General features: G+C 62.5%; 50 protein-coding genes, 2 tRNA genes and 1 pseudogene (1 of these 53 only partly in view). 38 read left to right on the top strand and 15 right to left on the bottom strand.

Annotation, left to right across the window (positions count from 1 at the left end):
• The 3 genes from DWB85_RS16760 to DWB85_RS16750 all read right to left on the bottom strand — a co-directional run.
• On the bottom strand, positions 1–394 hold the beginning of the coding sequence (locus DWB85_RS16760) for a 3-hydroxyacyl-CoA dehydrogenase NAD-binding domain-containing protein (protein ID WP_117956856.1). Its footprint begins 575 nt before the window's first position; 394 of the gene's 969 nt are visible here — the first part of the coding sequence; it begins with the start codon at positions 392–394; the stop codon falls past the left edge of the window.
• A 22-nt stretch (positions 395–416) separates the two neighbouring features.
• The gene (locus DWB85_RS16755; protein WP_117956854.1) at positions 417–1,298 is read right to left on the bottom strand and encodes a beta-keto acid cleavage family enzyme; all 882 of its coding nucleotides are present in this window, start codon (positions 1,296–1,298) and stop codon (positions 417–419) included.
• Between the two features lie 116 nt (positions 1,299–1,414).
• On the bottom strand, positions 1,415–2,422 hold the full coding sequence (locus DWB85_RS16750; protein WP_205422777.1) for a GlxA family transcriptional regulator: 1,008 nt from the start codon (positions 2,420–2,422) through the stop codon (positions 1,415–1,417).
• A 55-nt stretch (positions 2,423–2,477) separates the two neighbouring features.
• Between DWB85_RS16750 and DWB85_RS16745 the strand changes: the two genes are divergently transcribed.
• Positions 2,478–2,957, top strand: a complete 480-nt coding sequence (locus tag DWB85_RS16745; protein WP_117956852.1) for a thioesterase family protein — start codon at positions 2,478–2,480, stop codon at positions 2,955–2,957.
• On the opposite strand, the gene DWB85_RS16740 is transcribed toward DWB85_RS16745, so the two are convergent.
• The 4 genes from DWB85_RS16740 to DWB85_RS16725 all read right to left on the bottom strand — a co-directional run bounded on the left by DWB85_RS16740 (position 2,954) and on the right by DWB85_RS16725 (position 8,760).
• The gene (locus tag DWB85_RS16740) at positions 2,954–4,525 is read right to left on the bottom strand and encodes a BCCT family transporter (RefSeq protein WP_117956850.1); all 1,572 of its coding nucleotides are present in this window, start codon (positions 4,523–4,525) and stop codon (positions 2,954–2,956) included. The genes DWB85_RS16745 and DWB85_RS16740 overlap by 4 nt on opposite strands.
• A 10-nt stretch (positions 4,526–4,535) precedes the next feature.
• Positions 4,536–6,668 carry a TonB-dependent receptor gene (locus DWB85_RS16735; protein ID WP_117956848.1) on the bottom strand — a complete coding sequence of 711 codons (2,133 nt, stop codon included), beginning with the start codon at positions 6,666–6,668 and terminating at the stop codon, positions 4,536–4,538.
• Between the two features lie 272 nt (positions 6,669–6,940).
• A complete protein-coding gene (locus tag DWB85_RS16730) occupies positions 6,941–8,212 on the bottom strand; it encodes an NAD(P)/FAD-dependent oxidoreductase (protein ID WP_117956846.1) in 1,272 nt (423 codons plus the stop codon).
• Between the two features lie 287 nt (positions 8,213–8,499).
• Positions 8,500–8,760, bottom strand: coding sequence for an encapsulin-associated ferritin-like protein (locus DWB85_RS16725; protein WP_239017361.1), 261 nt, complete (start codon positions 8,758–8,760; stop codon positions 8,500–8,502).
• Between the two features lie 336 nt (positions 8,761–9,096).
• Here DWB85_RS16725 and DWB85_RS16720 point away from each other — a divergent pair, with 336 nt between their 5' ends.
• Complete coding sequence (locus DWB85_RS16720; protein ID WP_239017360.1) at positions 9,097–10,443, top strand: sigma-54-dependent transcriptional regulator; 1,347 nt, start codon at positions 9,097–9,099, stop codon at positions 10,441–10,443.
• On the opposite strand, the gene DWB85_RS16715 is transcribed toward DWB85_RS16720, so the two are convergent.
• Positions 10,425–10,706, bottom strand: coding sequence for a hypothetical protein (locus DWB85_RS16715; protein WP_133300658.1), 282 nt, complete (start codon positions 10,704–10,706; stop codon positions 10,425–10,427). The two genes, DWB85_RS16720 and DWB85_RS16715, sit on opposite strands and share 19 nt — an antisense overlap.
• Before the next feature lie 368 nt (positions 10,707–11,074).
• On the opposite strand from DWB85_RS16715, the gene DWB85_RS16710 reads away from it, so the two are divergent.
• The 11 genes from DWB85_RS16710 to DWB85_RS16660 all read left to right on the top strand — a co-directional run bounded on the left by DWB85_RS16710 (position 11,075) and on the right by DWB85_RS16660 (position 19,655).
• Positions 11,075–11,464 carry a hypothetical protein gene (locus DWB85_RS16710; RefSeq protein ID WP_117956839.1) on the top strand — a complete coding sequence of 130 codons (390 nt, stop codon included), beginning with the start codon at positions 11,075–11,077 and terminating at the stop codon, positions 11,462–11,464.
• Positions 11,465–11,585: 121 nt separating this feature from the next.
• A complete protein-coding gene (locus DWB85_RS16705; RefSeq protein ID WP_133300657.1) occupies positions 11,586–13,019 on the top strand; it encodes a mechanosensitive ion channel family protein in 1,434 nt (477 codons plus the stop codon).
• Positions 13,020–13,062: 43 nt separating this feature from the next.
• Positions 13,063–13,251, top strand: a complete 189-nt coding sequence (locus DWB85_RS16700) for a PLDc N-terminal domain-containing protein (protein ID WP_117956836.1) — start codon at positions 13,063–13,065, stop codon at positions 13,249–13,251.
• A 90-nt stretch (positions 13,252–13,341) separates the two neighbouring features.
• Positions 13,342–13,527 carry a hypothetical protein gene (locus tag DWB85_RS16695; protein ID WP_117956835.1) on the top strand — a complete coding sequence of 62 codons (186 nt, stop codon included), beginning with the start codon at positions 13,342–13,344 and terminating at the stop codon, positions 13,525–13,527.
• Positions 13,528–13,595: 68 nt separating this feature from the next.
• On the top strand, positions 13,596–15,047 hold the full coding sequence (locus DWB85_RS16690; protein WP_133300656.1) for a TrkH family potassium uptake protein: 1,452 nt from the start codon (positions 13,596–13,598) through the stop codon (positions 15,045–15,047).
• Entirely contained in the window at positions 15,044–15,460 is a 417-nt protein-coding gene (locus DWB85_RS16685) for a potassium channel family protein (protein WP_117956832.1), read from the top strand. Before DWB85_RS16690 ends, DWB85_RS16685 begins: the two co-directional genes overlap by 4 nt.
• A 128-nt stretch (positions 15,461–15,588) precedes the next feature.
• Positions 15,589–16,323, top strand: a complete 735-nt coding sequence (locus DWB85_RS16680; protein WP_133300655.1) for a sulfotransferase family protein — start codon at positions 15,589–15,591, stop codon at positions 16,321–16,323.
• Between the two features lie 9 nt (positions 16,324–16,332).
• Complete coding sequence (locus DWB85_RS16675) at positions 16,333–17,370, top strand: glycosyltransferase family 2 protein (RefSeq protein ID WP_117956828.1); 1,038 nt, start codon at positions 16,333–16,335, stop codon at positions 17,368–17,370.
• Between the two features lie 72 nt (positions 17,371–17,442).
• Complete coding sequence (locus DWB85_RS16670) at positions 17,443–17,967, top strand: peroxiredoxin family protein (RefSeq protein WP_117956826.1); 525 nt, start codon at positions 17,443–17,445, stop codon at positions 17,965–17,967.
• 110 nt (positions 17,968–18,077) lie between these two features.
• Positions 18,078–18,722: a PaaI family thioesterase gene (locus DWB85_RS16665; protein ID WP_117956824.1), complete on the top strand. Its 645-nt coding sequence runs from the start codon at positions 18,078–18,080 to the stop codon at positions 18,720–18,722.
• Positions 18,723–18,743: 21 nt separating this feature from the next.
• On the top strand, positions 18,744–19,655 hold the full coding sequence (locus DWB85_RS16660; protein ID WP_162846172.1) for a cation diffusion facilitator family transporter: 912 nt from the start codon (positions 18,744–18,746) through the stop codon (positions 19,653–19,655).
• A gap of 14 nt (positions 19,656–19,669) precedes the next feature.
• Here the strand turns inward: DWB85_RS16660 and DWB85_RS16655 are convergent, their stop codons facing one another.
• A complete protein-coding gene (locus DWB85_RS16655; protein ID WP_117956820.1) occupies positions 19,670–21,745 on the bottom strand; it encodes a TonB-dependent receptor in 2,076 nt (691 codons plus the stop codon).
• Positions 21,746–22,050: 305 nt separating this feature from the next.
• Between DWB85_RS16655 and DWB85_RS16650 the strand changes: the two genes are divergently transcribed.
• The 4 genes from DWB85_RS16650 to DWB85_RS16635 all read left to right on the top strand — a co-directional run bounded on the left by DWB85_RS16650 (position 22,051) and on the right by DWB85_RS16635 (position 27,374).
• The gene (locus tag DWB85_RS16650; RefSeq protein ID WP_117956818.1) at positions 22,051–24,333 is read left to right on the top strand and encodes a TonB-dependent receptor; all 2,283 of its coding nucleotides are present in this window, start codon (positions 22,051–22,053) and stop codon (positions 24,331–24,333) included.
• 130 nt (positions 24,334–24,463) lie between these two features.
• Positions 24,464–25,720: an acyl-CoA dehydrogenase family protein gene (locus DWB85_RS16645; RefSeq protein WP_117956816.1), complete on the top strand. Its 1,257-nt coding sequence runs from the start codon at positions 24,464–24,466 to the stop codon at positions 25,718–25,720.
• A gap of 35 nt (positions 25,721–25,755) precedes the next feature.
• On the top strand, positions 25,756–26,910 hold the full coding sequence (locus DWB85_RS16640; RefSeq protein ID WP_117956814.1) for an iron-containing alcohol dehydrogenase: 1,155 nt from the start codon (positions 25,756–25,758) through the stop codon (positions 26,908–26,910).
• 23 nt (positions 26,911–26,933) lie between these two features.
• Positions 26,934–27,374 carry an acyl-CoA thioesterase gene (locus DWB85_RS16635; protein WP_117956812.1) on the top strand — a complete coding sequence of 147 codons (441 nt, stop codon included), beginning with the start codon at positions 26,934–26,936 and terminating at the stop codon, positions 27,372–27,374.
• A 22-nt stretch (positions 27,375–27,396) separates the two neighbouring features.
• Here the strand turns inward: DWB85_RS16635 and DWB85_RS16630 are convergent, their stop codons facing one another.
• Entirely contained in the window at positions 27,397–29,865 is a 2,469-nt protein-coding gene (locus tag DWB85_RS16630) for a M1 family metallopeptidase (RefSeq protein WP_239017359.1), read from the bottom strand.
• A gap of 79 nt (positions 29,866–29,944) precedes the next feature.
• A complete protein-coding gene (locus tag DWB85_RS16625) occupies positions 29,945–30,763 on the bottom strand; it encodes an SDR family NAD(P)-dependent oxidoreductase (RefSeq protein ID WP_117956808.1) in 819 nt (272 codons plus the stop codon).
• Between the two features lie 391 nt (positions 30,764–31,154).
• Here DWB85_RS16625 and carA point away from each other — a divergent pair, with 391 nt between their 5' ends.
• The 3 genes from carA to greA are packed head-to-tail and all read left to right on the top strand — an operon-like array spanning position 31,155 to position 36,012.
• On the top strand, positions 31,155–32,315 hold the full coding sequence (gene carA, locus DWB85_RS16620) for a glutamine-hydrolyzing carbamoyl-phosphate synthase small subunit (RefSeq protein ID WP_117956806.1): 1,161 nt from the start codon (positions 31,155–31,157) through the stop codon (positions 32,313–32,315).
• Between the two features lie 2 nt (positions 32,316–32,317).
• Positions 32,318–35,539: a carbamoyl-phosphate synthase large subunit gene (gene carB / locus DWB85_RS16615; RefSeq protein ID WP_117956803.1), complete on the top strand. Its 3,222-nt coding sequence runs from the start codon at positions 32,318–32,320 to the stop codon at positions 35,537–35,539.
• Entirely contained in the window at positions 35,536–36,012 is a 477-nt protein-coding gene (greA, locus tag DWB85_RS16610; protein WP_117956801.1) for a transcription elongation factor GreA, read from the top strand. The genes carB and greA overlap by 4 nt, the downstream gene beginning before the upstream one ends.
• 73 nt (positions 36,013–36,085) lie before the next feature.
• Here greA and DWB85_RS16605 read toward each other — a convergent pair whose 3' ends face one another.
• Entirely contained in the window at positions 36,086–36,658 is a 573-nt protein-coding gene (locus tag DWB85_RS16605; protein WP_117956799.1) for a YSC84-related protein, read from the bottom strand.
• Positions 36,659–36,810: 152 nt separating this feature from the next.
• On the opposite strand from DWB85_RS16605, the gene DWB85_RS16600 reads away from it, so the two are divergent.
• Entirely contained in the window at positions 36,811–37,053 is a 243-nt protein-coding gene (locus DWB85_RS16600; RefSeq protein WP_117956868.1) for a FeoA family protein, read from the top strand.
• A complete protein-coding gene (gene feoB / locus DWB85_RS16595; RefSeq protein WP_117956797.1) occupies positions 37,050–38,885 on the top strand; it encodes a ferrous iron transporter B in 1,836 nt (611 codons plus the stop codon). The genes DWB85_RS16600 and feoB overlap by 4 nt, the downstream gene beginning before the upstream one ends.
• A 38-nt stretch (positions 38,886–38,923) precedes the next feature.
• Here the strand turns inward: feoB and DWB85_RS16590 are convergent, their stop codons facing one another.
• The gene (locus tag DWB85_RS16590; protein WP_117956795.1) at positions 38,924–39,265 is read right to left on the bottom strand and encodes a hypothetical protein; all 342 of its coding nucleotides are present in this window, start codon (positions 39,263–39,265) and stop codon (positions 38,924–38,926) included.
• 104 nt (positions 39,266–39,369) lie between these two features.
• Positions 39,370–39,681, bottom strand: coding sequence for a YhbY family RNA-binding protein (locus DWB85_RS16585; protein ID WP_117956793.1), 312 nt, complete (start codon positions 39,679–39,681; stop codon positions 39,370–39,372).
• Between the two features lie 96 nt (positions 39,682–39,777).
• On the opposite strand from DWB85_RS16585, the gene rlmE reads away from it, so the two are divergent.
• The 16 genes from rlmE (at position 39,778) to pnp (ending at position 56,432) form a co-directional block, all read left to right on the top strand.
• Positions 39,778–40,401, top strand: coding sequence for a 23S rRNA (uridine(2552)-2'-O)-methyltransferase RlmE (gene rlmE, locus DWB85_RS16580; RefSeq protein WP_117956791.1), 624 nt, complete (start codon positions 39,778–39,780; stop codon positions 40,399–40,401).
• Between the two features lie 245 nt (positions 40,402–40,646).
• Entirely contained in the window at positions 40,647–42,569 is a 1,923-nt protein-coding gene (gene ftsH / locus DWB85_RS16575; protein WP_117956788.1) for an ATP-dependent zinc metalloprotease FtsH, read from the top strand.
• An 80-nt stretch (positions 42,570–42,649) separates the two neighbouring features.
• Complete coding sequence (gene folP, locus DWB85_RS16570) at positions 42,650–43,450, top strand: dihydropteroate synthase (RefSeq protein ID WP_117956786.1); 801 nt, start codon at positions 42,650–42,652, stop codon at positions 43,448–43,450.
• A complete protein-coding gene (gene glmM / locus DWB85_RS16565) occupies positions 43,447–44,796 on the top strand; it encodes a phosphoglucosamine mutase (RefSeq protein ID WP_117956785.1) in 1,350 nt (449 codons plus the stop codon). Before folP ends, glmM begins: the two co-directional genes overlap by 4 nt.
• Before the next feature lie 69 nt (positions 44,797–44,865).
• Positions 44,866–45,609 carry a triose-phosphate isomerase gene (gene tpiA, locus DWB85_RS16560; RefSeq protein ID WP_117956783.1) on the top strand — a complete coding sequence of 248 codons (744 nt, stop codon included), beginning with the start codon at positions 44,866–44,868 and terminating at the stop codon, positions 45,607–45,609.
• Positions 45,610–45,639: 30 nt separating this feature from the next.
• Positions 45,640–46,032, top strand: coding sequence for a preprotein translocase subunit SecG (secG, locus tag DWB85_RS16555; RefSeq protein ID WP_117956781.1), 393 nt, complete (start codon positions 45,640–45,642; stop codon positions 46,030–46,032).
• 10 nt (positions 46,033–46,042) lie between these two features.
• Positions 46,043–46,128, top strand: a tRNA-Leu gene (locus DWB85_RS16550).
• A gap of 106 nt (positions 46,129–46,234) precedes the next feature.
• Entirely contained in the window at positions 46,235–47,230 is a 996-nt protein-coding gene (locus tag DWB85_RS16545; protein WP_117956779.1) for an MDR family oxidoreductase, read from the top strand.
• Between the two features lie 201 nt (positions 47,231–47,431).
• Positions 47,432–47,508, top strand: a tRNA-Met gene (locus DWB85_RS16540).
• A 120-nt stretch (positions 47,509–47,628) separates the two neighbouring features.
• Entirely contained in the window at positions 47,629–48,084 is a 456-nt protein-coding gene (rimP, locus tag DWB85_RS16535; RefSeq protein WP_117956866.1) for a ribosome maturation factor RimP, read from the top strand.
• 29 nt (positions 48,085–48,113) lie between these two features.
• The gene (nusA, locus tag DWB85_RS16530) at positions 48,114–49,607 is read left to right on the top strand and encodes a transcription termination factor NusA (protein ID WP_117956777.1); all 1,494 of its coding nucleotides are present in this window, start codon (positions 48,114–48,116) and stop codon (positions 49,605–49,607) included.
• Positions 49,608–49,659: 52 nt separating this feature from the next.
• The gene (infB, locus tag DWB85_RS16525) at positions 49,660–52,365 is read left to right on the top strand and encodes a translation initiation factor IF-2 (RefSeq protein ID WP_117956775.1); all 2,706 of its coding nucleotides are present in this window, start codon (positions 49,660–49,662) and stop codon (positions 52,363–52,365) included.
• Between the two features lie 20 nt (positions 52,366–52,385).
• Positions 52,386–52,784, top strand: coding sequence for a 30S ribosome-binding factor RbfA (rbfA, locus tag DWB85_RS16520; protein WP_117956773.1), 399 nt, complete (start codon positions 52,386–52,388; stop codon positions 52,782–52,784).
• Between the two features lie 2 nt (positions 52,785–52,786).
• Positions 52,787–53,719 carry a tRNA pseudouridine(55) synthase TruB gene (truB, locus tag DWB85_RS16515; RefSeq protein ID WP_117956771.1) on the top strand — a complete coding sequence of 311 codons (933 nt, stop codon included), beginning with the start codon at positions 52,787–52,789 and terminating at the stop codon, positions 53,717–53,719.
• Positions 53,720–53,974: 255 nt separating this feature from the next.
• Positions 53,975–54,244 carry a 30S ribosomal protein S15 gene (gene rpsO / locus DWB85_RS16510; RefSeq protein ID WP_117956769.1) on the top strand — a complete coding sequence of 90 codons (270 nt, stop codon included), beginning with the start codon at positions 53,975–53,977 and terminating at the stop codon, positions 54,242–54,244.
• Between the two features lie 61 nt (positions 54,245–54,305).
• Positions 54,306–56,432 (top strand): polyribonucleotide nucleotidyltransferase, encoded by a 2,127-nt coding sequence (gene pnp / locus DWB85_RS16505; RefSeq protein WP_117956767.1) that lies wholly within the window; start codon positions 54,306–54,308, stop codon positions 56,430–56,432.
• Between the two features lie 258 nt (positions 56,433–56,690).
• Here pnp and DWB85_RS19800 read toward each other — a convergent pair.
• Positions 56,691–57,036: pseudogene (locus DWB85_RS19800) on the bottom strand (transposase); the annotation flags it as partial.

Below are 57,036 nucleotides of genomic sequence, written 5' to 3'. Positions count from 1 at the left end.
TCTGGATATCGCTCATCAGCAGGCCGGAGGTGCTGGAGGAGATGACCACATGGTCCGGGGTCAGGTCGTCGAGCTGTGCGAACAGGGCCTGCTTGTCGCTCAATACTTCCGGCGTACTCTCCTGGATGATATCCACCTGCTGGCAGAAGCCCTCCAGCGAGTCGGCGAAGCGCAGCCGCGATGGGGCGGCGCCGGGCTGCAATCCGAGCTGTTCCAGTACCTGCCACTTTTCGGCCACTTTCTCCCGCAGGCGCGCTTCGGCGCCGGAGGCGCTGTCCCAGACCAGCACATCCTTGCCCATGCGCAGGAAGTGCAGGGCCCAGGCGCCGCCGATGACGCCGGTGCCGAGAATGCCGACGGTGGCCACGTCCTGCGGCTTCATTCTTGCTGACATCGTGTTGCTCTCCTGTGTTGTTCTACTGGCTGCCACGCAGGCCGAGAATGTCCCGGGCCCGGTCGGGGCTGGCGATGGTGCCGCCCATGGCGCGGATAATGCCGGCGGCCTTTTCCACCAGCTGGCCGTTACTGGCGAACACACCGCGTTTCAGGTAAAGGTTGTCCTCCAGCCCGACGCGGACGTTGCCGCCCAGCAGGGTGGCCTGGGCCACCATGGGCATTTGCAGGCGACCGATGCCGAATCCGGCCCAGTTACAGTCCTCGGGCAGCATGTCCACCATGGCTTTCATCGCCGTGGTATTGGCCGGCGCGCCCCAGGGGATACCCAGGCACAGCTGGTACAGGGCCGGGGCCTGCAGCAGGCTGTCAGCCTGCATCTGCCGGGCGAAGGCGAGATGGCCCAGCTCGAATACTTCCAGTTCCGGCTTCACGCCCACCGCTTTCACCCGCCGCGCCATCTCGCGCAGGATCGGCGGGGTGGAGATGTACACGTAGTCGTCACCGAAATTGATGCTGCCGCAATCCAGGGTGCAAATTTCCGGCTGCAACTCCTCGATATGGGCGATGCGTTCGGCGGCGCCGATCATGTCGGTCCCGTCGCCACCCACTCCCGGATTGTCATCGCCGGGCACGAAGTCGCCGCCCATGCCGGCGGTGATGTTGATGATCACATCGGAGTGGGAGTCGCGAATGCGCTGCACCACCTCCCGGTACAGGGCCAGCTCCCGCGAGGGAGCGGCGGTTTCCGGGTCGCGGACGTGAATATGGGCGATGGCGGCACCGGCGTCGCCGGCCTCAATGGCCGCGTTGGCGATCTGCTCCGGGGTAATGGGGAAGTCCGGGTGCTGGCCCGGATTGCCCGCGCCGGTGATCGCGCAGGTGATAATGGTGTCCTTGTTCATGACTGCCTCCTCGATGGTGGCCCACAGGCTACCGGATTGGGAGGGCGGGTTTTGTATGAATTCGAAGAGTCCTTGTCGGAATACGACAGCCTCGCCGAGAATGCCCTGGTACCAGCTCAGTCTTCCCGGTTGCGCGCCTGGCGCGGGGAGTGACCGAAGTGACGGCGGTAGCTGCGCGAGAAGTGGGCGGTGGAGGCGAAGCCGCAGCGCAGGGCGATATTGGTGATGCTGAAGCTGGTCTGCTGCAGCAGTTGCTGGGCTTTTTCCAGGCGCAGGCGGCGGTAGAAGGCCAGCGGGGTGGTGTCGAGGTGATGGCGAAACAGGCGCTCCAGCTCGCGCTCGGAAATGTGTACCCGCCGTGCCAGTTCGGGGATCGGCAGGGTGTGTTCGAAGTGGGCCTGCATGTTCTCGATACTCTCGAGTACCTTGGCGTTGGCGACGCCGTAGCGCGACTGCAGCGACAGGCGCTGGGGTTCGCTGCCCTCGCGGGCGGAGGGGTAGATGAGCTGGTCGGAGATGGCCGCGGCCAGCTCAGCGCCGTGTTGCTCGCGGACCAGGTGCAGCATCATGTCCAGCCCCGACAGGCCGCCGGAGCAGGAGAAGCGGTTGCGGTCGATGTCGAACAGCTCCTCGACCACGGTTACATTGCGGAAGGCCTCGCGGTAGCTGTCGTGGTTTTCCCAGTGGATGGTGGCGCTGTAACCTTCCAGCAGGCCCGCCGCGGCGAGGATGTAGCTGCCGGTGTCCTGGCCGCCGATATCTACCCCGAGTGCGGCCAGCCGGCGCAGGGCGCCGGCCAGCGTGCCGTTGAGCTGCTCCTGGGGGTGAAAGCCGGCGCAGACCACCAGGGTGTTGATCCCCGCTACGGACTCTATCGCATCGTCTGCCATCAGGCTGATGTCGTTGCTGGAGCGCACCGGGCGCCCGCCCAGGGACAGCATTTGCCAGCGATAGCATTCCTGCCGCTGCAGGGTGTTGGCCCAGCGCAGCGGGTCGACCATGGCCGCAAGGCCAATCATCGAAAAGCCCGGCAGCAGCAGAAAAGCGATCTGCTGGGGTAACTGTTGTGGTTGGTCTCCAAACATTCTGGCGTTTTTGTGCAGGTTTGCGTCGGATTTATGCATAAGTCTACACGCTTGTGGCCTAGGATGGGCGCCCCAGCCTGTCAGGAATTCAGCAATGGAACAGAGCCAATGGTTTGCCGCCCACAGGGACGCGGTGCGCCCGGAATGGATTGACTACAACGGCCACATGAGTGAGGCCTACCACGTGCTGGTGTTCGGCTATGCCACCGACGCCCTGCTCGACGCCATCGGTATCGACGAGACCTTCCGCCAGCAGCAGCAGTGCTCGGTCTATACCCTCGAGGCGCATATCCGCTATCTGGCGGAAGTGCCGGTTGGCGTGCCGCTGCAGGTTGTCACCGTGGTCACGGATTCCGATCACAAGCGCCTGCACGTCAACCATGTGATGCTGCGCAGCGACAGCGGCGCAGTCGTGGCGTCCACCGAACTGATGTTGATGTATGTGGACACTGAAGCGGGAAGTTCGGCTGATTTTCCCGCCGCCATCGGCGCAGAGATCGCCCGCTTCAGGCAGCGCTACCCGGGTCGGCCTGAGCGCGGCGACATGGGCCGGCGAATTGCGATTCGCCGCTAATCGCGCGGCGCTATCAGCACCGGCTTTTTGACCGCGTCGCCGAAATCCTTGCGCAGCCAGCGCAGCAGGGCGATGCTCAGCAGCAGCAACACCGGTATCAGTGGCAGGGCGGTGATGATGGTCAGCGACTGCACTGTTTTCAGGCCGCCGATCACCAGCAGGCCAACGGCGATGAAGGCCAGCGCAAAGGCCCAGGTCAGGCGATTGCGGCGCGCCGGTTCCTGGTCGCCGCGCAGCTTGTGCGTGCTGATGCTGGCCAGTACATAGGCCGCGGAGTCCAGGGTGGTGGCGAGAAAAATAAAGCTGAGAAAGGTGTAGACCAGGATCATCACATCGCCCCAGGGCATCTGCTTCACAATGGCGACCACGGTGGCGGGAATACCGTTGCTGCCCAGCGATTCTCCCAGCGGCAGGGCGCCGCTGAGTTCCAGGTGCAGGGCATAGCCACCGCAGATCGCCAGGAACGAGCAGCAGCCGAGGCTGCCCCAGCCGATTACCCCCAGCACCAGGTGACGGATGGTACGGCCCCGCGAGATGCGGCCGAAGAACAGTCCCATCATCGGCGCGTAAGACACCCACCAGGCCCAGTAAAACAGGGTCCATGCTTCGGGGAAGCCGCGCTTGTCAACCGGATCCAGCCAGAAACTCATGCGGGTGAAGTTGTCCAGCATCAGGCCCACGCTGTTGGCGCTGATGGACAGGATGAACACGGTGGGGCCGGCAAACAGGATGAACACCAGGATCAGCAGGGCCAGGCCGATATTGATATCGGCGAGGATGCTGATGCCTTTGGTCAGGCCGCGGTACACGCTGATCCCGAACAGCAGGGTCCAGAATGCCAGTACCCCGAACCGGGTCAGCAGGGTGTCTGGAATACCGAACATCTCGCCGACGAACGCGGATACCAGCGGCACCCCCAGCCCCAGCGAAGTACCGGCGCCGCCGATCAGGCCGATGATGACCAGGGTGTCGATCACCGGTTTCCAGCGCTTGCGCCCGGGGGTGGTAAGCACCGTGTCGCAGGCCTCGGAAATGCGCAGCACCGGCCGTTCCTTGACATACAGCATGTAGGCCACCGGTACCGCCGGGATGGCGTACAGTGCCCAGGGGATGAAACCCCAGTGAAACTGCCCGTACATGTGGGCCCATTCCACCGCCGCACTGGAGTGGGGCTCGACATCAAGCGGGGGGGTGGACAGGTAGTAAACCGGCTCGACAAAAGCCCAGCTGATCAGGCCGATCCCGATACCGGCACTGAACATCATCGCCGCCCAGGGTATTTCAGCAAACTCCACCTGGTCACCGGCCTGACCCAGTTTGACCTGGCCGTAGCGGCCGAAAGCCAGCCACAGGGCAAATACAAAGGCCCCGGCGCCGGTCAGCACAAACAGCCAGCCGAACTGGCTGGTGACAAAGTTCATTGCGTTGCGTGCGCTCACCTGGGCCTGGTCGGGGAAGCCGCTCAGGTAGACGCCGGTGAGCAACACAATGACCAGCGCGGGCACGAAGACCGACCAGTCGATGTTATGACCGTTATCGGGTGGGGCACTGGCTGGCTTGGCGGGCATAGGGCTCGGTTCAGAATGCGTAGGAGGCGGTCACACCCCACATGGTGGGGTTGCCGTAGATCGGGTGGCCGTCACCCAGCCCGGCGGTAAAGCTGTGGACAACGTAGTCCTCGTCCGCCAGGTTCTTGCCCCACAGGGCGAATTCCCAGCCATTGTACATGCGCAGTGCAGCGCGGGCATTCACCAGTGAATAGCTGTCGGCGCCGCTCTCGATCACATTGGCCGTGCTGAAGTACATTTCATCCGTGTAGGTGACATCGGTGCGCAACAGCAGGTCGCCCATGTCGCCGATGGGCTGGGCGTACTGGATACCCAGGGAACCGCTGCTGTCCGGGGCGCGCATCAGCTTGTTGCCTTCCACCGCCGGGTTGGCCGGGAACTTGGTGTATTCGGTGTCCATGACGCTCGCCGCCAGGAAAATGTCCAGGCGATCCACCGGGGTCCACCAGATTTCCAGTTCCAGGCCCTGCATTTGGGCGTCGGCGGTGGCGGTGATGACTTCCGACGTTTCCACGTCGACAAAGAAGTTCTGCAGGTCCTGGTAATCGCTGTAGAACACATTGGCGTTAATGCGCAGGGTCTGGTCCAGCAGGTCGGACTTGACGCCGGCCTCGAAACTGGACACCAGCTCCTGGTCGAAGGGCTTTTGCGCTTCGGCCAGGGTGGCCGCCAGGCCGTTATAGCCGCCTGCCTTGTAGCCTTCGGCCCAGGTCGCATAGAGCATGACGTCATTATTCAGCTGGAACTCGACGCCCAGCTTGGGCGTGAACTGGCTCCAGGTCTCTTTTTCCTCGACCGTGTACGCCTCCAGCAGGTAACCCAGGATGTCGGGATTGCTGGTTACGTTGCTGAATTCTTTCTCGTCCCAGGTGAAACGGCCACCGGCAATCAGGCTCAGGCGTTCGCTGAGGTACCAGGTCGCTTCACCGAACAGGGAGGCGCTGGTGCTGTCCATGGACGCGTCCCACAGCGGGCGCGAGGCGCCGGGGATGCCGATGGTGCCGGAGGAGTCGAAGGACTCGAGGCGATCCACCTCCTCGTCGAAGTAGTAGGCGCCGACGGTGTAGCCGAAACGCTCCATCTCCGCGGCGTAACGGAACTCCTGGCTGAACTGGGAGGATTCCTCAGTGGCGTCGTTGGTCAGTGAGAGCACTGGCCAGGTGCCGGTGAGGTCGTCGAGGAAGCTGTAGTCGTTGGCGCGGTAGGCGGTAATCGAGGTCAGCGTGCCGGGGCCCAGGTCCCAGTTCAGGGTTGCGGACGTGCCATAGAGCTCGCGCTCGGTGAAACCGTCGAAATCCAGCGATACCTTGTCATTGGGCTCGCCCGGGAAAGGCGGGGCCACATTGATCGTGCTGCGGGCCGCCGGTCCGCGCAGGTCGTCGTCCTTACCGTAATCGGCAGACAGCAGCAGTTCCGCGCGGTCGCCCAGGTCAAAGGCCAGTTTGGCGCGGGCGCTGATGTTGTCCTCGTTCTTGAGTTCGTTGCCGGTGACGACATTGTCTACCCAGCCATCGCGCTCGCGGCTGGATACGGCGATCCGTCCACGCACGCCACCGTCCGCGCTCAGGGGGCCGCTGAGCATGGCGTTGATGGCCAGCAGGTCGTAGTTGCCGGCAGTGACTTCGGCGCGGCCTTCGAGGACGTCGCTGGGCTTGTTGGTGATCACGTTCATGGCACCACCGGCCACGTTGCGACCGTACAGCGTGCCCTGGGGGCCGCGCAGCACCTCGATGCGCTGGACATCGAACATATCGGTGCTATAGCCACCGGCACGGCCGGCGTAGACCTCGTCGATGAATACGCCGACGGAGGCATCGTCACCGACGCTGCTGGAGTTGGTGCCAACGCCGCGCACGTAGGGTGCGGGAGTGGTGGGGTTGTAGCTGGAGATGGAGAAACCGGGCGTTTGCGCGGTCACATCGCCAATGTCGAGGATGCCGGTGTTGCGAATGGTGTCCTCACTGAAGGCCGAAACCGCGACCGCGACCTGCTGCAGGTTTTCCGATTTCTTCTGGGCGGTGACAATGACCTCTTCCAGCGCCGCGACAGTGGGCAGGGCGCCGAGGCCCAGCAGCCCGGCGGTGCTCCAGCGGGCGAGGGAGTGGAATCGGCTGTAACTGGCAAGCGGCTTGCGGCGACGCATATGGATCTCCTGGCGTTATCTGTTCAATAGAGTTAGAAAGAACACAAAGTGGGAGCTGCGTATGATAAGCGGCTTTTCAGCTCATTTTTGTCTTAATCCGACTATAAATTATCCAAAAGCGATAGCTAAAACCTGTTGAGCACAAAGAATTATACCCAATACTGCCGTCGATTGGGTGGCAGGGGCGGTGTTATGGCGGTTGGGGCGGGCCAGCACGAGGATACCCGCGACAGCCACTGTCGGCTGGGCCGGGGCGACGCCGGCGGCTGTTATCAGCTCTTGAGCTTTTCGATACCCATCATTTTGAGAATGAACTTCTCGTGCACCGGGTCGGTACTGCCGGTGCGCACCTTGCGCAGGTGATATTTCTCGAAGGCGACTTTCGCCAGGTGGACCCACTTGCCTTTCCTGGCCCAGGTGACATTGCGTGGCGGAATCTGCGGGATGGCCACAAACGCGGCGCCGCTGTCGCCCATGTCAGCGAGGCAGATGGCCGCCCAGGTTGCCTGGTGGCTGGGTTCCTGGCCGCGGATAGCCTGCTGGATGTTCTTCACCGTGGCCGCCACCATTGACTCGATCATATAGCCGGTCTTGGGTACTCCGGTGGGCACCGGGGTCGGCTTTGGTGGGGCGATCGCCACGCAAACGCCAACGGCGTAAATCTCCGGGTAGGCGGGATTGCGGTTGTAGTCGTCAATGAGGATGAACCCGCGGGGGTTATCCAGCCCTTCGATATCCCGCACCGCGTCAATGCCGGTGAAGGCGGGGAGGATCATCGAGTAGTTGTGGGGGAGTTCGTGGCGTTTCTTTTCCTCGCCGTTCTCATCGCACTCGGACACCACGATGAGGTCTTTCTTGACCTCCAGTATTTTCGCGTTGCAGATCCAGTCAATATGCCGCTGCCGCAGCTCGTTTTTCAGCAGGCCCTTGGAGTCACCGACCCCGTCCAGGCCCATGTGGCCAATGTAGGGCTCGGAAGTGACATAGGTCATGGGTACCTTGTCGCGAATTTTCAGTTTGCGCAGCGCGGCATCGGCGATAAAGGCGTACTCGTAGGCCGGGCCGAAGCAGGATGCGCCCTGGGCGGCACCGATAACCATGGGCCCGGGTTTGCCAGTGAATGCCTGCCAGTCGGCGCGGGCGGTCATGGCATGGTCTATGTGGCAGACCGACTGGGTAAAGCCCTCGGGGCCAAGACCGGGAATTTCGTCGAAAGCCAGCCGGGGGCCGGTGGCGATGGCGAGGTAGTCGTATTCCACGGAACTGCCGTCATTCAGTTCCAGTCGCTTCTGTTCCGGGTGCAGGCGTTTAACCCCCAGGGACGAAAAGCCGATATTCTTGCGTCGGAAGTGGGGTGCCAGTTCCACCACCACCTGTTCCCGCGTGCGCCAGTTCACAGCGACCCATGGGTTGGAGGGCACAAACTGGAATTCCGGTGAATCGGAGACCACCATGACCTCGTGCTCGGCGGCGAGTTCCGCCCTGAGTTCATAAGCCAGGGAGACACCGCCAATACCCGCTCCCATGATTACCACCTTTGCCATTGCCTTCTCCCCGCCCGAGAGCGTTGTCTGGATAGTCGCGGCCTGCAGTTGTCATGCCGCGTTTGGCGCGGTGGCGGCATCCATGCTGTGTATCCGGGTACAACTGCACAGGTCCAGTTGCTAAATTAGTAGTTTCTTATATAAGAGTCAACTAATATATAGATCGGCCTTGGAGGCCTGCAGAGCATCCTGGTACGGGGGTTCCGCCGCAGCTGAGGGAATCGGGGGGACTGGTGAACGCCTCTGCGGCCACTGGGCAGTGGCCGCAGAGCAGGGTGGACCGGGCTTCAGCCGTGGGCGATGGGCTTGTCGGTAAACAGGTAGTCCCGCAGTTCCTTGTCGAGGGTGGGATCGCGGCGGCGGATCCACTCGAGCACCATGGCCGCGTGCTCCTTCTCCTCGTCGCGGTTGTGGACGAGGATGGCGCGAAGCTCATCGTCCTTGCAGGCGTCAACCCGCTGGTTATACCAGTCGACGGCCTCCAGCTCTTCCATCAATGAGGTGATGGCCCGGTGCATGTCACGGGTTTCATCACTGAGTTCGCTCACGGGTTCATGATAACCTTCATTCGCCATCGTCAGTCTTGCTCCTTTGCAGTGGTCGTGGTCGCGCTTTGGCCTGTTGGTTTGGTCGACAGGGCCGCCTGAAGTATAGCAGCGCTGCTTTCCGGGCCAACCCCTGGCAATCGGGTCATCAGTCGCGCCTGCTTTTGCTCTATACTGGCCGCGGATAGCGGCAATGGCCCGAGCAGGCCGCCCCGCAGTTTGCAGCCAGGTGAGAAACCCTATGACAACTAACACCCCTACCAGGCGCCGGCGGCGAGTACGCCGGGCTACCCCGCGTCTGCACAACCGGCATGGTAAGCCGGTCCTGGCGGTCGCCCATTGAGCCCGCGCTGTCTGGTCGTCGACAGCGATGCGGCCCATCGCAGCAGCCTCGAGCAACTGGCGCAGTCCTGCGGATTCAGTGTCGACTCCGGTGCTTGTGTGGGCGATATCGCTGTTGAGGATGCCTGTGGCTATGAGCTGATCTTTTGCGAACTCGGCGTCGATTCGTCCGCTGCCAGTAATCCGCTGTTGGCCCCCGAGGTCTTCGAGTCCACGGAAGTATTCGTCATGAGCGGTACCGACGCGCCGGAAGCGGCGGACCGGGCCATCCGCATGGGCGCCAGTTACTACTTCTGTAAGCCGGGAGACAGTGAAAGCCTGCAACAATTGCTGGAGGATATCGCCGCCGAGGCTGCCAGCGACGGGGGCGATGCAGAGCAGTCCGAGGTCCAGGCGATCGACCAGTTCGGCATGCTGCGCGGCAGTTCCCGGGGTATGCGTAAACTCTACCGGCAGGTGCGCAAGGTCGCCCAGACCGAGGCCAGCCTGATGATCGTCGGTGAAAGCGGCACTGGCAAGGAACTGGTTGCCCACACCACCCACCTTATGTCGGCACGGCGCAACGGCCCCTATGTGGCATTCAACTGTGCCGCCGTACCGGAGAGCCTGCTCGAGAGTGAGCTGTTCGGCCACGAAAAGGGCGCCTTCAGCGGCGCCGCCCAGCGCCACCGCGGCTACTTCGAGCGGGCGGACGGGGGCACGCTGTTACTGGACGAAATTACCGAGATGGATGTTGAGCTCCAGGCCAAGCTGCTGCGGGTGCTGGAAACCCGGACCTTACGCAGGCTGGGTTCGGAACAATTGATCAAGCTGGACGTGCGGGTGATTTCAGCCTGCAACCGTTCCCCGGACGAGGCGGTGCGCGAGGGCCGGATGCGGGAGGACCTCTTTTACCGGCTCGCCCAGTTCCCGGTCCGGGTGCCGCCCCTGCGCCGGCGCGGCGCCGATATTCCCGGGCTCGCCCAGTACTTTCTTCGTGAACTCAATGAAAAACACGGTACTGCGCTGGTGCTCACCGATGGCGCTCACCAGGTGCTGGAGGATTACGAGTGGCCCGGTAATGTGCGCGAGCTTCGTCACCTTGTCGAGCGGGCCTACATTATGTCGGAGTCCTCCATCGACGAGGAGCTGGCGCAGGCGATTCGGGAACAGGGCCGCGGAATGAGCGTGGCGGAAGACATGGTGTCGGTGCCAGTGGGCACGACGATCGCGGAGATGGAAAGGAAACTGATTATCGCGACGCTGGAGCAGGTCGAGTACGACAAGGCGAAGGCGGCCGACAAACTGGGAGTCAGTATCAAGACGCTTTACAACCGGCTGAAATCCTACGAAGAGGAATCCTGAGCTTGTTTACACGGCAGGCCGCGGGGTTTGCCGTGCAGTTGGAAGCGGTTGTGCCGGTTGTCCACGTGAACGGCCTGCCACGGAATACTGAGGGTCTGCCAGGGCGTCTCCAGGATCAGATAGCTGATCCTGCCTGTCTGCAGGTCAACGCCGCAGGCGTCCACCCGCCCCAGGGCCTGGCCGTGCAGCCCGAGCAGTTCCCAGGTCTGGGGCAGGCGCATCCTCACCGTGTGCCGTGTCCTGGTTGCCAGTTGTTCTCTCATCAAAGTCGATTACCTCCACCGGCACACGTGCCAGTCTGTCGATCTCTTGCCCTGCCAGCCTCCACGGGCCTTGCTCGCCCATCACCTGTCGGTAACAAGCACTAAGTGTGCCAGCGCTGTTAACCGCTGCCCGGGGGCTGGAAGGCTGTGTGAGGCGCCGGTGCCGGTAAGCTTTTCCGACTGTTTTGTAAGTCTTGCCCAAACCGGGCCGCGTGCTGCGCTGGCCATGCGCCGGCTGCTGCCGCTTTCCCGCCTGTAAACAGGCTTTTCCCACCTCTGGCATGGCCTTTGCAGTGACCTCAGTGCGGTGAAGCGTTCGCTGCCCGACGGAAAGCGTCGGACACTTGATTTGAACAGAGGTACTTCACATGACAGACAAGCAGGAAAGCCACGACAGTTACGACATGTTCCTGGGTGCCCTCGATGTGCTCAACAAATCGATGGAAAATTTCCGTGACAAGCCAGTGTTGAAGGATCTGCTGGCGCTGGTCGACGGCCAGACAGCGGGTCGCAAGTTCGGCGTTGCAGTGTACGCCGACGACCCGGAGAAGCCCTTCGACTACTACACGATCCGGCTGCACAACAAGCGCTTTGAGATGGTGTCCCGCGGCAAGGATGCGCCGGACATCGACTGGAAGGTGTCGACTGAATTTCTGCAGGATATCAACGATAACCCGCAGGACTACATCAGCAACCCGCTGAAGTTTGACCTTGACTGGCTCAAGCATCGCCTGAGCGACGCCGCGCAAGGCGGATGAGAGGCTGCCGGGTTTGACCGGCGGCCAGCTTTTGTAGCCACTTTCATTGATGAATAGTCTTACCATGATCGCGCCATCATCGCGCCCCCGGTCCGCAAGCGGCTGGGTGCGGACGCTGCTGGTGCCCGTTCTGCTGATGCTGCTGTGCGCCCTGCCGTTGCGCGCGCAGCAGGACGCTCTGCCCCAGTCGGTGTCGGGCTCGGCGCCGTCGCAGCAGGAAATCGACCAGCTACTGGCGACCCTGGAGGATCCCCAGCGGCGGGAAGCCTTTGTGTCCCGGCTGAAGGCCCTGAATAGTCTGTCTGAACAGCAGGGGGCAGGGGAGGGTCTGGAAATCAGTGAGGCCCTGAAGCTCGACCAGCGGGTGGGCAAGTTCATCAAGAATTACCTGGCGCTGTTGTCCGAATCCGACGTGCGCGCCAGCAGCATCGGGAAAATTGTGGCGCTGGCGGTGTGCTCGCTGCTGGCCATCTGCCTGGCCCTGGGCAACGCCTGGCTTTCGCGGCTGTTCAACAGGCAGCTGGACAGTATGCGGCAGCGGCTCGGCCTGTCGAACTCGCGACTTTCCTCCGTCTTCAGCTGGCAGCGCCAGGCCGGCTATATCCTCAGCGGGGTGGCCTGGTTCTATGCCCTGGCGGTTATCGTTTTTGACCAGCACTACCAGTCGACAGTGAGCCAGGGCATGGTAACCGTTGCCCAGACTACTGTTGCTGTGTTGCTGGTCGTGCTCCTCTTCCTGCTGATCTGGGAAGTGATCAATGCGCTGCTCGAGTCGCTCGCTGAGCGCAAGGACGGCTTGAACAATCGCCGGGTGATGACCGTGCTGCCGGTGGTGCGCAATGTGCTGACCTTCGTCCTGGTGCTGCTGTCGTCGCTGGTCATCCTCTCGGAGCTGGGTATCGATGTCATGCCGCTGCTCGCTGGCGCCGGTGTGCTCGGTATCGCCGTCGGCTTTGGCGCCCAGACACTGGTCAAGGACTTTCTCACCGGGTTTACGATCATTATCGAGGACCTCCTGCAGAAGGATGATGTCGTCACCGTGGCGGGCCGGACAGGCTTCGTCACCCACATCTCGATGCGCAAACTGGAGCTGAGATCCCTCGAGGGCACGGTTCACACAGTGCCTTTCAGCGCGATCGACATTGTCGACAACCTCACCAAGGACTACAGTTATTACCTGCTCAACGTGGGCGTGGCCTACCGGGAGGATACCGACGAGGTGGTCGAGTGCCTGAAGGCGATCGACGAGGACATGCGCAGCAGCGATGACTTCGCCGACGACATCCTTGAGCCGCTGGAGGTTCTCGGGGTGGATGAATTTGCGGATAGCGCGGTTGTGATAAAGGCCCGCACCAAGACGGCGGGGCGGGAAAAATGGCGCGTCGGCAGGGAGTTTAACCGGCGTATCAAAATCGCTTTTGATGAACGCAATATCGAAATTCCGTTCCCACACCAGACGCTGTACTTCGGTGTCGACAAGGACGGTAACGCGCCGCCGCTGCCGCCCGCCAGGGCTGCCTCGGCGGCTGAAAGTGAAGAAACAGAGAGCGCGTGAGCGCCTACTGTCTCGCAACTCGCCAGACCAGGGAGAAACTATCATGGGTATAGAAGTAACGGGTATTGTAGGGCTGTTGGTGTTGATACTGGACATCTGGGCCATCATTAACATTCTCGGCTCTGCCACCAGCCCCGGATCGAAGCTGGTATGGACGCTGGTGATCCTGCTGTTGCCGGTCATCGGCGTGATCATCTGGTTCTTTCTCGGCCCCCGCAGCCGGGCCGCCTGAGCCACCAGGCCCGTAATGGCGCCAACTGCGCCACCCGTGCGCCGCGATCTGCACTGATCGCCGGCGCCTTAAACCAAAAGGAGTACTAGAATGAAGAAGTTAAGCACGATTTTTGCCTCGACACTGCTCGCCCTGTCATTGTCAGCCTGCGACAGCAACGATGGGCCGATGGAAGAGGCGGGAGAGAAGATCGACGAGGGCTACGGGGAAGTGGTTGACTCGGTAGAGGAAGCCGCCGACGAAGTGGAAAAGAAAGCGGACGAAATGTCCAATTAAACCAGTCGCCGCGCCATCGCCCAGGATAACCGGGCCGGGCCACCGGTAGCGCCAGGGAGTAGCGGCAAGTGGGTAAATACAGCGCGATGCAGTTCTCGGTCCGGCCAGCGGTGGTGGCGCGCCTGCTGGGGGACATGTATGGAATCCTCGCGCTACTGACCATTGTTCCCGGGGTGCTGGCATGGGCGACAGAATCCGTGGCTGCGCCGGCATATGCGCTGGTCGTGCTCGCCCTGGGTATTGCCTGGCTGGCAGCACGCGGCCTGCCTGCCCCCCGCGGGGTGCAGAAAAACGAGGCCCTGGTAGTGGTAGCCCTGGTGTTCAGCAGCAGCTCGCTGCTGCTCGCCCTGCCAGTGATGGCCTACGGTATTCCCTTTATCGATGCCTGGTTTGAGGCGGTGTCCGGGGTTACCACCACCGGTCTGTCGACCCTGCAACTTGCGGACAGGCCGGTGGCCTTCCTGTTTGGTCGCGCCTGGATGCAATGGGTGGGCGGAATTGGAGTGGTGGTGCTGGCACTGGCGCTGTTTGTCCGACCCGGCGTCTCGGCCAGCAGGCTGGGCTTCAGCAGGCAGGAGATGGACGATGTTGTCGGCGGCACCCGTGCCCACGCGCGGCGGGTGATTATCATCTATCTCGGGCTGACGCTGCTGGGTATTAGCGCCCTGTTGCTGGCGGGTGCCAGTCTGATCGATGCCATTGTCCATTGCATGGCGGCCCTGTCTACCGGTGGCTTTGCCAACTATCAGGCCAGCCTCGCCAGCGTCAGTGCGTCGCAGTTGTGGGTAATCAATGCCCTGTGCATAGCGGGGGCGGTGTCGTTCCACCTCTATTACCGTTCCCTTTTGTACACCCGGCGTGGACAATTTCTGGACAGCCAGCTGTATGCGCTACTCGCCCTGCTGCTGCTGTTATCGAGCCTGTTGTGGGCTCTGGGCCAGGCCGCCGATCTCGATGCCTCGCTTGCGGACCTTGCCACCCTGGCGATTTCCGCCCAGACCACCGCCGGCTTCAGTACCGTGGACCTGGCGACACTGCCGCCTGCGATGTTGCTGTTACTGTGCGCCTTCATGGCCATCGGCGGCGGCGCGGGATCCACCGCGGGCGGTATCAAGCTGGACCGCGCGCTGGTGGTGCTGCAGGTGGCCTACCGCGCCCTGCTGCGCAGCAGCCTGCCGGAGAAGGTCTATGTGCGCGGTGAGAAGGGAGCCGAGGCCTCGCGGCTGGAAGAGGCGGTGGCGCTGGTATTCTGGTTCCTGCTGTTTGTGTTGCTGTCATGGCTGGTCTTCCTGGCCTGCGGCTATCCGGCCATGAATTCGCTGTTCGAGGTGGTCTCGGCCACGGCCACTGTGGGATTGTCGGCGGGGGTGACCAGTGCAGATTTGCCGCCAGCGCTGAAAGCGCTACTGTGCTTTAACATGCTGCTGGGCCGGGTGGAGATTGTCGCTATGCTGGTGTTGTTCGCGCCCCGCAGCTGGTTTGGTCGCAGGCGGGCATTGAACGGGAGAACGACGAAATGAGAGCTGTAATTATCGGTGCCAGCAGGCTGGCTATGGCTTCCGCCAGGACGTTTCTGGCCCAGGGCCACGAGGTAGTGATCATCGAGAAGGACCAGGCGGTCATCGACAGGCTGGACGAGGAGTATGACTGCAGCTTTTACTGCGGCGACGGCGCCCGTCCCGGGGTGCTGGAGGATATGGACCCGGACAGCACGGATCTGCTGTTCTGCCTGTCCGACGATGACACCTCCAACGTGTTGGCGGCGGTAGTGGCCAAGTCCATGAGCTTCGACCGCGTGGTGCTGCGGCTGGAGGACGATGAGCTGTTGTCAGTATGCGAGCAACTGGGTCTGGATAACGTGATCGTGCCTGATGAGCGCGTGGCGCAGCAGTTGCTCGACTTTGCGCAGGGTGAGAAGGATTGTCCCCAGTGAGCGCATGGGCGGAATAGTGGCGCCGCTCCCGCCCAGCTGGCAACAGGGATCATCTGGCTATATACTCCCGCGTAAGTACTTGAATTATAAGAATCTCGCCCCCAGGCAGGCGATGGATCCCAAACCGCGTGAACAGTAGTACCCTGCAGACAGACAGCTTAGGGCAAGCTTCTCCTGAACGTATTCTCTGCGTGTTGGGCATGCACCGCAGTGGCACCAGTTGCCTGACCGGGTCGCTGCAGGAAGCCGGCCTGCACATGGGTGATATTCACACTTGGAACCCGCACAACCTCAAGGGCAACCGCGAAAACCAGCAGATCGTGGACATCAATGACCGGGTGTTGGCCTCCGTGGACGCCGCCTGGGACAGTCCCCCTGTGGCCGAAGTCAGCTGGCGCGAAAACGAACTGCGGGCCGCCCGCGAGTTGTTTGCCGCCTACAGTGACCTGAGCCCTTTTGGCTTCAAGGACCCGCGAACGCTGCTAACCCTGGCGGGCTGGAAACAATTGTTTCCACAGCTGCAATACATCGGCATTTTCCGCCATCCGCTGGCGGTGGCGCAATCGCTGGCCAAGCGCAGCGGTATGCCCACTGACCAGGGCCTGGAGCTCTGGTACCAGTACAATCGCCGGCTGCTGCGCCAGTACCGGGAAGCGCCTTTCCCGCTGCTGACCTTTGACGACGAGCAATCGTGTTTCCAGCGCAAACTGCAGCGGGCGCTCACTAACCTGGGTTTTGATGCCGGCGCCTGGCAGGGCGAATTTTTCGATGAAAGCCTGAGGTCCGCGCACCGGGAGAGTGAGGGCGCCATGCCATGGAAGATTCGCCGGCTATACCGTAAATTGCAGCGCCTGGCTGCCTGAGGTCCCCTTATGCTGACGCAAATAAGAAAGATAATGAACGGTGGCAGCACCCCGGCGAGCCCGGCTGTCGCCGGCGATGGTCCAACGCTCAGCATAATCGTGATTCTCTACGACATGCCGTTGCAGGCGGAAAAGACCCTGTATTCGCTCTCGCCGCAATACCAGCAGGATGTCGCGGAATCCGACTACGAGGTGATCGTGGTTGAGAACGAGTCCGCCAACAACCTGGACCGCAAATTTGTCACCGGCCTGCCGCGCAATTTCAGTTACCACCTGCGCGCTGAGCGCGAGCCGACGCCGGTACACGCGATCAATCATGGCGTCGGTATCAGCCGCGGCCGCCATGTCTGCGTGATGATCGATGGTGCGCGCATGGTAACCCCGGGGGTGGTGCGCAATATCCTGCGCGGGCACCGGCTGAGTGCCAAGGCGGTGGTCAGTGTGCCCGGCTACCACATCGGTGACCAGCTGCAGCAGGAGGCGGTGGCCGAGGGCTACGGCGTCGCCGAAGACGAGGCGCTGATCGAGTCTAGCGGCTGGCCGGCCAATGGCTATGGGCTGTTTGATATCGCCTGCTTCAGCGGCTCCTGCGCGGCGGGGTTCTTTCGTCCCAACAGCGAGAGCAACTGTATCAGTATTCCCCGGGATATCTGGGCGGCCCTGGGTGGCATGGATACGCGTTTCAATCTCCGTGGCGGCGGCCTCGTCAACCTGGACCTGTACAAGCGGGCCTGTGAGTTTCCCGGCGTCGAGCACGTGGTGTTGCTGGGAGAGGGAACCTTCCACCAGTTTCACGGTGGGGTGACTACCGGCGGTGAGGCCCGGGAAGTGCGTGCGGCCCTGATCGAGGACATGCAGCGGCAGTACGAGCACATTCGCGATGAGCCCTACAAGAGCCCGCAAACCAGGCCGGTATTCCTCGGTGAGCTACCGCGCCAGGTATTGAAGTTCGTCCATTCGTCAGCGGAGCCGCTGCTTGCCGCTCCCAGCCACAGTGCCCCGCCGGCGCCGGTGGCCCTGTTCAAGGCAGAATCCGCCAGCGGTTGACGACCTGGAAAGCTGTTTCGCCGTTTGCTGCGTAACTGTCTCACATACTCTCGAACGCGCTGGAGAAAACCCATGAACCGATTCAAGTACCTGGTCGCTGCCGCGGCCTTTGTCGCAGCCACCCTGGCCCAGGCGGGGGAGCTGGCAGTGGGCGATCCGGCCCCGGACTTCAGCCTGCCGGGCTCGGACGGCCAGACCTATTCCCTGGCCGACTATCGCGGCAGGCAGGCGGTAGTGATTGCCTGGTTCCCGCGGGCCTTCACCAGCGGCTGCACCGTGGAGTGCAAGTCACTGGCGGAGAAGGGCCACCTGATTCGCGAGTACGACGTCAGTTACTTCATGGCCAGCGTCGACCCCCTGGCGGACAACATCGGCTTCGCCGAGGAAACCGGCGCCGATTTCCCCCTGTTGAGCGACCCCGAAAAATCCACGGCCCGCGCCTACGGGGTGCTGCACGCCATGGGCTTCGCCAGGCGCGAAACCATTTATATCGGCAAGGACGGCCGGGTGCTCAAGATCGACGACCAGGTCAATCCCGCCACCTCGGCCGAAGATATGGCCGCTACCCTGGGACAACTGGGCGTCGCCAGGCGCTAGCGCCTTCGCCGCCGGCTGTCATGTTGGACCAGGGCGCCATATCCCGGCCGCGGCATTGCACCGGGGGCGGCGCTGGGCCATGCTGAGCCTCTACTGGTGGAGGCAGGCGTATGGAATTTCAGCAGGAAGAGGCGGCAAAGGACAGGGATCTGGTCGAGGCGGTCAACCGGGAGGCGGGCGAGCTGATCAGGCTGCTGCGCTGCAGCCAGGCGCCCGATCAGGTGCTGGCGACTGCCACCGAACACATCCAGGCCGCGATGAAGTCGCTGGCCCCCTACCTCAGGCAGGGGGAGGGCTGGTCCACCATCTCGATCGCCAGCGACACGCCAGGCCTTGGCTGGCTGGAGGACGATCTCACCCGCTGTATGCCCTACAGCCCGGTGAGCGGGACCTGCAACCCGGTGGCGCCGCCCATTCGCATGTGGCGGGACGGCGACGAAGTGCGCGGCGAAGTGGTGTTTTCACCCACCTATGCCGGGCCGCCTAACAGCGTGCACGGCGGCATAATCGCCGCGGTATTCGACGAATTACTGTCCATGGCCAATGTGATTTCCGGCAACGCGGGATTTACCGGCACGTTGTCGATAAGATACCAGCGGCACACGCCCCTTGATCGCCCCATTGAACTGTGGGCAGTTAATGAACGCACCTCCGGGCGCAAGCTGTTTTGCCGGGGTGAAATGCGGGTGGACGGTCAGGTGACCGCCAGTGCCGAGGGTCTGTTTATCCGCCCTGCGACGCAAATGGATAGCTGATCGGGGGCCTCGCTCCGTCACATGACACGTTCCAGAGACCCGGGCCGCGCCAGCCCCGCGGAAGCGGCACGGCTAATGCGGCTCGCCACCTATGCCTCGGTTACCGTGGCGAGCACACTGATAGCCGCGAAATTGCTTGCCTGGCAGATGTCGGGGGCGGTGAGCCTGCTGGCGACCCTGGTTGATTCTGGCCTCGACGTTGTCGCCTCGGCAGTCAACCTGCTGGCGGTGCGGCACGCCCTGTCACCAGCGGATCGTGAACACCGCTTTGGCCATGGCAAGGCGGAGGCCATCGCCGGGCTGGGGCAGGCGATCCTGATTACCGGCTCCTCGCTGTTCCTGTTCTATAGCGCTATCCAGCGCATGCTGGAGCCGGTGCCGCTGTCCGGGTTCGGCCTGGGCATGTGGGTGATGGTGTTCTCGATACTCATGACCCTGTTGCTGCTGACCTTCCAGCGCCACGTCATCCTGCGCACTGACTCGACCGCCATCCGTGCCGATGCGCTCCATTACCGCACCGACCTGCTGGTCAATGCCAGCGTATTGCTGGCGCTGGCGCTGTCGCGCTGGGGCTGGCCGGGCTTCGACCCGCTGTTTGCGATGGCCATTGCCGTTTATATTCTTTACAGCGCCTGGGCTATTATCCGTCACGCCTTCGATCACCTGATGGACCGGGAACTGCCCGATGCAGAGCGCCTGGAAATAGAGCGGATTGTGTTGTCGCACCCCGAGGTCAGGGGGCTTCATGACCTGCGAACCCGGCGCGCGGGGACGGACACCTTCGTCCAGCTGCACATCGAACTGGACGATCACCTCAGCCTGCGCGAGGCGCACCGGATTGTGGTGCAGGTGGAAGTGGCGGTGATGGCAGCGTTTCCCGGGGCCGAGGTATTGATCCACCCCGACCCCCTGTCGGTGGTACTGTCGCCGTAACCGCCGGGGGTGCCTCAGAAGCTGTAGCTGACCCGGGCGAAAACGTTGGTGCCGGTACCGGGCAAGCGCTCCCGCAGCGCGATGTCGGGATTGCGCACGCGGTTGTAGCCGCCGAGGTGATCCTGATACTCCCGGTCCAGCAGGTTGTTGACGCCCGCTGCCAGTTGCAGGTTTGGCCTCAGCTGCCAGCTGGCAGCGAGGTTCATCAGGCCGTAGCCCGCGGTTTCCTGCTCGCGGTTGGTTGCGCTCACGTCGTCCTGCGCGCTGTAGAAGACCCCCTCCACCTGGATGCCCCAGGTGTGCCTGGCGTAACCCAGCGTCACGCTGGTGTTGGGCGGCGCGATGCGGTACAGGTTGTCATCAATGTCATCGCGTTCGCCGCGGACATAGTTGACGATGCCGGCCAGGCTCCAGTGCGTGCCCAGCTGCCAGCTCCAGTCCATGTCGAACCCGTACAGGACGGCATCGACGTTGTTGAACTGTAGCGGCGCCGGGCTGCCCGGTGCGCTCATCATCTGCGCCGCCATCACCGCGGGCATGAGTTCACTGGGCGTACCCTGGATATAGTCCTCGATATCACTGTAGAACAATCGCGGTGACAGGCTCAGGGTGCCGCTGCTGAAGTCCAGGCCCAGCTCCAGCTGGCGGGCGACTTCCGGGTCGAGGTCGATATTACCGGTGTAGGTGTTGCCGTCGGCCAAACCCGCAGTCGCCTCCATGGGCAGCCACAGGTAGCGTTCCTGGTAGCTCGGTGACCGGCTTTTCTGCGCCAGGCCGGCATACCACTGGGTGTCCGGGGAGAACCGGTACCAGAATTTGGCCACCAGGTCGGTGTTGTAATCAGTTTGCTCCCGGTCGGCGGCGTTGAAAGCGTCACGCAGCGCTGCCGCGGGCGGCATCATGTCGGCGGGTGTACCGCCCACTTCGTCGGCATCCATCTGCACCCGGTTGTAGCGAATGCCGAATTCCCCGCGCCACTGGTCTGCCCACTGGTGATCGCGCTGGAGGAATACACCGAGAACCTCCCGCTCGGCATTGTTGAAGTTGATCACCTCGAACACGGGATTGTTGGGATTGTCGATGTCGGAGTTGTGGCGGGCATCGAACCCATCGGCACCAAAGGTCCAGCTGCCACTGGCGTCGAACAGGCGACTGTGGATGCGAAAGCCCTGGTTGTCGCTGTCCGCCAGGTTGCGGCGCCACAGGCCTGCGTCGCCGGGCGCCGGGCGCATGTGGTAGTTGGTCATACCGTGGTCCAGCTGTGAACCGAACACGCTTACTTCTACCTCCAGCTCTCCCGGGCGGTCGAAGCGGTAACCGAGTTGCTGCAGGTCGCCGCCAAAACCCTCGATGTCCATGGGCAGCGCGGGGGTGCCCGATTCACCCGTGTCGTTGTGGCCGTAGTCGAAGTGAACGCTGTGTTCACCCAGGCGCAGGCTGTAGCCGATATCGTAACGCTCGCGCTGGTACTCGGTGGGCCTGATTTTGCCGCCGGGAAAACGCGCGTCTTCACCGGTTTCCGCTACCGCAGCCAGTTTCAGCTTGTGCTGGTGATTGGCTGCGAAGATCACGCCGCTCAGTTGCGCTGCGTCGTTAGCGGACTGCAGGCTGGCGTAGATATTGCCGCTGACCCGCAGTTCACTGTTGGCGGAAAATTCGCCGCGCATGCTGTGGGCCACCACCGCGCCGCCAATCGATTCCTGGGCCACTGCGACCGGGGCGATACCGCGATACACCTGCAGTGACTCCAGTTGCCCGCTGCGGGCGTAGGAGAGGGGCGGGTCCATCCAGTTGGGCCCCGAGGGGGCCAGCTGGGTACCGTCGATGGAGGTGGCGATACGAGCACCGTACATGCCGCGATACTGCGGGATGCCGGTGATGGGGCCGTTGCTGTTGACATTGGCGCCGGGTGCCTCTTTCAGCAGCTGGGCCACATCTGCCGACACCACCAGGGCGTCAGTGACCTCGATGCTGCGGCTGTCCCTCTGTCCGAGGACCACCAGTTCTTCCAGTGAGCCGGTTTCAGCGGCAGTGCCCGCGGTGGCCACGAGTGCCGCGGCGAGGGCGAGATAAATACGGGTATGGTGCATGATTCAGGCGAGTGTTGGTGAATGATGCTCGCAGTATATAGCGCACCCGCTGCCCTCGCCTGAGGCACTTTGTCGCACCCGGGGCCGGCCTCTGCCGCAGGGTTCAAATACTTCTACCAGCTGCCAGTGTCTCGGCCTGACTCCCGGTTTATTCACCTAACTGTCTGATTATAAATGCAATTATTTCTTTTGCCCGGAGCAGCTGTGGCGTGAATTTTCACAACCATTCGGCCATCAGATTCCGTATATTGAGCGCAGGGGCCGCGAGGCCTTGCTGAGTATTTTAATAACCTGAGAGATAAGCCATGAAAGCAAACCGCAAGCGACTGTCAGCCGCCATTGTGCTGGCAACCGGCGTGGCCGCCGGCCATGCCCACGCACAGCTGGAAGAAGTGATTGTCACCGCCCAGAAGCGTACCGAGTCACTGCAGGACATCCCGGTGGCGATCTCGGCCTATAACGCCGACAACATCGAGAGCATGGGGCTTATCAACGCCCAGGATATCGGCGCGGCATCGCCCAGTCTGCAAATGCCCCTGTATCCCACTGCCGCCAATAACCTGGCACTGTTTATTCGCGGCATCGGTAACGCCGATTCCATTGTGATTACCAAGGACCCGACGGTGGGTGTCTATTACGATGGCGTTTACGCGGCCCGCTCCACTGGCTTGCTGGCGGAGCTTTCCGACCTGGAACGGGTGGAAATACTGCGCGGTCCCCAGGGTACGCTTTACGGCCGCAATACCACCGCCGGAGCCATTAACTTTATCAATGCCAAACCCACCGGGGAACTGGGGTTCAAGCAGGTCCTCGGGGCCGGCAACTTCGGCAGCTGGCGCAGTGTCAGCCACCTCAACCTCGATGATATGGGTGGTTTCAAGGCCAAGTTCACCGCAACCTTCTCCGAGCGCGACGGCTGGGTCGACAACGAGGGCCCCAACGCGGTGGACGGGCTCGACTACACCGATTACTACCAGCGCGAGGCGGAAGGCTATCGGGTCGCCCTGCGCTTCGACGGCATAGACAATCTGCTGGTCGACTACAGCTATGACTACTCCGACATGGACACGGCCCCGGCCTACTTCCAGTACGGCGGGCCGACCGGTGGCCTGGATCCGGCCTTCAATCCGGTAACCGACAGCTTCCGCACGCGGCTGGAGGAGACCCGCACACCCACCGGTGGCGGCAAGTTCGCCTACTACCTGCCCGAGACCGAGACCGAGGTACAGGGTCATAACCTCACCATCGAGTGGGCGATTAACGACCAACTGACCCTGAAATCGATTACCGGCTACCGCGAGTTCGATGACGATGCCTCGCAAAACTTCAGCCAGTCGTTCGGCAGTGCCGGCTCACTTGAAATCAACACGGTCACTGACCACGAGCAGTTCTCCCAGGAACTGCAACTGATCGGCAGCCATGATCGGCTGCAGTGGGTGGCCGGTGCCTACTACTTCGATGAGGAAGGTACCCAGGCTGAGCGCCAGTACCTGGATCGCGCCACCGTGGACCAGACCGGCATTATTGCCCTGGACCTGAGCAACTTCCCCCCCACGCCCTGCAGTGATGGCTCAACGGCGGCACCGTTCTGCTCCGATTTCACCCTGTTCTATCCGCTGTACCTGGGTGAATACAGCGTGGATATGGAGGTGGAGTCCTGGGCGGTATTTGGCCAGGCCACCTGGAACGCCAGCGAACGCCTGGACCTGACCCTGGGCCTGCGTTACACCGACGACGAGCGCAGCGCGGTGCGCACCAATGACGGCCTGCTGTGGAACTCCTTTGGGCCGGGCGCCTCGGCGTCGACCCTGGATGAGCCGGACTACACGGCGATTGCCGATTACCAGTGGACCGAGAACATCTCCACCTACATCAAGTACTCCACCGGATTCCGCTCCGGTGGCTCCAGCCGCAACGGGCTGGAATTCAGCCAGCCCTTTGACAAAGAGACCCTGGAGTCCTTCGAGCTGGGCTGGAAAACCGAGTTGCTGGACCAGCGCCTGCGCCTGAACGGCGCGATCTACCACATGCAGATAGACGATGTGATTCTCGATTACCTGCCCGACCCGGTAAACAATCCCCAGTTCGTCGAGGTGTTCAACTCCGGGGAGGCGACCATCGAGGGGCTGGAGCTGGATATGACCTGGGCGCTCGGTGAGAATTTCCTGCTGGGCCTCGGCTATGCCTACCTGGATTCCGACATCGATGACGCCATTTTCCCCGATGGTTCCGACCGTTCTGACACCACCGAGCTGGTCTGGGCGCCCCAGCATGCCTACTCGATCAATGCGGACTGGGACATTCCGGTGAACTACGGCACCTGGCGGCTGCACGCCGATTACGCCTGGCAGGACGACCAGCTGGCCCTGGCCAATACCAACTTCGGTGAAGTCACGGTAGCGGCCTACGGTGTGCTCAATACCCGGCTGAGCCTGGCGGATGTGCAAATGCTGGGCGGTGACTGGCAGTTCGCCCTGTGGGTCAAGAACCTGCAGGATCGCGATAACCTGAATTACGCCATCGGCACGACTGCCCACACCTTCCTGGCGCCGCGCATGTATGGCGCCGAGTTGATTGTCGAGTTCTGAGCAAGCCCTGCCCGGTTAATGCCGCAGCGGCGCGGCATTAACCGGGTGTCGCCCACGTGACATATCCGTTGCCTGTTCGCTGCTACACTTCATTCCCGACTACAAAACCAATCATCGACAGGGAAATAATATGGATCTGGGAATCAGTGACCGCGTCGCCCCGCTGTTGGCGGAAGTGAAACAGTTCATCGACGAGGAAGTGCTACCGGTGGAGCACGAATTTCTCGAAGAAATCAACGTTGGCGATCGCTGGCAGCTCACCGACCGGCAGCTGGAGATTATCAATGGCCTCAAGGACAAGGCCAGAAGCCGCGGCCTGTGGAACTTTTTCCTGACCGACGGCGACAGCGGCTCCGGCTTGAACACGGTTGAATACGCCTACCTGGCCGAGGAAATGGGCAAGTCGCACCTGGCGGCGGAGGCCTTCAACTGTTCCGCGCCGGACACCGGCAACATGGAAGTGCTGCACAAGTATGGCAGCGAGGCGCAGAAGAAACAGTGGCTTGAGCCGCTGCTCAATGGCGAGATCCGCTCCGCCTTCGCCATGACGGAGCCCGGGGTGGCATCGTCGGATGCCACCAATATCTGCACCGAAGCCGTACTGGACGGTGATGAGTGGGTGATCAATGGCGAGAAACACTATGTTTCGGGCGCTGGTGACCCGCGCTGCAAGATCATGATCGTAATGGTCAAGACCGACCCCGATGGGCCCAAACACCTGCAGCAGTCGCAAATCCTGGTGCCGATGGACACCCCCGGGTTCAGCAATGTGCGACCCATGCAGGTGTTCGCCCTCGACGATGCGCCCCACGGCCACATGCACCAGAAGTTCGACAATGTCCGGGTGCCGAAAGACAACATCATCCTCGGCCCGGGCCGGGGATTCGAGATTTCCCAGGGGCGCCTCGGGCCGGGTCGTATTCACCACTGTATGCGCGCTATAGGCGCGGCGGAAAGAGCCCTCAAGCTGCTCTGTGAACGCTCGGTATCGCGGCAGGCCTTCGGCAAGCCGCTGGCGCGACTCGGCGGTAATATCGATATCATCGCCAACGCCCGCATGGACATCGAGCAGGCGCGCCTGCTGACCCTGAAAACCGCCTGGATGATGGATCATGTCGATCCCAGGGAAGCCCGGATCTGGATATCCATGATCAAGACCACGGTCCCCAATATGTCGATCCGCATTGTCGACCAGGCAATCCAGATGTTCGGCGCCCTGGGTATCTCCCAGGATACCCCGCTGGCGGGGATGTATATGGCCCAGCGGACCCTGCGCCTGGCGGACGGTCCCGACGAGGTCCATCGCATGGTGGTAGGTCGCAACGAGCTCAAGCCCTATATGGCCGCTGCGGCGCAGCCGGTTAACGCCACTTTCCGCGACGGCTGAACAGCCCGATACCAACAGAGGAGCCGGGACCCCTTATGCAGGGATTTGAATTCAATACCGTGGCCAAGCTCGTTTGTGGGCCGGGCAGCGCACTGCAACTGGCGGGTCACTGCCAGCGCCTGGGTGTCTCCCGTCCGCTACTGGTGACCGACCCGGGCCTGGTGAGCATTGGCCTGGTCCAGCCGGCGATAGCGGCCCTGGGTGCCAGCGGGACAGGCGCGATTCTGTTCGACCAGGTCCGCGAGGACCCGCCGGAGGCGACGGTGCTGGCGGCTGCCGAGCTGGGCCGCACCCAGGGGGTCGACGGGGTGATCGCGATCGGCGGCGGTAGCTCCATGGATGTCGCCAAGGTGGTCGCGGTGTTGCTGGGGGGCGAGCAGCCCCTGGCGGAACTCTACGGTGTCGGCCAGGTAAGCGGCGGTCGCCTGCCCTTGATCCTGGTGCCGACGACGGCCGGTACCGGCTCGGAGGTAACCCCGGTGGCGGTGATAACCACCGGGGAAACCACCAAGGCGGGGGTGTCATCGCCGGTGCTGCTGCCGGATGTGGCGGTGCTGGATGCCGATCTAACCCTGGGCCTGCCACCGGCGGTCACGGCGATGACCGGCGTGGATGCCATGGTGCACGCCATCGAGGCCTATACCTCGCGGCACCAGAAAAATCCGGTTTCGGATAACCTGGCGCGGCAGGCACTGGTATTACTGGCGGGCAATATCCGCACGGCGGTGCATGAGGGCGGCAACCGGGAGGTGCGGGAAGCGATGCTGCTCGGCGCCTGTATGGCCGGCCAGGCCTTTGCCAATGCGCCAGTGGCCGCGGTGCATGCCCTGGCCTATCCACTGGGGGGGCATTACCACATTCCCCACGGTCTCAGTAATTCCCTGGTGTTGCCGACGGTGCTGGCATTCAATGCCGAGGTTGCCAGTGCCCACTATGCCGAGCTCAGTGAGCTGGTGGTCCCCGGCGGCGCTACCGGCAGTGACGAGGCGCGCAGTGCCGCCTTGATAGCGGCGCTGCGGCAGCTGGTGAACGACCTGGGGCTGCCTGCCACCCTGTCCGCCGCCGGCGTTGTCGAGACAGATCTGGAGATGCTGGCCGAGGACGCCATGCTGCAGGAACGTTTGCTGGTGAATAACCCACGGGATGTAAGTTACGACGACGCCCTGGCCATTTACCGCGCCGCCTACTGAATGCCGTGCAGGGGAGCTGATCAATGAGCCGCGAGCAAGCACCGGTCCGCGATGATTACCGGGTGTTCTACCCGATACCGACGCGCTGGGCCGACAACGATATTTATGGCCACGTGAATAACGTCACCTATTACTCCTACTTTGATACCGCCGCCAATCGCTACCTGATCGAGGCGGGCGGACTGGATATCAGCGACGGTTCCATAGTCGGCTACGTGGTCAATTCAGGTTGCGCCTACCACGCGCCGGTGGCCTACCCGGATGAACTGGAGGCGGGCCTGCGGGTGGACAAGCTGGGCAACAGCTCGGTGCAGTACGGCCTCGCCATCTTCCGCAAGGGCGAGCAGTCAGCGGTAGCCCACGGCCACTTCGTCCACGTGTTTGTTGCACGGGCAGAGGACCGGGCGGTACCTGTTCCGGAAAATATCCGCACCGCCCTGGAACAAATCCGGGTCGACCGCTAACCGCCAGCGCCGGGCGGTCCGCTCATTGCCGGTGATAGGCGCTGGCGCGGGCGGGGATATCCACCGCCTGCAGAATTTTCATGCGCAGTTGCGGGTTGTAGTCCGGGCGCTGCCTGAGGAAGCCGGTGACTGTTGCCACCACCGCCGGGCTGTACTGGTTGCGCAGGGTGGCATTGACCCAGCCTGTCGGGAAGAAAATGTCGCCGGTCACCTGGATCTCCGCCAGCAGTTCCAGACTGGGCAGCACATAGCTGCCGGCGTGCTCGACGCGAGTGGGGTGGTGCAGGTAGTCCAGTGCATCCAGCACCCAGCTTTCGGTCGCCCGTTGCTCGACGCGCGCCAGGCTGGCAAAGAACTGGTCGCGTACCGCCGGCTCCGGTGACAGGGCAGCGGCAACAAAATCAAAGCGGCGCAGGTTGTCGGGATTGGCGATCAGTTTGCGCTGGCTGGCGAGGATGGTGGCGGCCTGGTCGGGCAGGCCGATGGCCAGGTTTTCCGCCAGGGCGATGCGGTCGTTCTCCGACAGCGACAGCGCTTCCACCTCGACGCTGCCGTCCCAGATGTCCCGCAGGTAGCCCAGGCCGTCTCCGGTCCGGGCGAGCTGGGCGTAGCTCTCCAGGAACAGCCTGGCCCGCCCGGGGTCGGCGGACGATTCCATGGCGGACTGCAGGATGGCTTCCAGTTGCGGCTGTACCGCCTGACGCGCCGCCGCACTGATAAAGCTGCTGTGGACCCGGTACAACTGGTCGAGCATCTCGCCGAGTATCAGCTGGTTACGCTCCACCGCGATGTTGTCCAGCAGGAAGGCCAGGTAGCGATCCGGGCTGGCCAGGCTGCCATCGAGAAAATTCTCCCAGGCGTCGATCAGCAGGGCACCCCGGGCCAGGGGCGTCTTGTCCTGCAGCCCGTCGAGGTCCGCCTCGGTCAGCGGGAACAGGCCGTAACCAAAGCCGTTACTGTTCAGTTGGGTCGGCGTCCCGGGCAGTATCACCGGGCTGGCGCCGCTGTCGAGATCTCGGCTCTGTTCACCAAAGCTGACCGCAAACTGCTGCGGCCAGGCCCGCCCCTGGCCTGCCGGGTCCTGCTGGCGCAGCGACAGGCTGCCGTCGGCGGCCGTTTCCAGCTGCAGGCGGGGGCGCCCGGCCGAGTTCACCCAGACTTCGCTCCAGCGCCTGAGATCCTGTTCGGTGAGCGGGTCGAGTATGGCGATCAGGTCGGGCCAGGTGGCGTTGCCGAAGGCGTGGTTTTGCAGGTACTTCTGCAGGCCCAGGCGAAACCTGTCTGCACCGATGATCAACTCCAGCTGGCGCATCATGATGGGCGCCTTGAGGTAAATGATCGGCCCGTACAGCTGTCCCGCCTGGTTGAGGTTGGCCAGGGGCTGGCGTATCGGGTTGGCGCCCCGGCTGCGATCGACCCGATACGCGCCGGGATAGTGATCCAGCAGGAAGCTCAACTGGTGATCCATGTGAGCGAATGCCGGCTCGACGATTTTCGCGGCCATGAAGTTGGCGAACACCTCCTTGGTCCACACATCGTTGAACCACGCCATGGTCACCAGGTTGCCGAACCACATATGGGCGGTTTCGTGGGCAATCAGGGTGGCGCGATTAAGCAGCTGCGCATCGGTGGGTGCCTCGTCCAGGAACAGCGAGGAGGCCCGGTACTGGATGGCCCCGGGATGCTCCATGCCGCCGTACTGGAAGCTTGGGATCAGCGCCATATCGAACTTGGCGAAGGGGTAGGGGATGCCGGTGTAGGCTTCCAGCCAGCGCAGGGAGGCGGCGTGTAGCTCGAAAATGCTGTCCAGGTTGCGGGCCACCTTGTCGCCGTCGGTTTCCCGGTGCAGCAGATTTATTTCCCGCCCGTCGACCTTGCGGCTGGCGCGCTGGAAGTGGCCGGCGACGAAAGAGAACAGGTAGGAGCTGGTCAGTTCGGAGGTGGCAAAGCGATAGCGACTGCGGCCATCGACAGTCTGCTTGCTTTCCAGGGGGGCATTGGCCAGCGCATCCCAGTCTTCCGGGGTGACCAGGGTCAGCTGGTAGCGGGCCTTGATATCCGGCTGGTCGAACAGGGGAAAGACGGTGCGGGCGCGGTCCGGCACCAGCAGGGTATAGAGGAAGTCCGGATTGCGGTTGAGGGACTCGTCGCCGGCGATGAAGCTGATTTCCAGCCTGTTGCGCCCCTCGGCCAGGACCCGGGCGGGGATCAGAATGTGCTCATGCTCAACCCGGTAGTCGACCCGGGACCGGTCTGCGGCGCCGGTTCCCGGCCCGGTGCTGTGCACGGACAGCACGTGACCGGCGCCCTGGCGGAAGTCCAGTTGCAGTGGCTCCTGCCTGTCGGCGAGGTAGAATTCGATAGCGATGTTGCCCGCGATGGGCTGGTCCTGGACGGCCGGGATGTCCAGGGTCAGCCGGTAGCTAACATCACTGATCCGGTCCGCCCGCGATTCCGCCAGCGCCCGGGAAACACCGGGCTCAGGGGTCATGGCGGCAGCCCAGGCGAAGCCAGGCAGTAACAGCAACAGGCCAAGGAGCTGGCACGGTCGAATAAAGCACATTGAGTAATCACCTGGCCCCATCGAGGGCGTCTTTCAGGAACGGCGCGAGCAGCCGCATATAATTCACCGGCGCCAGCCGGGTAATCAGGGCGATATATTTCGCATCCGGGCCTACCAGCAGGCGCTTCCGGCGCTTTGCCACCGCGCTGATAATTTGCGCCGCGGCGGATTCAGCGGAGGTCCGGGTCATGGCCTGGAACCGGGCGTCCCGATCTTCGGGGCTGGCCTCGCCGCCGCGGGAGTCGCGGGCAATATTGGTGCTGATACCTCCCGGGTGCACGCAGCACACGTGGACGTTGCTGTCGGCCAGTTCCATCCGCAGGGATTCGGTATAGCCGCGCACGGCGAACTTCGACGCGTTGTAGGCCGACTGGGTGGGTACGCTGATCATGCCGAACACCGATGAAATATTCACCAGGTGCCCCTGGGGCGACTTGCGCAGCAGCGGCAGGAAGGCGCGGCTGCCGTGCACCACCCCCCAGAAGTTGATGTTCATCAGCCACTGGATATCCTCGTAGCTGTTTTCCTCCGAGCTACCGGCAAGCGCCACCCCGGCGTTGTTGATGACGATGTCCACCTGGCCCCGTTCGCCGGCAATGCGCCGGGCCCAGGCCTCCACCGCGTCGCGGTCCGCCACGTCGAGAACCTGCAGGTCACTGTGGGGATCCGCGCGTTCCAGCAGGGCCGCGGTTGCATCCAGGGAGCCGGGCTTGATGTCGGAGAGATAGAGGGCGCAGCCCTCGCGATTGAGCTGCAGTGCCAACGCCCGGCCAATACCACTGCCGGCCCCGGTGACAACCGCGCACTTCCCCGCTGTGTAAGCCATGGCCATTCCTTTTTGTCATCTGGCGGGCAGTATGATCTGCCACTTATCGCTGTTGTGTCGGGGAATCTTAATGCGCGCTGTTCTATTTATCATTGTTTTTGTGGTGACGGCTCGCAGTTGGGCCGGCGCCGCCGCGGCCGGGGGCTTGCCCGCCGGGTGCAAATCCCTGCCCCGGGGTCGCCAAACCGACTGGACAGCAGGTGCCGCTTCACCTAAAATGCCCGGCCAGATTTCACAAGTCCGGATCGCGCACCGGATTCTGTGTGTTCCTGTGAAAACCAGAGCTTAATTTATGTCAGCAGGCGAGATGCGGTTACCCATCTCGCCTTTTTGTGAGCGCGCGAATCTATGGCATACAGTGATGGTTGCACCCTGTTGACGGAGGTTTTGCTTGTCCAGTCCTGCCATATTGGTCCTTGAAGATGGTAGTGTTTTCAAGGGCTTAGCAATCGGAGCCGATGGTGCTTCGGTCGGCGAAGTGGTTTTCAATACCGCCATGAGCGGTTACCAGGAAATACTCACTGATCCCTCCTATGCCCGCCAGATAGTCACCCTGACCTATCCCCACATCGGCAATACCGGCACCAACAGCGAAGACGAGGAATCCGCCAATATCTGGGCTGCAGGCCTGGTGATACGCGACCTGCCGCTGCTGGCCAGCAATTACCGTAACGAACAGGGTCTGGCTGATTACCTCCGCAGCCGCAACATCGTCGGTATCGCCGACATCGACACCCGCCGGCTGACCCGCATTCTGCGCGAAAAAGGCGCCCAGAATGGCTGTCTGATGGCCGGTCCGGACATCGATGAAGCCGAGGCGCTGGCCCGGGCTAAAGACTTTGCCGGCCTCAAGGGTATGGACCTGGCGCGGGAAGTGACCACCGCCGAGACCTACGGCTGGAACGAGGGCAGCTGGGAACTGGGAGTGGGCCACAGCGAGCGGGCCGGCAGCGAGCTGCCCTGGCACGTGGTGGCCTACGACTACGGGGTCAAGCGCAACATCCTGCGGATGCTGGTGGACCGGGGCTGTCGGCTGACGGTGGTACCGGCGCAGACACCCGCCGCCGAGGTGCTGGCCATGAAGCCGGACGGGATTTTCCTGTCCAACGGCCCCGGCGACCCGGAGCCCTGCAGCTATGCCATCGAGGCGATACAGCAGATATTGGCCACCGACATACCGGTGTTTGGCATCTGCCTGGGGCATCAGCTGCTGGCCCTGGCCTCTGGCGCCCGCACGGTGAAAATGAAGTTTGGCCATCACGGCGCCAACCACCCGGTGCAGAATATCGACGACGGCACGGTGCTGATTACCAGCCAGAATCACGGTTTTGCCGCCGATGAGGACAGCCTGCCCGACAACCTGCGGGTCACCCACAAGTCCCTGTTCGATGGCAGCCTGCAGGGCATTCATCGCACTGACAAGCCCGCCTTCAGCTTCCAGGGCCACCCGGAAGCCAGCCCCGGCCCGCACGACGCGGCCCCCTTGTTTGACCATTTTATCGAGCTGATGTCAGCCCCGCTGAATGAAGCTCGCGCTGGGGAGACACACTAAGCATGCCCAAGAGAACTGACATCCAGAGCATCCTGATCCTCGGCGCCGGTCCGATCGTGATCGGCCAGGCCTGCGAATTCGACTACTCCGGCGCCCAGGCCTGCAAGGCCCTGCGCGAGGAGGGTTACCGGGTGATTCTGGTCAATTCCAACCCGGCCACCATCATGACCGACCCGTCGATGGCCGATGCCACCTACATCGAGCCGATCGAGTGGCGCACGGTGGCGCGCATCATCGCCGACGAGAAACCGGACGCGCTGCTGCCCACCATGGGCGGCCAGACGGCCCTCAACTGCGCGCTGGACCTGGACCGGCACGGGGTACTGGCCGAACACGGCGTGGAAATGATTGGCGCCACCAAGGAGGCCATCGACAAGGCCGAAGACCGCCAGTTGTTCGACCAGGCGATGAAACGCATCGGCCTGGATACGCCGCGCGCCGCCACTGCCCACAGCCTGGAAGAGGCCTTCCAGGTGCTGGACAGCATCGGTTTTCCCTGCATTATCCGTCCGTCCTTCACCATGGGCGGCTCCGGTGGCGGTATTGCCTACAACCGGGATGAATTCGAAGAAATCTGCATGCGCGGGCTGGACCTGTCGCCCACCAAGGAGCTGCTGATTGATGAGTCGCTGATCGGGTGGAAGGAATTCGAAATGGAGGTTGTCCGCGACAGGAACGACAACTGCATCATCGTCTGCGCCATCGAGAACTTTGACGCTATGGGTGTGCACACCGGTGACTCCATTACCGTGGCGCCGGCCCAGACCCTGACCGACAAGGAATACCAGATCATGCGCGACGCCTCGCTGGCGGTGCTGCGCGAGATCGGGGTGGAGACCGGCGGTTCCAACGTGCAGTTCGGCCAGTGCCCGAAAACCGGCAGGCTGGTCATTATCGAAATGAATCCGCGGGTGTCCCGGTCCTCGGCCCTGGCCTCAAAGGCCACCGGTTTCCCTATCGCCAAGGTGGCGGCCAAGCTGGCTATCGGCTACACCCTGGACGAGTTGCAGAACGATATTACCGGCGGTGCCACACCGGCTTCCTTCGAGCCCGCTATCGACTACGTGGTCACCAAGATACCGCGTTTTGCCTTCGAGAAATTCAACGGTGCCGACGCCCGCCTGACCACCCAGATGAAATCGGTGGGCGAGGTCATGGCGATTGGCCGTACCTTCCAGGAGTCGGTGCAGAAAGCCCTGCGCGGCCTGGAGGTGGGCTCCGCCGGCTTTGAGCACAAAATCGACGTCGATGACCCGGACCGTCGCGACGAACTGGCCAGTGAACTGGTTAACCCCGGGGCGGAGCGAATCTGGTATATCGCCGACGCTTTCCGCGCCGGTATGAGTGTGCAGAAAGTGCACAAGCTGTCCGGCGTGGACCCCTGGTTCCTGGTGCAGATCGAGGACATCGTCAACACCGAGAACAGCCTGAAAACGGTGGAGCTCAAGGATATCGACGCCGTGCAGATGTTCCGTCTCAAGCGCAAGGGCTTTTCCGACGAACGCCTCGCTGTGCTGCTCAATTCCAGCCAGCGCAAGGTGCGCCACCACCGCCAGGCACTGGGTATCCGCCCGGTGTACAAGCGGGTGGATACCTGCGCCGCGGAATTTGCCTCGTCCACCGCCTACATGTACTCCACTTACGAGGAGGAGTGTGAGGCCGCCCCCTCAGACCGGGACAAGATCCTGGTGCTCGGCGGCGGGCCCAACCGGATTGGCCAGGGCATCGAGTTCGACTATTGCTGCGTGCACGCGGTGCTCGCCGCCCGCGAGGACGGTTACGAGACCATCATGGTCAACTGTAACCCGGAAACGGTATCAACCGACTACGACACCTCCGACCGGCTCTACTTTGAACCGGTGACACTGGAGGACGTGCTGGAAATCGTGGCGCTGGAAAAGCCCAAGGGGGTGATTGTGCAGTTTGGCGGCCAGACACCGCTGAAGCTGGCTCGGCGACTGGAAGAAGAGGGCGTGCCGATCATCGGTACCACCCCGGAGGCCATCGACCGCGCCGAGGACCGGGAGCGCTTCCAGCAGATGATCCAGAAGCTGGGGCTGAAGCAACCGGCCAATACCACCGTGCGCAGCACCGAAGAAGCGGTAGAGGCGGCGGCGCAAATCGGCTACCCGCTGGTGGTGCGTCCCTCCTATGTGCTGGGCGGCCGGGCGATGGAAATCGTCTACCGTGAGGAAGACCTGCTGCGCTATATGACCCAGGCCGTGCAGGCCTCTGACGACAGCCCCGTGCTGCTGGACAGTTTTCTGTCCTCCGCCATTGAGGTCGACATCGATGCGGTGTCGGACGGCGAGCAGGTGGTGATCGGCGCCATCATGCAGCATATCGAGATGGCCGGTGTTCACTCCGGCGATTCAGCATGCTCGCTGCCTCCCTACAGCCTGGATCCGGCGGTGCAGGATGAAATGCGCGAGCAGGTCAGGCAAATGGCTCTGGAACTGGGCGTGCGTGGCCTGATGAACGTGCAGCTGGCCTGGCAGGACGACGAAATCTATGTGATTGAGGTGAACCCGCGGGCTTCGCGCACCGTGCCCTTTGTGTCCAAGTGCATCGGTCGCTCCCTGGCTCAGGTAGCCGCCCGCTGTATGGCGGGCCAGAGCCTGGTCTCACAGGGCTTCACCGAGGAAATCGTGCCGCCCTACTTCAGCGTCAAGGAAGCGATCCTGCCGTTTAACAAGTTCCCCGGGGTTGACCCGATCCTGGGGCCGGAAATGCGCTCCACCGGCGAGGTCATGGGGGTGGGGGACAGTTTTGCCACTGCTTTCGCCAAGGCCCTGCTGGGCGGTGGCGAGGCGCCGCCCAAGTCCGGTACCGTGCTGATGAGTGTGCGTGACGTGGACAAGCCCGGCGCGGTGGCGGTGGCCAAGGATCTGGTGGGGATGGGCTTCAAGCTGGTCGCCACCGGCGGTACCGCCGATGCCCTGGAGCATGCCGGCCTGGAAGTGCGCCGCATTAACAAAGTGCTGGAGGGCCGCCCGCACATTGTCGACATGATCAAGAACGACGAGGCGGATTTTATTATCAACACCACCGAGGGGCGGCGGGCTATCGAGGACTCGGCGTCCATCCGGGCGAGTGCAGAGGCTCATCGGGTGTTTTACACTACTACCCTGGCAGCGGCGGAGGCCGTCACCATGTCGCTGCAGCAGGAAGGTGACAAGAAAGTACGCAGGTTGCAGGACCTGCATGGGAGTATCAGTTCATGAACAAAGTACCAATGACCGTCGCCGGCGAAGCCGCCCTGCGCGAAGAACTGGAACACCTGAAAAAGGTCGAGCGGCCGCGGATATCCGATGCCATCGCCGAGGCCCGTGAGCATGGCGACCTGAAGGAGAACGCCGAGTACCACGCGGCCCGCGAGCAGCAGAGCTTCACCGAAGGCCGGATCATGGAGATCGAAAGCAAGCTGTCCAGCAGTCAGGTGATTGACGTCACCCAGATAGCCAGAACCGGCAAGGTGATTTTTGGCACTACCGTCGATCTTGTGAACGTGGAAACCGACGCGGCGGTGACCTACAAGATCGTGGGTGAGGACGAGGCCGACGTGAAGAACAACCTGATTTCAGTGGGCTCACCCATCGCCCGCGCCCTGATCGGCAAGGAAGAGGGCGACGTGGTCGTGGTCAAGGCCCCGGGCGGCGATATCGAGTACGAAATCGACCAGGTGCAGCATATCTAGCGCTTCGAGATGAGGATAGACCCGGCGAGCGACGTGCCTGTCCGAAGCTGCGGGCAGGCATTGAGCAGGGCGTTTACTTCGGCGTATAGCTGTACTTCTGCCCGGCAATCGCCGCCTCATACATCAGGCCGCCCTTGGCCACGGTAAACACGGCCATTCCCTTGCGGTAACCCAGGGAGGCGGTGGAGGCGTCATTCTTGCCGCCGGCCACGCTGGTCTGGGCGCCACCGCCGGTGCTGGCCTGGGCGCCGGCTGAGGCGGTAATGGCCACCGCGGTAGCCTGGGCGCCGAACTCAAAATTGCCGGAGGTGAAATCCTCGAAGGCGCGTTTGTCCTCGAAGAAGATGATCTGGCTGTAGGCCTGGCCACCCAGCTGCCAGCCAATAGACAGCTGGGTCATCTTGGTGTCGCCGACATGCTGGCCGCCGGCGTACACCCGGCCGGAGCCGTGGGCGCCGCCAATGCCCATGCCCCCCTTGCCGATGGTGGGGAAGAGGGCGTAGCCGTAGGCATTGTTGAAGTAGCCGGCGCTCTCGCCGGCCCTGAGGAATGTTTCCCTGGCTTCGCTGTAATTGTCGGCGTGGGCACTGGGTAAAGCGGCGAGAAGCACAACCGCGGCGAACAGGGTTTGCAGGATTCTGGTCATCAGGTATCAGCCTCGTTGTCGTTTAGGGAACGGTATAGCAGCTGCTCCAGCATAATAGATGCTGGTGGCGGATTGGTCACTCTCTATTGATGCAAATCATTCTCATTACTGATATGATCATCAGCCAATCAAGTTTGCATGACGGATATCCGGTGGCTGTAAATCCCTCCCTGTGGTCCCTGACAGCGGGCGATCGCTGTGAAATTCTGGGCTATGACGATGCCCTGGCAGAAAAGTACAGGATTCGCCTGATGGAATTTGGTTTCCATCCGGGGGAGTTCGTCACCTGTCTGCATTCCCCGTCCTTTGGCGCGCCCAAGGTCTACCAGGTCAGCAACACGGTATTTTCCCTGGACGACGAGGTTGCGGCCCACGTCTCCGTGCGCCTGTCATGAGCAGAATCATCCTTATCGGCAGCCCGAACTCGGGCAAGAGCCTGCTGTTCAACCGGCTGACCGGTCTCAGCCAGAAAGTGGCCAATTTCCCGGGCATTACCGTGGATGTGGGCTCAGGCAAGCTGCAGGCGGTACCGGACAAAGTGCTGGTGGACTTTCCCGGCACCTACTCCCTGCAGGCGATTTCCGCCGAGGAGGAGGTAGCGGTCGATTACTTTGAGCGCGCGCTGGAGGACCCGGAGGTAGAACAGGTGCTGTGCCTGATCGATGCCACCCGGCTGGAAAAGAGCCTGCTGTTCACCCTGCAGGTGATACGCGACTGTGAGCGCAACGGCAAGCCGGTCACCGTGCTCGCCAACATGATGGACATCCTCGATAACCATGGCCTGCAACTGGACGTGGAGGGTCTCTCCGCTGCCCTGCACACCCCGGTACTGCCCGTTTCCGCCCGCTCGGGCAAGGGCCTGGATGCGGTCACCGAACTGCTTGCCCGTGAGCCGGATCCGAACCGGGCAGGTCGCCCCCAGCTGATGGATACCCCCGATGTGATTCTCCGCGGGGAGGCGCACAAACTGGCCCACCGGTTTGGCCCGAAGGGTGACGTGCTGATCCGCACCCAGAACCGGCTGGACCGGTTTTTCCTCCACTCCCTGACCGGCGGGGTGTCTTTCTTCCTGATCATGTACCTGCTCTTCCAGTCCATCTTCACCTGGTCGGCCCCGGCCATGGATGCGGTGGAGGGCTCCCTGGCCTGGCTGGCGGATGCGCTGGTGCCGCTGCTGGGTAACCAGCTGGTGCAGGATTTCACCTCGGACGCGCTGTTCAGTGGCATTGGTGCTTTCCTGGTCTTTGTGCCGCAGATATTTGTACTCACCTTTGTTATCGGCCTGCTGGAAGACTCCGGCTACATGGCCAGGGCGGCGCTGATCTGCCACAAGCCGCTGCGGCTGTTTGGTCTCACCGGCAAGAGTTTTATCCCCATGCTGTCAGGGGTGGCCTGTGCGATTCCCGGTATCTACGCCGCCCGGGCGATTGATTCACCGCGCAAGCGCATGCTCACCTATATGGCGATTCCGCTAATGCCCTGCAGCGCCCGGCTGCCGGTCTATACGCTGCTTATCGCTGCCTTTATTCCCGCCGAAACCACGCTCGGCGGGTTGATCGGCTGGCAGGGACTGGCGATGTTCGGCATTTACTTCTTTGGCATGATGATGGGATTGCTCATTACCGGCCTGGTGTCCCGCACCCGCGAGGACCATTACACCGACCTGCCCTTCGTGCTGGAGTTGCCGCCCTACCGCCTGCCCGGCATCCAGCCCATTGTGCGCAATGCCTGGAACCGCTCGAAGCACTTCGTCACCAAGGCCGGCAAGATTATTTTTACCGTTACGGTGTTGATCTGGGTGCTGGGTTACTTCCCCAATTACGGCGCTGACCTGGGCGAGTCCTGGCTGGGCCAGTTTGGCCACCTGGTCGAGCCGGTGTTCTCGCCACTGGGCCTGGACTGGCGCTACGGGGTGGCAATCTTCACCTCTTTTGCCGCCAGGGAAGTGTTTGTGGGCACCCTGGGAACGATCTTCGGTATCGAGGGGGCGGATGAGAACATGGTGCCGCTGGTGGAGCAGATCCAGAGCAGCGACCTGGCCCTGGGCTCTGGGCTGGCGCTGCTGGTGTTCTTTGCGATTTCCCTGCAGTGCGTATCCACCCTGGCGATCCTGGCCAAGGAAAGCGAGTCACGCTCGCTGACCCTGAAGATGTTCGTGGGCTACTTCCTGCTCGCCTACACCGCGGCGGTAACGGTGTACCAGGTTACCGGCCTGATCACCGGTTGACAGCGGCGTCCGGCGCCGCGGCGCCAGCCGCCCGGCCGTTAACTGCGCTGCAGCTGGAAAACCTGCACCTGGGCCAGTACCAGCTGGGCCACCAGTTCGATCACCATGCCGTGGTTTTCCTGGCGGATGGTTTCCAGCCCGGCATCGAGGTCGATCTTCAGCGCGCTACGCTCCTGCTCCGTCAGCCCTTCCGGCAGGCGGATGCCAAAACAGTACTGCTCTGATTCCTTGATGCGTTTGTAGATGCGGGTAAGTTGCGCGGCGGCGTAGTCGATGAGTTCCTCATCGGCGCCCTTGCTGGTGAGTAAGTGCCGGATCTGGCGGTCGAGATAAGCCAGGCCCCGGGCCTGTTCCGATGGAAACTCGAGAATATTCCCCATGCCGTGGCGCCCCTCCGCGTTGGGAATGCCACGCCATCATAACCAGAAAAACTGCTGCAGGGGAATACAGAAATGTCGCGATTGTTGCGACCGGGCAGGGGGGCTCAGACAGGCCTGATGAGGTTGGAGAGTCGCGGGTCAGGCTCGGCGGTACGCCGCAGCACGAGGATGACATTGCCGATGCTCTGCACGACTTCCGCCCCCGAGCGCTCGCACAGTTCCTCGGCCACGGCGATCCTGGCGTCCTTGCCGCCGACGGCCAGCTTGATCTTGATCAGTTCGTGCTGGCTGAGGGCGCGATCGATTTCGGCCACCACCGCCTCGGACAGGCCCTTGCCGGCAACGGTTACCACCGGTTTCAGCTTGTGGCCGATGGCGCGCAGTTGCTTGATATCCTGTTTGCTTGTCTTGCTCATAGTGAATCCACGGTACAATGGGGGCTCGGTCCCCTCAGGGGGCGCGTATTCTACACAAGCGGCCAGCGGCCCGAAACGTAACTATAGACAAAATTTATGGCGAAGAAGCGATCCTCCAGCAAGGCCTGGCTGAAAGAGCACCGGGACGACCCCTACGTGCAGCAGGCCCTGCGCGACGGCTACCGCAGCCGGGCCTGTTACAAACTGCTGGAACTGCAGGACAAGGATCGCCTGATCCGCCCCGGGATGACGGTGGTGGACCTGGGCAGCGCCCCCGGCGGCTGGTCGCAGGTGGCCGCTGACCTGGTGGGGCATCACGGCCGGGTGGTCGCATCGGACATACTGCCCATGGACAGCCTCGCGGGGGTGGAATTTATCGAGGGCGATTTCACCGAGGACGAGGTATTCGAGCGAATTCTGGCGGCTCTGGGCGGGGAACCGGTGGACCTGGTGGTCTCCGACATGGCCCCCAACATGAGCGGGGTTACCGCCGTTGACCAGCCCAGGTCCATGTATCTGGTAGAGCTGGCACTGGACATGGCGCGTCGCGTGCTGGCCCCGGGTGGGTCGTTTGTGGCCAAAGTGTTCCAGGGGGAGGGCTTTGACGAGCTGTTTCGCGACGCCCGCAGCTCTTTTGACAGGATCCTGACCCGCAAGCCGAAGGCTTCCCGGCCCCGCTCCCGGGAGGTGTACCTGGTGGCGACCGGCTTCAGGGGGTAACGGGGGCCGGGAGGCAGGCCGATTCGGGGTTGAAACATGGCCGTGCGTCCCCATCTGTAGTACATTGCGGTGAGATAATTCCTGATTTCTTGCGTAACAAGTACGGGGCCCGATTTATCGGCCCCGCGGTTCTCCGTCGTGTGCGGGGAAGAGGCTATAATTGAGGAGTATGGCTGTCGGGCCATTACCCAGTGCCGGTGTGCGGCTTGCAGGGTCAGGTTCCGGAGGATGCAGCGTTGAGTGATATGGTAAAAAATCTACTGTTGTGGCTGGTTATTGCCGCAGTTCTGTTGTCGGTATTCAACAACTTCAATATGCAGAGCCCGTCGGAGCAGCTGCAGTATTCGGAGTTTATCGAGGAAATCCAGCGCGACCAGGTGCAGAAAGTCACCGTGGACGGGCTGACCATTACCGGCGAGCGCTTTGATGGCAGCAGCTTCGAGACGATTCGCCCGATGGTCGAGGATCCCAAGCTGATCGACGACCTGCTGGAGCACAATGTCGTGGTGGAGGGCAAGAAGCCCGAGCAGCAGAGCGTGTGGACCCAACTGCTGGTGGCGTCCTTCCCCATCCTGATTATTATCGCCGTATTCATGTTCTTCATGCGCCAGATGCAGGGCGGTGCCGGCGGCCGTGGCGGACCCATGAGTTTCGGTAAAAGCAAGGCCCGCCTGCTCGGCGAGGACCAGATCACCACCACCTTTGCCGATGTTGCCGGTGTGGATGAGGCCAAGGAGGATGTCCAGGAACTGGTGGAGTTCCTGCGCGATCCCAGCCGTTTCCAGAAGCTCGGCGGCCGCATTCCCCGCGGGGTGCTGATGGTAGGCCAACCCGGTACCGGTAAGACCCTGCTAGCCAAGGCCATCGCCGGCGAGGCCAAGGTGCCGTTTTTCTCCATTTCCGGTTCCGATTTCGTGGAAATGTTTGTCGGTGTGGGCGCGTCCCGCGTGCGCGACATGTTTGACCAGGCCAAGAAACAGTCGCCCTGCATTATCTTCATCGACGAGATTGATGCCGTCGGCCGCCACCGCGGTGCCGGACTCGGCGGCGGTCACGACGAGCGAGAACAGACCCTGAACCAGTTGCTGGTGGAAATGGACGGCTTTGAGGTGAATGACGGGGTGATCGTTATCGCCGCCACCAACCGTCCCGATGTGCTGGACCCGGCGCTGTTGCGCCCGGGGCGTTTCGACCGCCAGGTAGTAGTGGGGCTGCCAGATATCCGCGGTCGCGAGCAGATTCTCAAGGTGCACATGCGCAAGGTGCCGCTGTCGGAAGACGTGGAGCCGGGGAAAATCGCCCGCGGCACCCCCGGCTTCTCCGGTGCGGACCTGGCCAACCTAGTCAACGAGGCGGCGCTGTTCGCCGCCCGGGCCAACGTGCGCACCGTGGGCATGCAGCAGTTTGAACTGGCCAAAGACAAGATCATGATGGGCGCCGAGCGCAAATCCATGGTGATGTCCGAGGATGAAAAGCGCAACACCGCCTACCACGAGGCGGGCCACGCCATCGTCGGCCGCTTGATGCCCGAGCACGACCCGGTCTACAAGGTGAGCATTATTCCCCGCGGCCGGGCCCTGGGGGTGACCATGTTCCTGCCCGAGGAAGACCGCTACAGTCACAGCCGCCGGCACATTGTCAGCCAGATATGCAGCCTGTTCGGTGGCCGTATTGCCGAGGAGATGACCCTCGGCAAGGACGGCATCACCACCGGGGCCTCAAACGATATCCAGCGGGCCACTGATATCGCCCGCAAGATGGTCACCCAGTGGGGGCTGTCGGAGAAAATGGGTCCGCTGATGTACGACGAGGGCTCCGAGGAAGTGTTCCTCGGCCGCAGTGCCGCCCAGCAGCACCAGGCCCTGTCGGATGAAACCGCCACCCAGATCGACAAGGAAGTGCGCCGTATCATCGACGAGTGCTACGCTACCTCCCAGCGCCTGCTGGAAGAGAACGTGGACAAACTGCACCTGATGGCCGATGCGCTGATGCAATACGAGACCATCGACTCCGACCAGATAGACGACATCATGGCCGGCCGGCCGCCGCGCGAACCGGCGGGCTGGAGCGATCGTGACGGTGACGGCGGCAGCAGCCAGGCCAATGTCGGCGAGGAAGACACCAGGGACTCCAACCGTCCTATCGGCGGCCCCGCCGGCGAGCACTAGGGCGCTTGACCATCGGTAGCATCCCGGCCCCGGCGCTTGACTGCGCCGGGCGCTTGCTTGATCTTTCCCGCCCCCGGGTAATGGGGGTCATCAACACCACGCCCGATTCATTTTCCGATGGGGGGTCGCTCTATGATCGCCAGCGACTTGATATTGAGCAGGCCCTGGCCCGGGCGCGGGACATGGTGGCCGCCGGAGCCGCCATTGTCGACATTGGCGGTGAGTCCACCCGCCCGGGGGCGGCGCCGGTTACCGAAGCCGAGGAATTGGCCCGGGTAGTGCCGCTGGTGGAGCGCATTGCCGCTGAGCTGGACGTGGTCATTTCGGTGGATACCAGCAGTCCGGTCGTGATGCGCGAGGCGGCCAGCCTGGGGGCCGGCCTGATCAATGATGTGCGCGCTCTGCGGCGCGAGGGCGCACTGGAGGCTGCTGCGGCAAGCGGGTTGCCGGTATGCCTGATGCACATGCAGGGCGAGCCCGGGTCAATGCAGGCAGATCCGGTCTATGGCGACGTGGTTGCCGAGGTCAGCGCTTTTCTCCGGCAGCGCATGGAAGACTGCGAGCGGGCGGGCATTCGCCGGGAGCAGCTGGTGCTGGACCCGGGCTTTGGCTTTGGCAAGACGGTGAGCCACAACCTCGCCCTGCTGCAGGGGCTGCCGCAGCTGGCAGCGCTGGGGGCGCCCTTGCTGGTGGGGCTGTCACGCAAGTCGCTTATCGGTAAACTGATCGGCAGAGATGTGCACCAGCGGCTGCCCGCCAGCCTTGCCCTGGCAGTGCTGGCGGTTGAGCGCGGTGCAGCCATTGTCCGAACTCACGATGTGGCGGCGACCAGCGATGCGCTGGCCATGTGCCGCGCACTGGCAGAACTGGATCAACAATGACAAGACAGTATTTCGGCACCGACGGTATTCGCGGTGCGGTGGGCGAGGGCGCCATTACCCCCGATTTCATGCTCAAGCTCGGCTGGGCCTGCGGCCGGGTGTTTACCCGACTGGCGGCGAGTAACAAGCGCTGCACGGTAATTATCGGCAAGGACACCCGGGTCTCCGGTTATATGTTTGAATCGGCGCTGGAGGCCGGGCTGGTCGCGGCCGGTGTCGATGTGAAGCTGCTGGGCCCCATGCCGACACCGGCGGTGGCGCTGATGACCCAGACCCAGGCGGCGGATGCCGGCATCGTGATCAGCGCTTCCCACAATCCCTTCCAGGACAATGGCATCAAGTTTTTTTCGGCCAGCGGTTCCAAGCTGGCGGACGAGGTCGAGCTGGCCATAGAAGAAGAACTGGAGAAGCCGCTGGAGACGGTCGGCTCAAGGGACATCGGCAAGGTCCTGCGGGTGGTTGACGCCGCCGGCCGCTATATCGAATTCTGCAAATCGACCGTACCGGAAGGCTTCAACCTGCGCGGCATGCGGGTGGCGGTGGATTGCGCCAACGGCGCCACCTACCACATCGCGCCCAGCGTGTTTTCCGAGCTGGGTGCGGAGGTAATCAGCCTTGGCGTCCAGCCCGATGGTTTCAATATCAACGAGGGGGTGGGATCGACGGACACCGATGCCCTGGCGGCGCTGGTAACTGCCCAGGGGGTTGACCTGGGGATAGCCTTTGACGGTGATGGCGACCGGGTGTTGTTTATCGATGCCCGGGGTGAACTGGTCGACGGCGATGAGCTGATCTACATTATCGCCTGCCATCGCCTGGCTGCCGGTGAAAGCGATGCCGGGGTAGTGGGCACGCTGATGACCAATCTGGGCACGGAAGTCGCCCTGCGCGATGAAGGCTTGCGGCTGGTGCGGGCCCAGGTGGGCGACCGTTATGTGAAAGAGCGCATGGAAGCGGAAGGCTGGCACCTGGGCGGTGAGTCCTCGGGGCATATTATCTGCAGTGACATCACCACCACGGGCGACGGCATTGTCGCTGCATTGCAGGTCCTGCGCGCTGTTCGCGACTCTGGCAAGAGTCTTTCCGAGCTGCGCGCAGGCATGACCAAGTACCCGCAAACCATGATCAACGTGAAATCCTGCGGCCGGGTTGATTTGTCCGCCTACCCCGAAATAGATGCGGCGGTAGCGGAGGTGGAGCGGCAACTGGGTGAGCGCGGCCGGGTGCTGTTGCGGCCCTCCGGCACTGAGCCAGTGGTGCGGGTCATGATAGAAGGCGAGGACGCGGCGCAAGTGCAGCAGCTGTGCCAACAGCTGGCTGCCGACGTGGAGCGTATTCTCGGGTGACAATCGCTTTCTTGCCAGCGCCTGGTAACTTGGGTAAGATTGCGCCCGCTTTTTTGTCCGGGAGGGGATATGCGCCAGCCGCTGGTAGCAGGTAACTGGAAGATGCATGGCTCCCGGGCAAGTGTCGGCACCCTGTTGGGGGCGCTGCTGGCCAGCGACCTCGCCGACAACGTGGAAGTCGCGGTTTGCCCCACATATGTGCACCTGGCGCAGGCCCTGGAGCTCTGTACCGCTGGCGCCATTGGCGTGGGTGCGCAGGACTGCAGTCATGCCGATACCGGGGCTTACACCGGCGAAGTGGCCGCGGCCATGCTCGCAGACCTCGGCTGTGACTGGGTAATCCTCGGGCACTCCGAACGCCGGGCCTACCACGGTGAGGGCGACAGCCTGATTGCTGCCAAGCTGGCGGCGGCGGTTGCCGCGGGCCTGAAGCCCATTCTCTGTGTTGGTGAGACCAGGGAGCAGCGCGAGGCCGGGGAGGCGCAGGCCGTGGTCGCCGCGCAACTGGCCGGTGCTCTGGGTGATCACCCGGGGCCGCAGGGCCTGGTAGTCGCCTACGAGCCGGTATGGGCGATTGGCACTGGCCTGACGGCCACGCCGGACCAGGCCCAGGAGGTGCACGCGTTCATTCGTGCTGAACTGGCGAATGTTGCCGCCGTCAGTGCCGATGATACCCGCATTCTGTATGGTGGCAGTGTAAAACCCGGCAATGCCGGGGACTTGTTCGCCCAGGCGGATATAGACGGCGCCCTGGTGGGCGGCGCGGCCCTGGTGGCTGAAGATTTCCAGGCAATCTGCAACGCAGCTGCCTGATTGAATACGTCCCGGAGGGACAGAGGGAAGATGGAACAGATTATATTGGTTGTTCACCTGCTGGTGGCGCTGGTCATTATTGGCCTGATCATGCTGCAGCAGGGCAAGGGTGCGGACATGGGGGCGTCCTTCGGCGCCGGCGCGTCGCAGACCCTGTTTGGTTCTGACGGCAGCGGCAACGTGCTGACCAAGGCGACCGCCTGGCTGGTGGCCCTGTTTTTCGCCACCAGTTTCGGCCTGGCCCTGGTGGCCAGCAATGCCTCGAAGCCGGTTAACGATCTGGGTATTGATATTCCCCCCGCCGCAATGCAGGCTGGCGAAGCCAGTGCGGAGGAAGAATTGCCGGTGGTCGAGGACGATATTCCTGCCGCCGTGGGCACGCCAGAGGCGGAAACCGAGGGCGACCTGCCGCAACTGGACTGACAACAGACACGCCGAAGTGGTGGAATTGGTAGACACGCTATCTTGAGGGGGTAGTGAGCTATGCTCGTGCGGGTTCAAGTCCCGCCTTCGGCACCATCTAACAGAAAGGGTTCCTGTATCAGCAGGGGCCCTTTTTTGTCCCCTGTACAGGTATTCGCTGGCGACCTATGATGACGGCTCCGCTCAACGACTGGAGCCCCTTATGTCCGACACATTCAATGCGATTGTTGCCGAGGAGGTGGACGGCAAGCCCGTCGCCGCCCTGAAAACTATTGGTCTGGAAGACCTGCCCGACGAGCCGGTGCTTGCCGATGTGGCCTACTCCACCATCAATTACAAGGACGGCCTGGCGGTGAGCGGGGCGGCGCCGATCTGCCGCAAGTTACCGCTGATCTGCGGGATTGACCTGGCGGGCACCGTGGTTGAGTCGAGCGACGACGCTTACCAGCCGGGGGACAAGGTCCTGGTCAATGGCTATGGCCTGTCAGAGCTGCACAATGGCGGCTACACCCAGAAGCAGCGGCTGCGGCCGGAGTGGCTGGTGCGGGTCCCCGAGGGCATGAGCCTGTTCGAGACCATGGCGCTGGGCACGGCAGGCTATACCGCCATGCTTTGCGTGCAGGGCCTGCAGGACCAGGGGGTGACACCGGCAGACGGTCCCATCCTGGTCACCGGGGCCGCCGGTGGCGTGGGTACGGTGGCCGTGTCCCTGCTGGCGGGGCTGGGATATGAGGTGCACGCCAGCACCGGCCGGGTCGACGAGCAGGGCGATTTCCTCAGGGGCCTGGGGGCGTCGGCGCTGGTGCCACGCCAGGATCTGGCGCGGGACAGCAAGCCGCTGGAAAAGGAACTGTGGGCCGGGGTCGTCGACACGGTGGGCGACAAGGTGCTGGCCACTGCGATCGCCCAGACCAAATACGAAGGCGTGGTCACGGCCTGTGGCCTGGCCGGCGGTGCCGGCCTGCACAGCTCGGTGATGCCCTTTATCCTCCGTGGCGTTACCCTGCGCGGTATCGATTCAGTGATGGCCTCCCAGGCCCGTCGGCAGCGCGCCTGGGATGCGCTGGCACACAGCATGAATCGCGAGCACCTGGCGCGGCTGTCGGCAACCGTTGCCATGACCGCCGTGCCGGCGCTGGCGCCGAAAATTCTCGCCGGTGAGGTAGCTGGACGCCTGGTGGTGGACGTTAACGCCTGATGCTGACCGTTTTCCGGGATGCGGTTTTGCGCGCCCCAAGTGGCCGCTGGTGGCGGTAATTTGCCGCATTAAAAAAGAGTCGCTATTGCGGTTGACCCGGGTGGGGTCGGTACCTATAATGCACAGCCTCGAATTTGGGTCGGGATGACGAGACCGAGCCAAGGTGAACGCCAAGGGGCTTTCACAGCGAGAAAGTATTGATGCGGGGTGGAGCAGCCTGGTAGCTCGTCGGGCTCATAACCCGAAGGTCGTCGGTTCAAATCCGGCCCCCGCTACCAACAATACGTTGCCCGCTCCAGAACCGGCAACGTGAAGAAAAAGCCCCTTTTCAGGGGCTTTTTCGTATGTGAAATAAAGCTCCTGAGTGGAGCTTTTCGTTTTTGGAGAAAAGTGCCGGCGTGGCAAGTAAAGAACAGCAACTGCAGCTTTTGCTGGAGCCGACCATCGAGGCCCTTGGCTTTGAGCTGTGGGGTATCGAGTACCTGTCCCAGGGCAGGCACACGCTGTTGCGTATTTATATCGAGCACGAGAACGGTATTTCCGTGGACGACTGTGCCGCTGTCAGCGAACAGGTGAGCAGCGTTATGGACGTGGAGGATCCGATCACCGGGGAGTACACCCTTGAGGTTTCCTCACCCGGAATGGACCGCCTGCTGTTCAAGCTGGAACAGTTTCCGGCCTACGCCGGGGAAATGATTGAGCTGCGCCTGCGCAGCGCCTTCGAGGGGAGGCGCAAGTTCAAGGGCGTATTGAAAGGAATAGAGGGCGAGGACGTGGTCGTCCAGGTGGACGACCACGAGTACCTGTTGCCCCACAGCGCGATAGAAAAAGCGCGCGTACAACCCCGCATCTGATTGCGGGACCTGAACTGGCGAGGCTAGAGATGACAAAGGAAATTCTGCTTGTAGCGGAGGCTGTATCCAACGAGAAGGGGGTGTCCGAGGACATCATCTTCGAGGCGATTGAGCTGGCGTTGGCCACAGCGACCAAGAAACGCTACGACGAGGAGTCCGATATTGAGGTCGTGATTGACCGTCAAACCGGCGACTATGTCACCAGGCGCCGCTGGCTGGTGGTGCCCGACGATGAGCTGGCGCTGCTGGGCACCCAGTTCACCACCGAGGAAGCGGCGGAAAAAGACCCCTCCCTGCAACCCGGTGACATCTACGAGGAGGTGGTGGAAAACGTCGGCTTTGGCCGTATTGCCGCCCAGACCGCCAAGCAGGTGATTGTCCAGCGGGTGCGCGATGCCGAGCGCGCCCAGGTAGTGGAACAGTACATGGAACGCGTCGGTGAACTGGTGGCCGGCAGCGTCAAGAAAGTGACCCGCGACAACGTGATCGTGGATCTCGGCAATAACGCCGAGGGCCTGCTGCCGCGCAGCGAACTGGTGGGCCGCGAGACCTTCCGGGTCAACGACCGGGTGCGCGCCATTCTCAAGGAAATCAGCACCGAATCCCGCGGTCCGCAGCTGATTCTCAGCCGCGCCTGCCCGGAAATGCTGATCGAGCTGTTCAAGATCGAGGTGCCGGAGATCTCCGAGGAGGTTATCCAGATACGCGCCGCGGCCCGCGACCCCGGTTCGCGTGCCAAGATCGCGGTAAAGACCAACGACCAGCGTATCGACCCGGTCGGCGCCTGTGTCGGCATGCGCGGATCCCGCGTGCAGGCGGTGTCCAACGAACTCGACAACGAGCGCGTGGATATCGTCCTCTGGGATGACAACCCGGCCCAGCTGGTGATCAACGCCATGGCCCCGGCCGAGGTTGAGTCCATCGTGGTGGATGAGGATTCCGGCACCATGGACGTGGCGGTGTCAGAAGACAACCTGGCCCAGGCTATTGGCCGCTCGGGGCAGAACGTTCGCCTGGCCAGTGAGCTTACCGGCTGGACCATCAACGTGATGAGCCTGGAAGAAGCCGCCGAGAAGCATGAAGCCGAAGCCGGCGAGGTGATCGGCGTGTTCTGCGAGCAGCTGGACGTCGACGAGGAGGTGGCCGAGATACTGGTGGAAGAAGGCTTTACCACCCTGGAGGAAGTGGCTTACGTGCCGCTGGAAGAGATGACCGCCATCGACGGTTTCGATGAGGATATCGCCGAGGAACTCCGCGCCCGCGCCAAGGACGCACTGTTGACCCAGGCCATTGCCTCGGAGGAACAGCTGGGCGCCAACGAGCCGGCGGAAGACCTGCTCAACATGGACGGTATGGACCGTCACCTGGCCTACATCCTGGCCAGCCGCGAGATCATCACCATGGAAGACCTGGCGGAGCAGGGTATTGAAGATTTAATGGACATTGAAGACATGACTGAAGAGCGTGCGGGTGAGTTGATTATGACCGCGCGCGCACCCTGGTTTGCCGAGGCTGAAGAGTAAGCGGCTGCGGTAGGGCAGACACTGGAAAACAGGGTATCGAGGAGAATATTGCATGGCGCAAGTGACAGTACAGCAACTCGCAGAAGTAGTGGGTGCATCCGCCGAACGTCTGCTGACGCAGATGAAAGAAGCGGGCTTACCCCATACGGGAGCGGATCAGGCTGTATCGGATGAGGACAAGCAGACCCTGCTGTCCTATCTGAAGCGTAGCCACGGCGAGTCCACGGACGCGCCCCGGCGTATTACGCTGAAAAGAAAGACCCTGAGTACCCTGAAGACCTCCGGTTCCCAGGGCAGGAAAACCGTTAATGTGGAGGTGCGTAAAAAGCGTACCTACGTGAAACGCGACCCGGCCGAACTTGCAGCCGAGGCGGCCAGGGAAGCCGAGCAAGCAGCAGCGACAGCGGCGGAAGCGGCAGCGGTAGAGCGCGCCGAGGCAGAAGCGGCAGCGGCTGAGGCGGAAGCCAGGGCGGCTGCAGAAGCGGCGAAAGCCGCGCAAGAAGCGGCCGAAGCCGAGTTTGTGCCCGAGCCAGAACCCGAGCCAGAACCTGAGCCTGAGCCTGAGGAAGAGGAGGATCCGGCCAACATGGATCCGGAGATCCTGCGCCAGCGCGCTGCTGCCCGGCGCAAGAAGCGGGAAGCGGAAGAAGACGCTGCGCGCAAGGCTGCACTGGAAGCTCGCAAGGCAGAAGAAGCTCGCAAGAAAGCCGAGGCGGAAGCCAAGGCCAAAAAAGAAGCCGAGCAGCCCCAGGACGCAGTCAAGCGCCCCAAGCGCCTGCACGAGGCTCCCAGCAGCACGGCCGCCGACCAGCGGCGGAAGAAACACGGCCGGCTGGAGAAGCCAGCGGGACGCGGCAAGCAGCGCGGCCACAATCTGTCACTGTCCGACCTGGACCGCGCCGAGTCAGGCATGGCCCGTCGTCGTGGCCGCAAGAAGCTGAAAGCGACCCACGAGGAGCACTCCAGGCACGGCTTTGAGCTGCCGACTGAAAAGAAAGCGGTGGAAGTGGCTGTGGGCGACATGATTTCCGTGGGCGATCTCGCCCAGCAGATGTCGGTCAAGGCCGGTGAGGTGATCAAGCAGCTCATGGGCCTGGGGGTCATGGCGACCATCAACCAGATGATCGACCAGGATACCGCGACCCTGGTGGTCGAGGAGATGGGTCACAAGGTCAAGACGGTCAGCGCCGATGCGCTGGAAGAAAGCCTGGTGGAAACCCTGGCCCAGAGTGCCGATGAGGGCACGCTCGAGCCGCGCGCCCCGGTAGTGACCGTGATGGGCCACGTGGACCACGGCAAGACCTCGCTGCTGGACTACATTCGCAAGAGCCACGTGGCCTCTGGCGAGGCCGGTGGTATTACCCAGCATATCGGTGCCTACCACGTCGATACCGATCACGGGATGATTTCTTTCCTCGATACCCCGGGACATGCGGCGTTTACCGCCATGCGTGCCCGCGGCGCCAAGAGCACCGACATCGTTATCCTCGTGGTTGCCGCCGATGACGGCGTCATGCCGCAAACCGAGGAGGCGGTCAATCACGCCCGCGCGGCAGAAGTGCCGTTGATTGTCGCCATCAACAAGATGGACAAGGAAGGCGCGGACCCGGACCGGGTCAAGAATGAGCTGGCGGCCAAAGATGTGATTCCTGAAGATTGGGGCGGCGACACCCAGTTTATCCCCGTATCGGCCCACACCGGTGAGGGCATTAACGAGCTGCTGGAAGCGGTGCTGCTGCAGTCAGAGCTGCTGGAGCTGCAGGCGCCTCGCGATGTGCCTGCCCAGGGCATTGTGATTGAGTCCCGGCTGGACAAGGGGCGCGGTTCTGTCGCATCCCTGCTGGTCCAGAGCGGCACCCTGCGCAAGGGCGACATCGTTCTCGCGGGCCTGCAATATGGCCGGGTGCGCGCCATGCTGGACGAAAACGGCCAGCCGATCGACGAGGCCGGTCCCTCCATCCCGGTTGAAATTCTTGGCCTGGACGGCACGCCTGACGCCGGCGACCAGTTCGCCGCGGTGGAGAGCGAAAAGCGGGCGCGTGAGATAGCCGATTTCCGCCAGGAAAAGAGCCGCGATACCAAGCTGGCGCGCCAGCAGGCGGCCAAGCTGGACAACATGTTCGAGAGCATGACCGCCGGCGAGAAAAAGACCCTCAACGTGGTGGTCAAGGCCGACGTGCGCGGTTCCCTGGAAGCTATCCAGAGCGCCCTGCTGGACCTCGGCAACGAGGAAGTGCAGGTCAATGTGGTTGCCGGTGGTGTCGGCGGCATTGCCGAGACCGACGTCACCCTGGCGATTACCTCCGGCGCGGTGATCTTTGGTTTCAACGTGCGTGCGGACAACGCCGCCCGCAGGCTGATCGAGAACGAGGGCGTGGACCTGCGTTATTACAACGTGATCTACGACCTGATCGACGATGTGAAGGCCGCCCTGACCGGCATGCTGGCGCCGGAACTGCGCGAGGAAATACTCGGCATTGCCGAGGTGCGCGACGTGTTCCGCTCGCCCAAGTTCGGCCAGATCGCCGGCTGTATGGTCACCGAGGGTACGGTATACCGCTCCAGGCCCATTCGTGTGCTGCGCGACAACGTGGTGATTTACGAGGGAGAGCTGGAATCGCTGCGGCGCTTCAAGGACGATGCCAACGAGGTCCGTAATGGCATGGAGTGCGGTATCGGGGTCAAGAACTACACCGATGTGAAGGTAGGTGACCAGATCGAAGTGTTCGAGGTGAAGGAAATCGCCCGCTCCCTGTAGGCGGCGATTTCCCGACTATCATGGCCAAGGAATACGCCCGTACCCAGCGCGTTGCAGATTACCTGCAGCGGGAGCTGGCAGAGCTGATCCAGCACGAGGTGCGTGACCCCCGGGTGGGTATGGTCAGCATTACCGGCGTGGATGTGAGCCGGGATATGGGCCACGCGCGGGTCTACTATACTGCCATGAACGCCAGTTCGGCCGAGGAAGCCAGTGAATCCACCGAGGCGCTGAACCGGGCGGCGGGTTTTTTGCGCAGCCAGCTGTCACGGGACAGCAGCATGCGCATGGTGCCGCAGCTGCGGTTTTACTTCGATACCAGCGTCGGCCGTGGCCGCGACCTGGAGGAGCTGATCCGCAAGGCAGCGGAGTCGGATCGCGAACTGGGCCTGCGCGACGACAGCGCAGAGGAGCAGTAGCGGTGGCGAGGCGCCGCCGGGGTCGCCCAGTGAACGGCATCCTGGTTCTGGACAAGCCACTGGGCATGAGTTCCAACCAGGCGCTGCAGGTGGCAAAGCGGCTCTACTTTGCCGCCAAGGCCGGCCACACCGGCAGCCTGGACCCCCTGGCAACGGGAGTGTTGCCCCTGTGTTTTGGCGAGGCCACCAAGTTCTCCCAGTACCTGCTGGATGCGGACAAGGCTTACCAGAGCACGTTTGTGCTGGGTACGGTCACCGACAGCGGTGATGCCGAGGGCGATGTGCTGGCAACAAACGATGCCAGTGCAATAAGCGAGGCCGACGTGGCAATAGCCCTGCAGGCCTTTCGCGGTGAGATCGAACAGGTGCCGTCCATGTTCTCTGCCATCAAGCAGAATGGCCAGCCCCTGTACAAGCTGGCTCGCCAGGGCATAGAAGTAGAGCGCAAATCGCGCCAGGTGACGGTGCACCAGCTGGAGCTGCGCGATTTCCGCCGCGACGGCGCCCGGGCCGAGGTAGACATCTACCTCGAGTGCAGCAAGGGCACCTATGTGCGTTCCATCGCCGAGGATCTCGGCCAGGCCCTGGGCTGCGGCGCCCATGTGAGCGTGTTGCGGCGCACCATGGCCGGCCCTTTCAGCATTGAGGACAGTGTCAGCCTCACTACCCTGGAGGGGCTGAAACAGAATGACCAGCTGGCGCAGATGGATGACTTGCTGCTGCCGGCGGACACCGCGGTGAAGGCCCTGCCCCTGGTGGAACTGGCTGAATCCGGCGGGTTTTACCTGCGCCAGGGCCAGCCGGTACTGGTGCCAAACGCGCCCGCAAGTGGTATGGTGCGCGTCGCCCTGGAGACCGGCGAGTTTCTCGGGGTAGGAGAGATATTGGACGACGGGCGCGTGGCGCCGCGTCGGCTGGTGGTAAACGGCCGCTAGGCCGTTTACGCGGGGCGCAGGGATGCGCCGCCATTGACCATGGGTCAATGTGAGTCAGGCCAACACCCGAAAGCGCGGATGCTTTCGCCAGTGTTGGCAGGGCGTGGGCCACAGGCGGCAGTAAGCCGGTTGTGAGGCCTGCTTGAGAGTCACCTGACTGGTGACGCGAACCTGTCTGTTAATCTGCACGGACAGGCTCTTTTTATTGGAAGGGTGGTACGCCACCTGAGGCAGATTATTCAAGAGGAATAGAAAATGGCTTTAAACGCTGAACAGAAAGCAGCAATCGTAAACGAGTACAAGGTAGGCGAGGGCGACACAGGTTCCCCGGAAGTACAGGTAGCACTGCTCACCGCAAACATCGAGCAGTTGCAGGGACACTTCAAGTCGCACAAGCACGACCACCACTCCCGTCGCGGCCTGATCCGCATGGTAAACCAGCGCCGCAAGCTGCTGGACTATCTCAAGCGCAAAGATGCAGCGCGTTACACCGATCTGATCAAGCGACTCGGTCTGCGTCGATAAGCTGTACCACACATCGGGGCCAAGGGGCCCCGTTGTTTATATATAGAATTGGAGAAAAATTGTGAATCCAGTAACAAAAACATTCCAGTACGGTGGCCAGACAGTCACGCTGGAAACCGGCCGTATCGCCCGCCAGGCGACCGGATCGGTTCTGGTTACCGTCGAAAACACCTCGGTGCTGTGTACTGTAGTCGCGGAGAAAACCCAGCGCGAAGGGCGCGACTTCTTCCCGCTGGCCGTGCACTACATTGAAAAAACCTACTCAGTGGGCAAAATCCCCGGCGGCTTTTTCAAGCGTGAAGCCCGCCCCAGCGAAAAAGAAACCCTGACCTCACGGCTGATCGACCGCCCCATCCGCCCGCTGTTCCCCGACGGCTTCATGAACGAAGTACAGGTGGTTTGTACCGTGATGAGCGCGGACAAGAGCATTGACCCCGATATCCCTGCGATGATCGGTACCTCCGCGGCCCTGGCCATTTCCGGCGCGCCCTTCAACGGCCCCATCGGCGGCGCCCGGGTCGGTTTCAGCGCCGACCAGGGTTACATCCTCAACCCCACCTACGAGCAGCTGGCCGAGAGCAAGCTGGACATGGTGGTTGCCGGTACCGCCGATGCGGTACTGATGGTTGAATCCGAAGCCAAGGAGCTGACCGAAGACCAGATGCTGGGTGCGGTCCTCTACGCCCACCAGGAAATGCAGACGGTTATCCAGGCCATCAATGAGCTGGCGGCGGAAGCCGGCAAGCCGAAGTGGGACTGGCAGGCGCCTGCCGTGAACGAAGAGCTGCTGGCGGCGGTGGAAGCCCAGGTCAAGACCGATCTCGGCGAAGCTTACCGCATCACCGAAAAAGCCGATCGCTACGCCCGCGTTGGTGAGATTCGCGATGCCGCGGTCGCAGCGCTGGCGGTCGAAGGCGGCCCTTCTGCCGACGAAGTGAAAGAGCTGTTCAAGAAGCTCGAGAAAAACCTGGTGCGCAAGCGCATCCTGGCTGGCGAGCCCCGTATCGACGGTCGCGACACCCGCACCGTGCGCGCCATCGCCTGTGAGGTCGACATTCTGCCCAAGGCCCACGGTTCCGCCCTGTTTACCCGTGGTGAAACCCAGGCTATTGGTGCCGTTACCCTGGGCTCCACCCGTGACGCCCAGATCATCGACGCCCTGGAAGGCGAGCGCCGCGATCCGTTCATGCTGCACTACAACTTCCCGCCCTATTCGGTGGGCGAAGCGGGTCGTGTCGGGTTCACCAGCCGTCGCGAAATCGGTCACGGCCGCCTGGCTCGTCGCGGTCTGGCCGCGGTACTGCCCGGTGAGGAAGAATTCCCCTACACCGTGCGCGTGGTGTCCGAGATCACCGAGTCCAACGGTTCCAGCTCCATGGCTTCCGTGTGTGTGGGCTCCATGTCGCTGATGGCCGCCGGCGTGCCCCTGAAGGCGCCGGTTGCCGGCATCGCCATGGGCCTGGTCAAGGACGGCAACCAGTTCGCCGTGCTGACCGACATCCTCGGTGACGAGGACCACCTGGGCGACATGGACTTTAAAGTGGCCGGTACCGCCGAGGGTGTGACCGCGCTGCAGATGGACATCAAGATCGAGGGCATCACCGCCCAGATCATGGAGACTGCCCTGGAGCAGGCCCAGCAGGCGCGCCTGCACATTCTCGGCCAGATGAACGAAGTCATCGCCGAGGGCCGCCAGGTCACCTCCGAGAACGCTCCGTCCATGGTGACCCTGAAGGTTGATTCCGACAAGATTCGCGACATTATCGGCAAGGGCGGCGCAACGATTCGCTCCATCACCGAGGAGTCCGGCGCCACCGTCGATATCGACGACGACGGCACCGTGCGTATCTTTGGCCAGGACCAGATGGCCCGCGACAAGGCGGTTGCCATGGTCGAGGAAATCACCGCCGAGGCGGAAGTGGGTGCCGTCTACACTGGTACTGTTGCCCGCATCGTCGACTTCGGTGCCTTCGTCAACATCCTGCCCGGCAAGGACGGCCTGGTACACATCTCCCAGATCGCCAACGAGCGGGTGGAGAACGTGACCGACTACCTGAGCGAAGGCCAGGAAGTAAAGGTCAAGGTGCTGGATGTGGACCAGCGTGGTCGCATCAAGCTGTCCATCAAGGAACTGCTTGAGGACGAAGCGGCTGGCGAAGAGGCTCCGGCAGAAGAAGCTGCCGACTGAGCCAGGCCTTTACGCATGGATGGGGGGATGCACGCAGGTGCATCCCCCTTTTTTGTAACGGTCAGCAGGAGTCGGGTCCCGCTGCCCTAGCCTGAATATTTCATGAGTCATCAGATTCGGCCAAATCTCCGCGGAGATTTTCCGATTACGGAATCGCAGGCAGTTAACAGGCTGATTTGATCTGATTTCACGCCTTGCGGGCACACTTCCCCCAACCCCCATTGTTTATCAACGTGCCGGGGCAGCACTCCGGCGGGGTTACGAGGAGGTCAGGCGGAAGGCTACAGTTTGGAACAGTTCCTGGTGCGGGCAGGCACTGCTCATCAGGATGCGGATGCGACGGGTATTGCGGATAATCACCGCACCAATCTTCAGCAATGTGAGCCGGATTCGGTTCGGGCTGGCCTTGGCCAGAATGGTGTTTTGCAGTGCCCGGGTACGCAGCCCCTCGAACAGCGTGTAGGCCAGGCTCGATAGCAATTACCGGAACTGGTTGGGCCACCAGCTGTGGCAGGAGGTGCGACCGGCAAACAGGTCCAACTGCTGGTCTTTGATCCTGTTCTCCATATCACCGCGGGCACAGTAGACCTTGTCGTACAGGTAT

It is taken from the genome of Seongchinamella sediminis (genome assembly GCF_003457605.1).
Taxonomy (GTDB): domain Bacteria; phylum Pseudomonadota; class Gammaproteobacteria; order Pseudomonadales; family Halieaceae; genus Halioglobus; species Halioglobus sediminis.
The sequence above is the reverse complement of the archived record's forward strand: the minus strand, read 5'-3'. Positions and strand labels throughout refer to the sequence as shown.

Excerpts from the sequence above, each read along its gene's own strand:
- DWB85_RS16755 (WP_117956854.1), bottom strand. The coding sequence starts at position 1,298 with ATGAACAAGGACACCATTATCACCTGCGCGATCACCGGCGCGGGCAAT.
- DWB85_RS16750 (WP_205422777.1), bottom strand. The coding sequence starts at position 2,422 with ATGCATAAATCCGACGCAAACCTGCACAAAAACGCCAGAATGTTTGGA.
- DWB85_RS16745 (WP_117956852.1), top strand. The coding sequence starts at position 2,478 with ATGGAACAGAGCCAATGGTTTGCCGCCCACAGGGACGCGGTGCGCCCG.
- DWB85_RS16740 (WP_117956850.1), bottom strand. The coding sequence starts at position 4,525 with ATGCCCGCCAAGCCAGCCAGTGCCCCACCCGATAACGGTCATAACATC.
- DWB85_RS16735 (WP_117956848.1), bottom strand. The coding sequence starts at position 6,668 with ATGCGTCGCCGCAAGCCGCTTGCCAGTTACAGCCGATTCCACTCCCTC.
- DWB85_RS16730 (WP_117956846.1), bottom strand. The coding sequence starts at position 8,212 with ATGGCAAAGGTGGTAATCATGGGAGCGGGTATTGGCGGTGTCTCCCTG.
- DWB85_RS16715 (WP_133300658.1), bottom strand. The coding sequence starts at position 10,706 with ATGAGAGAACAACTGGCAACCAGGACACGGCACACGGTGAGGATGCGC.
- DWB85_RS16710 (WP_117956839.1), top strand. The coding sequence starts at position 11,075 with ATGACAGACAAGCAGGAAAGCCACGACAGTTACGACATGTTCCTGGGT.
- DWB85_RS16700 (WP_117956836.1), top strand. The coding sequence starts at position 13,063 with ATGGGTATAGAAGTAACGGGTATTGTAGGGCTGTTGGTGTTGATACTG.
- DWB85_RS16695 (WP_117956835.1), top strand. The coding sequence starts at position 13,342 with ATGAAGAAGTTAAGCACGATTTTTGCCTCGACACTGCTCGCCCTGTCA.
- DWB85_RS16685 (WP_117956832.1), top strand. The coding sequence starts at position 15,044 with ATGAGAGCTGTAATTATCGGTGCCAGCAGGCTGGCTATGGCTTCCGCC.
- DWB85_RS16675 (WP_117956828.1), top strand. The coding sequence starts at position 16,333 with ATGCTGACGCAAATAAGAAAGATAATGAACGGTGGCAGCACCCCGGCG.
- DWB85_RS16670 (WP_117956826.1), top strand. The coding sequence starts at position 17,443 with ATGAACCGATTCAAGTACCTGGTCGCTGCCGCGGCCTTTGTCGCAGCC.
- DWB85_RS16665 (WP_117956824.1), top strand. The coding sequence starts at position 18,078 with ATGGAATTTCAGCAGGAAGAGGCGGCAAAGGACAGGGATCTGGTCGAG.
- DWB85_RS16660 (WP_162846172.1), top strand. The coding sequence starts at position 18,744 with ATGACACGTTCCAGAGACCCGGGCCGCGCCAGCCCCGCGGAAGCGGCA.
- DWB85_RS16655 (WP_117956820.1), bottom strand. The coding sequence starts at position 21,745 with ATGCACCATACCCGTATTTATCTCGCCCTCGCCGCGGCACTCGTGGCC.
- DWB85_RS16650 (WP_117956818.1), top strand. The coding sequence starts at position 22,051 with ATGAAAGCAAACCGCAAGCGACTGTCAGCCGCCATTGTGCTGGCAACC.
- DWB85_RS16645 (WP_117956816.1), top strand. The coding sequence starts at position 24,464 with ATGGATCTGGGAATCAGTGACCGCGTCGCCCCGCTGTTGGCGGAAGTG.
- DWB85_RS16640 (WP_117956814.1), top strand. The coding sequence starts at position 25,756 with ATGCAGGGATTTGAATTCAATACCGTGGCCAAGCTCGTTTGTGGGCCG.
- DWB85_RS16635 (WP_117956812.1), top strand. The coding sequence starts at position 26,934 with ATGAGCCGCGAGCAAGCACCGGTCCGCGATGATTACCGGGTGTTCTAC.
- DWB85_RS16630 (WP_239017359.1), bottom strand. The coding sequence starts at position 29,865 with ATGACCCCTGAGCCCGGTGTTTCCCGGGCGCTGGCGGAATCGCGGGCG.
- DWB85_RS16625 (WP_117956808.1), bottom strand. The coding sequence starts at position 30,763 with ATGGCTTACACAGCGGGGAAGTGCGCGGTTGTCACCGGGGCCGGCAGT.
- carB (WP_117956803.1), top strand. The coding sequence starts at position 32,318 with ATGCCCAAGAGAACTGACATCCAGAGCATCCTGATCCTCGGCGCCGGT.
- greA (WP_117956801.1), top strand. The coding sequence starts at position 35,536 with ATGAACAAAGTACCAATGACCGTCGCCGGCGAAGCCGCCCTGCGCGAA.
- DWB85_RS16605 (WP_117956799.1), bottom strand. The coding sequence starts at position 36,658 with ATGACCAGAATCCTGCAAACCCTGTTCGCCGCGGTTGTGCTTCTCGCC.
- feoB (WP_117956797.1), top strand. The coding sequence starts at position 37,050 with ATGAGCAGAATCATCCTTATCGGCAGCCCGAACTCGGGCAAGAGCCTG.
- DWB85_RS16590 (WP_117956795.1), bottom strand. The coding sequence starts at position 39,265 with ATGGGGAATATTCTCGAGTTTCCATCGGAACAGGCCCGGGGCCTGGCT.
- DWB85_RS16585 (WP_117956793.1), bottom strand. The coding sequence starts at position 39,681 with ATGAGCAAGACAAGCAAACAGGATATCAAGCAACTGCGCGCCATCGGC.
- rlmE (WP_117956791.1), top strand. The coding sequence starts at position 39,778 with ATGGCGAAGAAGCGATCCTCCAGCAAGGCCTGGCTGAAAGAGCACCGG.
- ftsH (WP_117956788.1), top strand. The coding sequence starts at position 40,647 with ATGGTAAAAAATCTACTGTTGTGGCTGGTTATTGCCGCAGTTCTGTTG.
- folP (WP_117956786.1), top strand. The coding sequence starts at position 42,650 with ATGGGGGTCATCAACACCACGCCCGATTCATTTTCCGATGGGGGGTCG.
- glmM (WP_117956785.1), top strand. The coding sequence starts at position 43,447 with ATGACAAGACAGTATTTCGGCACCGACGGTATTCGCGGTGCGGTGGGC.
- tpiA (WP_117956783.1), top strand. The coding sequence starts at position 44,866 with ATGCGCCAGCCGCTGGTAGCAGGTAACTGGAAGATGCATGGCTCCCGG.
- secG (WP_117956781.1), top strand. The coding sequence starts at position 45,640 with ATGGAACAGATTATATTGGTTGTTCACCTGCTGGTGGCGCTGGTCATT.
- DWB85_RS16545 (WP_117956779.1), top strand. The coding sequence starts at position 46,235 with ATGTCCGACACATTCAATGCGATTGTTGCCGAGGAGGTGGACGGCAAG.
- nusA (WP_117956777.1), top strand. The coding sequence starts at position 48,114 with ATGACAAAGGAAATTCTGCTTGTAGCGGAGGCTGTATCCAACGAGAAG.
- infB (WP_117956775.1), top strand. The coding sequence starts at position 49,660 with ATGGCGCAAGTGACAGTACAGCAACTCGCAGAAGTAGTGGGTGCATCC.
- rbfA (WP_117956773.1), top strand. The coding sequence starts at position 52,386 with ATGGCCAAGGAATACGCCCGTACCCAGCGCGTTGCAGATTACCTGCAG.
- rpsO (WP_117956769.1), top strand. The coding sequence starts at position 53,975 with ATGGCTTTAAACGCTGAACAGAAAGCAGCAATCGTAAACGAGTACAAG.